At 36.0% G+C, this 57,671-nt stretch carries 47 protein-coding genes, 2 tRNA genes and 1 other RNA gene (1 of these 50 running past the window's edge); 19 read left to right on the top strand and 31 right to left on the bottom strand.

Features of this window, described 5'->3' with window-relative positions; all coding sequences use genetic code 11:
* The 13 genes from ACFIMS_RS04505 to ettA form a co-directional block, all read right to left on the bottom strand.
* Positions 1 to 134, bottom strand: the 5' portion of a protein-coding gene (locus tag ACFIMS_RS04505) for an FtsW/RodA/SpoVE family cell cycle protein (protein ID WP_375621370.1). 1,021 nt of this gene lie to the left of the window's left edge; 134 of the gene's 1,155 nt are visible here — the first part of the coding sequence; its start codon is at positions 132 to 134; its stop codon lies beyond the left edge, outside the window.
* Between the two features lie 143 nt (positions 135 to 277).
* Positions 278 to 1,672: a UDP-N-acetylmuramoyl-L-alanine--D-glutamate ligase gene (murD, locus tag ACFIMS_RS04500; RefSeq protein ID WP_375613367.1), complete on the bottom strand. Its 1,395-nt coding sequence runs from the start codon at positions 1,670 to 1,672 to the stop codon at positions 278 to 280.
* A gap of 4 nt (positions 1,673 to 1,676) precedes the next feature.
* Positions 1,677 to 2,747 (bottom strand): phospho-N-acetylmuramoyl-pentapeptide-transferase, encoded by a 1,071-nt coding sequence (mraY, locus tag ACFIMS_RS04495; RefSeq protein ID WP_375611992.1) that lies wholly within the window; start codon positions 2,745 to 2,747, stop codon positions 1,677 to 1,679.
* Between the two features lie 22 nt (positions 2,748 to 2,769).
* Positions 2,770 to 4,191, bottom strand: coding sequence for a UDP-N-acetylmuramoyl-tripeptide--D-alanyl-D-alanine ligase (gene murF / locus ACFIMS_RS04490; RefSeq protein ID WP_375668336.1), 1,422 nt, complete (start codon positions 4,189 to 4,191; stop codon positions 2,770 to 2,772).
* Entirely contained in the window at positions 4,188 to 5,639 is a 1,452-nt protein-coding gene (locus ACFIMS_RS04485) for a UDP-N-acetylmuramoyl-L-alanyl-D-glutamate--2,6-diaminopimelate ligase (RefSeq protein WP_375611990.1), read from the bottom strand. Before ACFIMS_RS04485 ends, murF begins: the two co-directional genes overlap by 4 nt.
* A gap of 23 nt (positions 5,640 to 5,662) precedes the next feature.
* Positions 5,663 to 7,405, bottom strand: coding sequence for a peptidoglycan D,D-transpeptidase FtsI family protein (locus ACFIMS_RS04480; RefSeq protein WP_375680998.1), 1,743 nt, complete (start codon positions 7,403 to 7,405; stop codon positions 5,663 to 5,665).
* Entirely contained in the window at positions 7,405 to 7,809 is a 405-nt protein-coding gene (locus tag ACFIMS_RS04475; RefSeq protein WP_375611988.1) for a hypothetical protein, read from the bottom strand. Before ACFIMS_RS04475 ends, ACFIMS_RS04480 begins: the two co-directional genes overlap by 1 nt.
* Positions 7,806 to 8,804: a 16S rRNA (cytosine(1402)-N(4))-methyltransferase RsmH gene (gene rsmH / locus ACFIMS_RS04470; protein ID WP_375613363.1), complete on the bottom strand. Its 999-nt coding sequence runs from the start codon at positions 8,802 to 8,804 to the stop codon at positions 7,806 to 7,808. Before rsmH ends, ACFIMS_RS04475 begins: the two co-directional genes overlap by 4 nt.
* A 264-nt stretch (positions 8,805 to 9,068) precedes the next feature.
* Positions 9,069 to 9,459, bottom strand: an RNA gene (gene rnpB, locus ACFIMS_RS04465) — RNase P RNA component class A.
* Between the two features lie 83 nt (positions 9,460 to 9,542).
* On the bottom strand, positions 9,543 to 10,052 hold the full coding sequence (locus ACFIMS_RS04460) for a lytic transglycosylase domain-containing protein (RefSeq protein WP_375613362.1): 510 nt from the start codon (positions 10,050 to 10,052) through the stop codon (positions 9,543 to 9,545).
* A 1,365-nt stretch (positions 10,053 to 11,417) separates the two neighbouring features.
* Complete coding sequence (locus ACFIMS_RS04455) at positions 11,418 to 11,795, bottom strand: hypothetical protein (RefSeq protein ID WP_375611985.1); 378 nt, start codon at positions 11,793 to 11,795, stop codon at positions 11,418 to 11,420.
* Positions 11,796 to 14,044: 2,249 nt separating this feature from the next.
* Positions 14,045 to 14,983, bottom strand: coding sequence for an ArsR/SmtB family transcription factor (locus ACFIMS_RS04450; RefSeq protein WP_375696417.1), 939 nt, complete (start codon positions 14,981 to 14,983; stop codon positions 14,045 to 14,047).
* 666 nt (positions 14,984 to 15,649) lie between these two features.
* Positions 15,650 to 17,299, bottom strand: a complete 1,650-nt coding sequence (gene ettA, locus ACFIMS_RS04445) for an energy-dependent translational throttle protein EttA (RefSeq protein ID WP_375638341.1) — start codon at positions 17,297 to 17,299, stop codon at positions 15,650 to 15,652.
* A 161-nt stretch (positions 17,300 to 17,460) separates the two neighbouring features.
* Here ettA and ACFIMS_RS04440 point away from each other — a divergent pair, with 161 nt between their 5' ends.
* Both ACFIMS_RS04440 and pncA read left to right on the top strand, forming a co-directional pair.
* Positions 17,461 to 17,997: a hypothetical protein gene (locus ACFIMS_RS04440; RefSeq protein WP_375613358.1), complete on the top strand. Its 537-nt coding sequence runs from the start codon at positions 17,461 to 17,463 to the stop codon at positions 17,995 to 17,997.
* A 46-nt stretch (positions 17,998 to 18,043) separates the two neighbouring features.
* The gene (gene pncA, locus ACFIMS_RS04435; protein ID WP_375638342.1) at positions 18,044 to 18,652 is read left to right on the top strand and encodes a bifunctional nicotinamidase/pyrazinamidase; all 609 of its coding nucleotides are present in this window, start codon (positions 18,044 to 18,046) and stop codon (positions 18,650 to 18,652) included.
* A gap of 471 nt (positions 18,653 to 19,123) precedes the next feature.
* On the opposite strand, the gene ACFIMS_RS04430 is transcribed toward pncA, so the two are convergent.
* A complete protein-coding gene (locus tag ACFIMS_RS04430) occupies positions 19,124 to 20,176 on the bottom strand; it encodes a DUF475 domain-containing protein (protein ID WP_375628804.1) in 1,053 nt (350 codons plus the stop codon).
* 358 nt (positions 20,177 to 20,534) lie between these two features.
* On the opposite strand from ACFIMS_RS04430, the gene ACFIMS_RS04425 reads away from it, so the two are divergent.
* Together ACFIMS_RS04425 and ACFIMS_RS04420 are read left to right on the top strand one after the other, a co-directional pair.
* Positions 20,535 to 21,074: a helix-turn-helix domain-containing protein gene (locus ACFIMS_RS04425; RefSeq protein WP_375628802.1), complete on the top strand. Its 540-nt coding sequence runs from the start codon at positions 20,535 to 20,537 to the stop codon at positions 21,072 to 21,074.
* A gap of 388 nt (positions 21,075 to 21,462) precedes the next feature.
* A complete protein-coding gene (locus ACFIMS_RS04420; RefSeq protein ID WP_142416545.1) occupies positions 21,463 to 21,642 on the top strand; it encodes a DUF1508 domain-containing protein in 180 nt (59 codons plus the stop codon).
* A 529-nt stretch (positions 21,643 to 22,171) separates the two neighbouring features.
* Here ACFIMS_RS04420 and ACFIMS_RS04415 read toward each other — a convergent pair.
* The 4 genes from ACFIMS_RS04415 to ACFIMS_RS04400 form a co-directional block, all read right to left on the bottom strand.
* Positions 22,172 to 22,342 carry a hypothetical protein gene (locus ACFIMS_RS04415; protein WP_375613355.1) on the bottom strand — a complete coding sequence of 57 codons (171 nt, stop codon included), beginning with the start codon at positions 22,340 to 22,342 and terminating at the stop codon, positions 22,172 to 22,174.
* A 52-nt stretch (positions 22,343 to 22,394) separates the two neighbouring features.
* The gene (locus ACFIMS_RS04410) at positions 22,395 to 22,706 is read right to left on the bottom strand and encodes a hypothetical protein (RefSeq protein ID WP_375613354.1); all 312 of its coding nucleotides are present in this window, start codon (positions 22,704 to 22,706) and stop codon (positions 22,395 to 22,397) included.
* A gap of 306 nt (positions 22,707 to 23,012) precedes the next feature.
* Positions 23,013 to 23,267, bottom strand: coding sequence for a hypothetical protein (locus ACFIMS_RS04405; protein ID WP_375671883.1), 255 nt, complete (start codon positions 23,265 to 23,267; stop codon positions 23,013 to 23,015).
* Between the two features lie 21 nt (positions 23,268 to 23,288).
* Positions 23,289 to 23,414, bottom strand: coding sequence for a hypothetical protein (locus ACFIMS_RS04400; protein WP_375613352.1), 126 nt, complete (start codon positions 23,412 to 23,414; stop codon positions 23,289 to 23,291).
* Between the two features lie 610 nt (positions 23,415 to 24,024).
* Here ACFIMS_RS04400 and ACFIMS_RS04395 point away from each other — a divergent pair.
* Positions 24,025 to 24,339 (top strand): helix-turn-helix domain-containing protein, encoded by a 315-nt coding sequence (locus ACFIMS_RS04395; RefSeq protein WP_007347852.1) that lies wholly within the window; start codon positions 24,025 to 24,027, stop codon positions 24,337 to 24,339.
* Here the strand turns inward: ACFIMS_RS04395 and ACFIMS_RS04390 are convergent.
* On the bottom strand, positions 24,263 to 24,445 hold the full coding sequence (locus ACFIMS_RS04390) for a hypothetical protein (RefSeq protein WP_375611974.1): 183 nt from the start codon (positions 24,443 to 24,445) through the stop codon (positions 24,263 to 24,265). The two genes, ACFIMS_RS04395 and ACFIMS_RS04390, sit on opposite strands and share 77 nt — an antisense overlap.
* 1,697 nt (positions 24,446 to 26,142) lie before the next feature.
* Positions 26,143 to 26,219 (bottom strand) — tRNA-Ile (locus ACFIMS_RS04385).
* A 171-nt stretch (positions 26,220 to 26,390) separates the two neighbouring features.
* Between ACFIMS_RS04385 and ACFIMS_RS04380 the strand changes: the two genes are divergently transcribed.
* Positions 26,391 to 27,134: an SIMPL domain-containing protein gene (locus tag ACFIMS_RS04380; protein WP_375613351.1), complete on the top strand. Its 744-nt coding sequence runs from the start codon at positions 26,391 to 26,393 to the stop codon at positions 27,132 to 27,134.
* 29 nt (positions 27,135 to 27,163) lie between these two features.
* Here ACFIMS_RS04380 and ACFIMS_RS04375 read toward each other — a convergent pair whose 3' ends face one another.
* The 3 genes from ACFIMS_RS04375 to dnaG form a co-directional block, all read right to left on the bottom strand.
* A complete protein-coding gene (locus ACFIMS_RS04375; protein WP_375628795.1) occupies positions 27,164 to 27,625 on the bottom strand; it encodes a YcgN family cysteine cluster protein in 462 nt (153 codons plus the stop codon).
* Between the two features lie 611 nt (positions 27,626 to 28,236).
* Positions 28,237 to 30,252, bottom strand: a complete 2,016-nt coding sequence (rpoD, locus tag ACFIMS_RS04370; protein WP_375613401.1) for an RNA polymerase sigma factor RpoD — start codon at positions 30,250 to 30,252, stop codon at positions 28,237 to 28,239.
* A 391-nt stretch (positions 30,253 to 30,643) separates the two neighbouring features.
* A complete protein-coding gene (gene dnaG / locus ACFIMS_RS04365; protein WP_375613349.1) occupies positions 30,644 to 32,581 on the bottom strand; it encodes a DNA primase in 1,938 nt (645 codons plus the stop codon).
* Positions 32,582 to 32,715: 134 nt separating this feature from the next.
* Here dnaG and ACFIMS_RS04360 point away from each other — a divergent pair, with 134 nt between their 5' ends.
* The 4 genes from ACFIMS_RS04360 to ubiC all read left to right on the top strand — a co-directional run bounded on the left by ACFIMS_RS04360 (position 32,716) and on the right by ubiC (position 38,457).
* Entirely contained in the window at positions 32,716 to 33,933 is a 1,218-nt protein-coding gene (locus ACFIMS_RS04360; RefSeq protein WP_375638344.1) for a mechanosensitive ion channel family protein, read from the top strand.
* 69 nt (positions 33,934 to 34,002) lie between these two features.
* Complete coding sequence (locus ACFIMS_RS04355; protein ID WP_375696416.1) at positions 34,003 to 35,694, top strand: Na/Pi cotransporter family protein; 1,692 nt, start codon at positions 34,003 to 34,005, stop codon at positions 35,692 to 35,694.
* A gap of 855 nt (positions 35,695 to 36,549) precedes the next feature.
* The gene (locus ACFIMS_RS04350; RefSeq protein WP_375611967.1) at positions 36,550 to 36,801 is read left to right on the top strand and encodes a GlsB/YeaQ/YmgE family stress response membrane protein; all 252 of its coding nucleotides are present in this window, start codon (positions 36,550 to 36,552) and stop codon (positions 36,799 to 36,801) included.
* Between the two features lie 1,149 nt (positions 36,802 to 37,950).
* Complete coding sequence (gene ubiC, locus ACFIMS_RS04345) at positions 37,951 to 38,457, top strand: chorismate lyase (protein WP_375611966.1); 507 nt, start codon at positions 37,951 to 37,953, stop codon at positions 38,455 to 38,457.
* A 678-nt stretch (positions 38,458 to 39,135) separates the two neighbouring features.
* On the opposite strand, the gene ACFIMS_RS04340 is transcribed toward ubiC, so the two are convergent.
* Positions 39,136 to 39,588: a GatB/YqeY domain-containing protein gene (locus tag ACFIMS_RS04340; protein WP_375646197.1), complete on the bottom strand. Its 453-nt coding sequence runs from the start codon at positions 39,586 to 39,588 to the stop codon at positions 39,136 to 39,138.
* Positions 39,589 to 39,846: 258 nt separating this feature from the next.
* On the opposite strand from ACFIMS_RS04340, the gene carA reads away from it, so the two are divergent.
* Positions 39,847 to 41,043 carry a glutamine-hydrolyzing carbamoyl-phosphate synthase small subunit gene (gene carA, locus ACFIMS_RS04335; RefSeq protein ID WP_375611964.1) on the top strand — a complete coding sequence of 399 codons (1,197 nt, stop codon included), beginning with the start codon at positions 39,847 to 39,849 and terminating at the stop codon, positions 41,041 to 41,043.
* Between the two features lie 873 nt (positions 41,044 to 41,916).
* Here carA and ACFIMS_RS04330 read toward each other — a convergent pair.
* Positions 41,917 to 43,137 carry an MFS transporter gene (locus tag ACFIMS_RS04330; RefSeq protein WP_375628786.1) on the bottom strand — a complete coding sequence of 407 codons (1,221 nt, stop codon included), beginning with the start codon at positions 43,135 to 43,137 and terminating at the stop codon, positions 41,917 to 41,919.
* A gap of 758 nt (positions 43,138 to 43,895) precedes the next feature.
* Between ACFIMS_RS04330 and ACFIMS_RS04325 the strand changes: the two genes are divergently transcribed.
* Positions 43,896 to 44,735 (top strand): DUF1460 domain-containing protein, encoded by an 840-nt coding sequence (locus ACFIMS_RS04325; RefSeq protein ID WP_375628784.1) that lies wholly within the window; start codon positions 43,896 to 43,898, stop codon positions 44,733 to 44,735.
* 1,296 nt (positions 44,736 to 46,031) lie between these two features.
* Here the strand turns inward: ACFIMS_RS04325 and ACFIMS_RS04320 are convergent.
* Complete coding sequence (locus ACFIMS_RS04320) at positions 46,032 to 46,940, bottom strand: cation diffusion facilitator family transporter (RefSeq protein WP_375668332.1); 909 nt, start codon at positions 46,938 to 46,940, stop codon at positions 46,032 to 46,034.
* Between the two features lie 765 nt (positions 46,941 to 47,705).
* On the opposite strand from ACFIMS_RS04320, the gene ACFIMS_RS04315 reads away from it, so the two are divergent.
* The gene (locus ACFIMS_RS04315; protein ID WP_375628781.1) at positions 47,706 to 48,515 is read left to right on the top strand and encodes a TrmH family RNA methyltransferase; all 810 of its coding nucleotides are present in this window, start codon (positions 47,706 to 47,708) and stop codon (positions 48,513 to 48,515) included.
* A 280-nt stretch (positions 48,516 to 48,795) separates the two neighbouring features.
* On the opposite strand, the gene mnmA is transcribed toward ACFIMS_RS04315, so the two are convergent.
* Positions 48,796 to 50,019 (bottom strand): tRNA 2-thiouridine(34) synthase MnmA, encoded by a 1,224-nt coding sequence (gene mnmA, locus ACFIMS_RS04310; RefSeq protein WP_375628779.1) that lies wholly within the window; start codon positions 50,017 to 50,019, stop codon positions 48,796 to 48,798.
* A 390-nt stretch (positions 50,020 to 50,409) separates the two neighbouring features.
* On the opposite strand from mnmA, the gene ACFIMS_RS04305 reads away from it, so the two are divergent.
* On the top strand, positions 50,410 to 50,685 hold the full coding sequence (locus tag ACFIMS_RS04305) for a DUF1153 domain-containing protein (protein WP_273790817.1): 276 nt from the start codon (positions 50,410 to 50,412) through the stop codon (positions 50,683 to 50,685).
* A 139-nt stretch (positions 50,686 to 50,824) separates the two neighbouring features.
* Here ACFIMS_RS04305 and ACFIMS_RS04300 read toward each other — a convergent pair whose 3' ends face one another.
* A complete protein-coding gene (locus ACFIMS_RS04300; protein WP_375606932.1) occupies positions 50,825 to 51,211 on the bottom strand; it encodes a flagellar export protein FliJ in 387 nt (128 codons plus the stop codon).
* A gap of 563 nt (positions 51,212 to 51,774) precedes the next feature.
* Here ACFIMS_RS04300 and ctrA point away from each other — a divergent pair.
* Positions 51,775 to 52,476, top strand: a complete 702-nt coding sequence (gene ctrA, locus ACFIMS_RS04295; RefSeq protein ID WP_273790819.1) for a response regulator transcription factor CtrA — start codon at positions 51,775 to 51,777, stop codon at positions 52,474 to 52,476.
* A 223-nt stretch (positions 52,477 to 52,699) separates the two neighbouring features.
* Here the strand turns inward: ctrA and chpT are convergent, their stop codons facing one another.
* Positions 52,700 to 53,338: a histidine phosphotransferase ChpT gene (gene chpT / locus ACFIMS_RS04290; RefSeq protein ID WP_375632317.1), complete on the bottom strand. Its 639-nt coding sequence runs from the start codon at positions 53,336 to 53,338 to the stop codon at positions 52,700 to 52,702.
* Between the two features lie 214 nt (positions 53,339 to 53,552).
* On the opposite strand from chpT, the gene ACFIMS_RS04285 reads away from it, so the two are divergent.
* The 3 genes from ACFIMS_RS04285 to ACFIMS_RS04275 are packed head-to-tail and all read left to right on the top strand — an operon-like array spanning position 53,553 to position 54,819.
* Entirely contained in the window at positions 53,553 to 54,149 is a 597-nt protein-coding gene (locus ACFIMS_RS04285; RefSeq protein ID WP_375613340.1) for a DUF1134 domain-containing protein, read from the top strand.
* Positions 54,150 to 54,176: 27 nt separating this feature from the next.
* Entirely contained in the window at positions 54,177 to 54,563 is a 387-nt protein-coding gene (locus ACFIMS_RS04280) for a hypothetical protein (RefSeq protein ID WP_375628774.1), read from the top strand.
* Positions 54,553 to 54,819 carry a hypothetical protein gene (locus ACFIMS_RS04275; RefSeq protein WP_375611955.1) on the top strand — a complete coding sequence of 89 codons (267 nt, stop codon included), beginning with the start codon at positions 54,553 to 54,555 and terminating at the stop codon, positions 54,817 to 54,819. The genes ACFIMS_RS04280 and ACFIMS_RS04275 overlap by 11 nt, the downstream gene beginning before the upstream one ends.
* Before the next feature lie 323 nt (positions 54,820 to 55,142).
* On the opposite strand, the gene ACFIMS_RS04270 is transcribed toward ACFIMS_RS04275, so the two are convergent.
* The gene (locus ACFIMS_RS04270; RefSeq protein ID WP_375696415.1) at positions 55,143 to 56,261 is read right to left on the bottom strand and encodes a DegT/DnrJ/EryC1/StrS family aminotransferase; all 1,119 of its coding nucleotides are present in this window, start codon (positions 56,259 to 56,261) and stop codon (positions 55,143 to 55,145) included.
* 49 nt (positions 56,262 to 56,310) lie between these two features.
* Positions 56,311 to 57,267: a Gfo/Idh/MocA family protein gene (locus tag ACFIMS_RS04265; protein WP_375675649.1), complete on the bottom strand. Its 957-nt coding sequence runs from the start codon at positions 57,265 to 57,267 to the stop codon at positions 56,311 to 56,313.
* 164 nt (positions 57,268 to 57,431) lie between these two features.
* Between ACFIMS_RS04265 and ACFIMS_RS04260 the strand changes: the two genes are divergently transcribed.
* Positions 57,432 to 57,508, top strand: a tRNA-Met gene (locus ACFIMS_RS04260).
* The last annotated feature ends 163 nt before the right edge of the window (positions 57,509 to 57,671 follow it).

Here is a 57,671-nt window from a genome sequence, read left to right as displayed (position 1 = left end):
TTTGCAATAATAGGGCTGGCAGCAAAAGACAGCATAATGCCAATTCCCATTAAAATTAAACAAGCTGCAAAGATAGAGCGATCAATCGTCCACCACCAATTAGCAATTGGATCTCTATCTGCACGCGTCACCATGGTATCCACCTTATCCATTTTATAAATTATCTCAAAGTAATATGGTTCCCCAGCCTGTTTAACAAACACTTTAAAAACTAAATTACACAAAAAAAGATTCTGGAGTCTTAACGCAAAAATATTTTTTTATAACTGATGCTTTTTTATTGTAACTGCATCACAAAAGAGACAAATGCTTCGCCTCGCATTTCATAATTTTTAAATTGGTCATAACTTGCACAAGCAGGTGACAAAAGAACCGTCACCTCTTTTTCCTTACAACCCATTGCGTCAACAGCTGCTTCACGCACCGCATTTTTCAAAGTTAAGCTCATAGAAAAGGGAAAAGCAGATCCAATAGTGCGAGCAAATTCTTCCGCCGCGCTCCCAATCAAATAAGCTTTACGAATTTTAGGAAAAAATTCTCTAAGAGACTCTATCCCTCCCTTTTTTGCCTGTCCTCCAACAATCCAAAAAATATCATTAAAGGTGGAAAGCGCAGGAGCTGTTGCATCTGCATTAGTAGCCTTGCTGTCATTGATAAACAAAACCGCCCCCATTTTACGCACCTGCTGCATACGATGATCCAACCCTTTATAACTTGCCAAATGCTTGTTCACAGAAGGATCGGTTATTTTTAAAGCCTGCAATGTTGCTAATGCCATAAGGGCATTTTGCGCATTATGACTCCCACGTAACCCCGCCATAGGAGCAAGATCTGCAAGCATATGACTCTGTCCTTGACGAACAGAAAAGAGCTTGGTCCCATCTGCATAAAAACCATTTTCAACAAAATGATCCTTGGAAATTGCCTCAATTTGCTTCCCATCATGAAGTAACTGTTGATATAAAACCCGACAAGCTGCATCATCAACTGAAATGAAAGCCTGAGAAGCCTGAGCAATCAGATGCCTTTTGGTTTGCACATAACAGGCAAAACTCCCATGTCGATCAATATGATCAGGTGTTAAATTCAATAAAAGTCCAATGGTCGGCTGAAGAGAGGGAGTAAGATCAATTTGAAATGATGAACATTCAATCACATAGATACGTTTTTTAACAAATGGCTTAAGCGTCAATATTGCTTTTCCGATATTTCCCCCCATCTGCACATCATAGCCCATTTTTTCCAACAAATGCGCAAGTAAAGCCGTTGTGGTTGACTTGCCATTCGTCCCCGTAATCGCAATGAAAGGAACATCTTGGTCACACAAACCATAATGTTGTAAAAAATGCTGGCGCGCACGAACAAATAATTCAATATCACCGATAATTTCTATATTTTTTTTTCGTGCTTTTTCAACAATCCAATGGGGCTGAGGATAACTTAAAGGAACTCCAGGAGCTACAATCAATGCAACAAATTCTGACCAATCTTCATAACGGAGATCTCGTGTTGGAATATTGTGCCGAAAAGCCATTTGCACGCTTGAAGAACTATCATCCCACGCCACCACTTCTGCGCCACCGCACATCAATGCTTGTGCCGTTGCTAGTCCAGACTGTCCCAATCCAAACAGAGCAACTTTTTGACCTTTATAACACGTAACAGAAATCACATTCTCACCGCAATTTAAGTGTTGAAAGACCTATGAGAGCGAGAACAATCGAAATAATCCAAAAGCGTATCACGACTTGGCTTTCAGTCCAGCCTTTTTTCTCAAAATGATGATGTATCGGTGCCATAAGAAACACGCGTTTTCTTGTTAATTTGAAATAACCAACCTGAATAACGACTGAAAAAGCTTCCACAACAAAAAGCCCACCAATAAGAACCAAAACAATTTCGTGTTTCGTAGCAACCGCAACAGTCCCTAAGAGTCCTCCAAGAGCCAATGAACCAGTATCTCCCATAAAAATAGCTGCAGGTGGTGCATTAAACCATAAAAAACCAAGCCCTGCCCCAACAACAGCTCCCAATAAAACAGCCAATTCACCTGTTCCCGATACATAATGGATTTGGAGATAATCAGCAAAATTCATATTACCAGAAAGATAAGCAATCAGAGCAAAAGATAAAGCTGCAACCATCACAGGAACAATAGCAAGCCCATCGAGTCCATCCGTTAAATTAACCGCATTACCCGTCGCAACAATGACGAAAGCAGAAAAAGGAATAAAAAACCAGCCCAAATTGATAAGATAATCTTTTAAAAAAGGCAAAGCTAATCCAGATGAGCCAATTTTCAAGATGGCAAAAGCCGCAATTGCCGCAACAAAAAACTCCAAGCTTAATCGTGCTTTCCCAGAAAATCCTTTGTCTGTTTGTTTTGTGACCTTAAGATAATCGTCATAAAATCCAATTCCCCCAAAAGAAAGCATAACCAATAGCGATACCCAAAAATAAATATTCGATAAATTACCCCATAAAAATGCCGATACCACAATGCCGATTAAAATCATCAATCCACCCATTGTAGGTGTTCCAGCCTTTTTAAAATGTGTTTGAGGACCATCAGCACGAATCGGTTGCCCCTTACCCTGCCGCAATTTAAGAGAAGCAATGATGCTAGGTCCAAACAAAAAGACGATAAGCCCCGAAGTAAGCATAGCCGCTATCGTGCGAAAAGTAATATAACGAAATACATTCACACCTGGAAGCCAATCACTAAACGAAGAAAAAAATAGCATCATGGAATAAAAAAACCTCTTAAAACTATGAAGAAACCGCTTTATAGCGATCAAGCAATGCAGTCACAATATTTGATGAACAAAGGCTATTGGATGATTTAACCATAAGCAGATCCCCAGAAGAAATTTCTGCTAAAAGAAGCGATAAAATTTTCTCAATATTTTCAGCATAATGAACCTTAACACCAGCAGACAAATCACTGACTAAAGATTTCATCGCCTCACCAAATAGAAAAACCGGATTAGCACCAGAAAGACGTATTGGTTTTATTAAATCACGATGAAGCTTTTCACTATACTCCCCTAACTCTAGCATATCTCCTAAAATAGCAATTCGCCGCCCCCCTTTCCCTACAGGCCCTGTAGCAAGAAGCTCAAGTGCAGCACGCATAGAAGCAGGATTTGCATTATAGCTTTCATCAATGAGATAAAATTCACCCCCATTTGATAAAGACAGTCGATAACGAACACCTCGCCCCTTTTGAGAAGAAAAATGGCGAAAAGAAAGAAAAACAGGCTCTAGCTCAACCCCCATAGCATCACAAGCAGCAATAACCCCTAAACTATTTTGCACAATATGGCGCCCAGGAGCACCAATTTGGACCTCCCTATCCCGCCCCCCCATACGCACAATCATAGAAGAACTATCGGTTAGAAGACGTATATCATGCGCTTGATAATCAGCATCTTTAGTCTCACCAAAGCTTAAGATCTTTTTTACACCGCATTTCTTTGCTTTTTGAACGAGATAAGAAAAAAAATCACTATCCGCATTTAAAATGGCAATGCCTTCCTCATCCAATCCTTCAAAAATTTCAGCTTTTGCCTTTGCTATTTCTTCAAGATCCTTGAAAAAACCCATATGTCCTGCACAAATATGCGTAATGAGAGCAACATGCGGACAAACCAGTTTGACCAGAGGGCGAATTTCATCTCTGTGATTCATGCCAATTTCAAAGATACCATAATCACTCTCCACAGGCATCCGCGCTAAAGTGAGTGGAACCCCCCAGCAATTGTTTAAAGAAGCGAGATTCGCATGAACATTCCCAGCCGTTGCAAGTGCTTGTTTCAAAGCTTCTTTTGTCGTTGTTTTTCCCACCGATCCTGTTATCGCGATAATCTTAGCTCTTGAACGTTTGCGTGCAGCTTGTGCAAGTTGTTCTAAGGCTTTCAAAACATCAGGAACGACAATGAGTGGAGCCGATATCTTTTTCATATCCCTCAAACGGTGTTCCGCAACGATAAGAACGCCTGCACCTCGTTCATAAGCTTGCGCAGCAAAATCATGACCATCAAGATGATGCCCTTTAATGCAGAAAAAAACATCCCCTTCCGCAAGAGTACGGCTATCAATGGAAACCCCAGAAAAAGTTTCTGGCAGGCTTCCCATTACAACACCATTAACTGCAGCAACAAGTGCTTGCTTATCCCATAAAGCTGTCATTTTTTTCGGTCCTCTAAAGCTTCTATCGCTTTCAGACGATCTGAAAAAGGATAAGTTGTCTGCCCTATAATTTGGCCATCCTCATGACCTTTTCCAGCAATGATTAATGTATCACCAACTTTCAAAAGCTCCACCGCGTAAGAAATAGCCTCTCCACGATCTGCTATCTCTATTGCTGTTGGCACCGCCTGTAAAATATCCTTGCGTATTTTTTCTGGCATTTCTGTGCGAGGATTATCATCCGTTACAATAACAATGTCCGCTTTATCCGCCGCAATTTTTCCCATCAAAGGTCTTTTCCCTTGATCACGATCTCCTCCACAACCAAAAACAACGATCAAGCGCCCTTGCGTAAAGGGACGAACAGAAAGCAAAACCTGCTCCAAAGCTTCTGGTTTATGGGCATAATCAATGTAAACAAGCGCATTATTTTCTGTCTTTCCCACAAACTCTAACCGCCCAGGTGCTCCCTGCAAAGTTTCAAGCGCAGAAAAAACCTTACGAGGTGAAACGCCCGTTGCAATTGCTAACCCCGCTGCCATAAGCGCATTGGCGACCTGAAAATCTCCAGCTAAAGGCAAATCAAATGTATAAATATTGTTTTCCACACGACACTCAATACACTGTTTTGAGCGTTGATGTTCGACACGATTAATCGTGATAAATTGCCCCTTACGACCAATTGTCAAGACACGGCGGCGCGCTTGTGTAACAACATCAATAACCTTTTGTGAATAAACATCATCAGCAAAAATCAAAGCAGGAGCAGATACAGGCAAAAGTGTATCAAACAACCTCATTTTAGCCCGCAAATAATCCTCTACCCCCGTGTGATAATCCATGTGATCTCGCCCTAAATTGGTAAAGGCACCAGCCGTTAAACGGACTCCATCAAGTCGTCCTTGGTCAAGCCCATGCGAAGAAGCTTCAAGAGCTGCATGAGTCACACCTTCATGAGAAATTTCATAAAGAAGACGGTGCAAGACGACCGGATCAGGTGTTGTGAGAGAACCATAAACATTCCGTTTAGGAGAAACAACACCAACCGTTCCTATACTCGCAGCACAAAATCCAGCATAAGTCCAAATTTGCCGAAGAAAAGAGACAACAGATGTTTTACCACTTGTACCAGTCACAGCAACGACCGTTTCAGGCTGAGAACCGTAAAAACGTGCAGCTGCCAACGCTAAACTATGACGAACATTAGAAACACGTAAAATGGGAACAGATAAATCCTCAAGAACAGCATGATAATCTGTAACGATTGCTCGTGCGCCACGCTTTATCGCATCATCTATATAGTGCCTTCCATCACTTTTTTTTCCTTGAACAGCGACAAAAACATAGCCTGGCAAAACTTGCCGAGAATCCACACTTATTCCTGTTATTTCTATTGAAGAAAGACTTTCATCTTCAACACATTCTGTAAAAACTGTTCCCAACAACATGATAACGCACCTTTATATTCATTTTACCGTTGTTTAACGAAACTTGAATTGCTCTTTTTACTTAAAAGAGGCTCATATTCTTTTTTAAAATCGGGTTTTACACCAAGAAAACTAGCTGTGCGACGAACAATATTAGCAAGCATTGGTCCAGCATTCATTCCCGCTGTTGCTGAACGCTGTCCCTCCTCTGGCTTTGGTTCATCGATAATTGTTAAAACAACATAAGCAGGATCTTCAATAGGAAAAGCAGCAAGAAAACTATTGAAATTTTTTGTTTTAGAATATTTTCCATTTTCAACTTTTTCAGCTGTTCCTGTCTTACCACCTACACGATAGCCTTCTACTTTTGCATTACGTCCAGAACCAATATCACTATTTAATTGATAAAGGTAACGCATATTTTGACTTGTTTTAGCCTGCAAAACCCGTTTTGCATGGTGCAGAGTTTGTTCTTTTGTCCGTTTTAAAAATGTCGGAGCAATTAACCAACCACCATTCATTAAAGCAGCAGCCCCAACAGCTGTTTGCAAGGGTGTTGTTGCCATACCATGCCCAAAAGAAATCGTCATAGAATGTATATCCTTCCAATGATGTGGCACAATAGGGTGGGCAACTTCAGGCAACTCTGTTGTGAGACGATCCAGTAATCCAAGTTTTTGTAAAAAACCACGATGTTTATCAATCCCTATCGCCAATGCCTCTTTAGCAGAACCAATATTAGAAGAATAAATAAAAACCTCCCATAACGTTAAGGGTCGATTTTTTCCATGAAAATCATGAATAGTATACCCACTACTTGCTTTTATTGGCTTTGAAGCATCAATAATACTGTTTAAATGAAAAATATTGGAATCAAGTGCCATGGCGGTCGTAAAACTTTTAATAATTGATCCCATTTCAAAAGCTCCTGCCGTCATCCGATTGAGACGATCACTTTTTAAAGCTTCGATAGGATTTCCAGGATCAAAATCTGGTAGTGATGCCAAAGCCAAAACTTCCCCCGTATGTATATTTAAAATAACAGCTCCTGCAGCAATTGCCTTATAACGCTTCATAGCCTGAATAAGTTCATCATGAACAATTGCCTGAACACGCACATCAATCGAAAGCTGAACTTGTTTTAACGATTCTTCCATGGCAAGACCAGCGGCACGCAAAGCACTCAACCCCGCATCATCAATATATTTTTCCATACCTGCAATGCCCTGATTATCAACATTCACCATACCGAGAATATGGGAAGTTACAGGTCCATCAGGATAAAAACGACGAATTTCAGTCCGAAAACCAATTCCTGGTATACCAAGAGCCATAATTTGCGTCTTCTGCATTGGTGTTAACCCCCGCTGTATCCAAGAAAAACTAGATTTTCTTTTTAAGCGCTTATAGGTTTCCTGCCAATTAAGATCAGGCAAAACTGTTGAGAGCAATTCAATTGTTTCATCCACATCAATAATACGTCGTGGCTCAGCAAAAAGTGAATAAGTTTTAATATCTGTTGCCAATAAACGACCATTACGATCAACGATATCAGGCCGTGCCATCAATTGAAGAACTCTAGGCCCTTTTGCTTCTTCAATCTGTCCACCTTCCAACCCATAAGAAATAAGGCAAGCCCCCATGATGCCATATAAAATTAAAAAGCAGAACAACGAAAAAAGCAAACGTGGACGACTAGAATAGGGACGACGAACAGAAACATTATGATTATTCAACGAATTCTTTAAGCGCTTTTTCTTCTGTGAGAATAAAAAAGTCGATTTCATTACTGCGCGCCTTTTTGGACAACACTATTGATCTGAGAAGCCCGATTATTTGTCAAAATATCTTGATTATCTTCCAAGATATTTTGTTTAATCACTTCTTCAATTTGATCATGTACCCGTACCGGAATGTCTTTAAACTCCACGATTTGACGCGGCTGTATAACCTCTAACCCAAGTTCTTTCTGATAACGTTTCGCAAGTTTTTGCATGCGTGAAGGCCTTATCATCACAGCCCACTCAGCATGAAGCAAACTTACCGTATTTTTTGCTGCAGCAATTTCATGCTCAAGATGAAGAACTTCGTTCATTCGCTTTTGAACATCATATTTTACCTTATAAGTAAGTCCTGCCATACAAATCATAATCAACACTAAAATCATATCAAATGTACGAAAAACTGTCATTTTTTGCTGCCTTCAAAACTGGCAATCTCTGCTAAACCAAATAATTTCATATCTGCTGCAAGAGCCTCTGCTTCAGTCCGTACACCAATACGCAACCTCGCAGAACGTGAACGAGGATTTTTCTGTAACTCCTCTTTAGTTGCCGTGATCCCACCTCGAAACAAAGGAAAAAATGTTGCTGGAGCAGCCTTTATTTCTGGCAGATAGCGTGATCTCATACATTCTCCAGAACGAGCCGAAAAAAATCTTTTGACCATACGATCTTCAAGAGAATGAAAACTGACAACCCCCAAACGGCCTCCAGCTTTTAAAACGCGTTCAGCAGCAAATAAACCACATGCCAATTCACCAATTTCATCATTAACATAGATACGAAGAGCCTGAAATACACGTGTTGCCGGATGAATACGATCTCCCGGCTTACGTCCTATCAACGTTTCGATAGCATACGCCAAATCACCTGTACGCAAAAAAGGCTGCACAACACGACGCTTTTCAATCATCCGTGCAATTCGCCCCGCATAACGCTCTTCCCCTAATATCTTAAAAATACGTGCCAAATCCCTTGCTTTTAAATGATTGACAACATCGCTGGCTGTAAAACCAGTCTGAGCCATTCGCATATCCAATGGACCATCTTTTTGAAAAGAAAAACCTCTTTCTGCTTCATCAAGCTGCATTGAAGAGACACCAATATCCAAAATAACTGCATCCACCTTCTCTTCAACGACACGATCGAGCTGTGAAAACGCCATATGGACCAAACGAAGGCGTGGAAAAAATTCATCAACAAGCGATTGTCCCGCGCTGATAGCATGAGGATCACGATCAAGAGCAATCACCTGTGCTCCTGCCTTTAATAAAGCGCGCGTATACCCACCAGCACCAAAGGTGCCATCAATCACTTTTGCTCCAACCAATGGCATAAGCCCAGCCAAAACTGGCTGTAACAACACTGGAATATGGCGTTCAGCTCTTTGATCCTGCTTTATCAAAATAATCCGTCTTGAAGTTATGCTGTCTTAAATCAACAGCTCTCTCATGGCAACTGATCTTAGAATAACCTGACCTTCAACTTTCACATTAATCACAATGAACGAAAAAACTAAAGTTATCCCAAAACAGATCCTAACGCATTATACTTAAAGAAATGTTATAATTTTTTTAAACACCCTTTGCTCAAGTGTCCATTTCAAACACATAGACTCCATAAAAGACCATATATAATTGATCTTATAAAATATCGCCTATCATCATGAAATATCAGTCGGCCTATAAGCCGGGTTCTGTAGAGTAAAGCTTACACTTTACATGGCAACCATTCATCTGGGACGGATGTTACCATCCGCCTCGTGCAACCTACCCGAATGACTCGCCCGGAAATCGGCTGCAAATTAAATTTTGCACGTCATTTCTATTTGGTCTTGCTCCCGGTGGGGTTTACCTTGCCACATTCATTACTGAATGCGCGGTGGGCTCTTACTCCACCCTTTCACCCTTACCTATAAAAATAGGCGGTTTACTTTCTGTGGCACTTTCCCTAGGGTCACCCCTGCCGGGTGTTACCCGGCACCGTCTTTCCATGGAGCCCGGACTTTCCTCACCTGCCGTATTTCAGTATCAGACAAGCGCGGCTGCCCAGCCGACTGACATACTGATTTATAAAACATTTTCTGCTCCGTGAAAATAGCATCTTAAAATATTTTATGACAAACCTCTCTCAACAGATGTTTTTATTTTAATGAAGCCAGATAAGTCTTTACTTTTGCGCAATATTTCGCTGAAATGGAATTCATTTTTTTTGCAGCATGACCTGCGTTATATTTAAGGATTGTACCACACGTACTTCCACCACTGAGTTTATAGGCCCTTGCCAAATAACGCATACCATATTCAAGATTGGTCGCAGGATCGTACAAATCCTGTACAGAACCACTAAAGCCCAACCCTCGTGCCGTAGAGGGTTTAATTTGCATCAAACCTATTTCGCCAGCAGCCCCCTTTATACCTGCCTTATAATTACTTTCAACTTTTACAACAGCATGTGCTAAATTAACGGGAACATTATATTTATTCGCAAGTTTCTGAATAAGAAACTCATAAGGACGAGCAGAAATCTTAGAAGCAACAATCACTGAGGTTTCTCCTGATTCCGCAACATTTAAGACACTATGAGTCCAACTTATATCAAATACAAAAAATACAGCACATGCTGTATTTAACAAGATTTTCAAAAATTGCATTTTCTTTCTCTTCACTCAAACATTCTCAAATTCTAGCCGCAAGTAATTTGCAAATGTATTATACAAAAAAGAAAGCAAAAGAACGTCTTTAAAAAGGAAATAGTAAGACAATTTCAAGCTAAAATTATGAAATAAAAGAATATATCTTTATGCACAAGTCTCAGATTTCTCTATATCATAAAATAAAAAAATAAAAAGACTATAATTAATCTTATAGCGTATCAAATAAAATGATATAATCTATAACTTGCGGCTATCTCTGTTGTATCAATCAATTTTTATATTAAAAAAATAGCATCTGAACTAGATGTAATATTTTTTACATAAGATTATTAATTTTTTTATTGAGATCAATCCCTCAAAGAAAGAGAGACAAGAGCATCTTTTTACCGAAGATGCTCGATATCAAAAAAGGTTCACAAAAAATATAAATCGTTATCAACGCTTCTCTCTGATTAATAAACACCCACTGCACTCTTTATGTCCGATAAAACCTCAAAAAATCACAAAACAAATCCCCCCATCATTGCGCATAAAAAAATTCATAAATATACTAAAACCATCATACTCTTTACCAATTCAAAATATTGGAACAGACTTTTAGCTCTCAAGATGTCTCAAAGAAGCTTTTTAATTCCTTTTTATAAAGAGTTTTTATCCACACAAGCCTCTACTTGTGGTATACAAGAAACTGATTTTAATTTTTTCACCATGGATAAATTTAAAATGAGAGGATTTTACAATTCTTAAGATTCTCATTCAATATAAAATGATAAATTATCATTATAAAACAATATACTAAAAAAGTTATATCCGTTTTTATCCCTACAACAAAGCTTAACAATTACTTGTGTCTATTTTTTTTGAAAAATGTTAGAAAACTCAATACCCCCAAAGCCTTTTTAAATAAAAATAGACCTCTCATCTTCATTCAAATATTTTTTCTTTGTCACAGACTATCATCTTATCAGTCTTGCACCTCATTTTCAGAAATCATACAAGTGGATAAATATCCTAAAATCCGTAGAACAAAAAAAGCTTAAATCCTTTAAAAAATTTTATTTTCTCATATCAAATAAAAAAATAACCGGCATATAAAATGCAGTTAACGTGTTTTATTATAGTCAATACTGCTTTTGTCATTGTAGCGATTGATAATGCAATTAACTTGGACCAATACCCTTGATAGACTTTCTATCACTCCTGTAATGATTGCAACATTACCCTTATACTCCAATTGCTTACCTTTTGAGAGATAAATTTTGTTAATACCTTACAAATTGATCATCTCCTCGCACTTTTCAAAATTTCAAGAGAAGCTCTTTCTCCTTAAAATAAAACCCAAAAGCGCGATTAAAAAAATAGCTAAAAATAAGCATTAGCAACGGAAGGACGAGAAATCGCTTTCGAGAGAGCCATAGCAACAGTTTCACCAGATTTTTGAGCCTGCTCACGACTCTGACCACTTTTAGAAGCAAGCGCAATTACATCACGACGCAGCTGCGCAATAAACAACTCTTGCTGTTGAGGGGTCATTTTAGAAAGATGCTTGATAATATCTGGAAAAGATACGGATAATCTCTCTAATAACTCCTCCTCTGTTACATCAAGCTGCTGAGAAGAAAAAGAAGAGCGACCGGGAAAAAACTGATAAACAACACCACTTCGAGAAGCAAAAAAGACAGCGCCAAAAATAAAAAATACGAATAAAATAAAAATAATACGATGCGAAAAAGATCCCATTATCTCTTACCTAAAGACCACAGAATACAAACATAGATTCCTCTTATGATTCTCCTTATAACATGCAACAATGCCTCAATAAAGAAAAATCAAATTATTAAAAATGAATACGCTAACACTATCCGCCCAATAAGACTCGCCCTTCTATGTATTTAGGTACTATAGGCGAAACAATAACAGATCTTACACTCCCCCCTAATAACACCTTACATTNCCCAATAAGACTCGCCCTTCTATGTATTTAGGTACTATAGGCGAAACAATAACAGATCTTACACTCCCCCCTAATAACACCTTACATTTCCTAAAATAATTACAAAAAGCCTGACTGAGGAAATCCTCAGTCAGGCCAGACAATCTAGGGGATCCACGCGGGGGGGGGGGAGGAGGTTCCCCGATTGTCCTCTTACATCAACCACTAAGATAGCCGATGCAATATTCTTGCTATGGAATAAAATTCTTTAAACAACAAGAAATTCTTATCATCTTCTACGCAAAAAAACATAAAAGAATTATAAATTATTTAAAAATGTTTAAATTTAGGCAAAAAAAGTTCAAAATGACCCAATTTGAAGCAATTTTATTTCAAGAAGCATCAATTAGAATCTACGATCATTATAACTTTTAAATAGTTTCTTTCATAACTCTGATGATCATATTAAAAAACAGTAATTTCTACGTATCCACCCTATAAAAATCAAACTACGTAAAAATAGAATCACTTTTCCAACAGCAATCACCACAAAAAGAAAAACGTAGATTTTTAAAATCTTACACAAATAACCGTAAAAAATGGAAAATATCTTCTTGCAAGAAAGCTATGAATTATTTAAATTAAAACAATAAATTAGAGAAAATAAAATCTTATCTACCTTTATAAAAAATTTCTGTAAATGATCATTAAAATATTGTTACATCCCTCATGTAACAATCAATGAGAAACTTAAACAGCTTAATCTTATGAGAAAATGAGAACTCTGAAGATATTTGTTTCGAATCACGCCCCATCGTCATTCCAAATAACGATAGACCATTTTACAATAACCAACAGTCTCTAACGCATTTTAACATAACAAACCGAAATCAATGCAGACATTTTCTCTTAATCTCTATCATTTAAATGATCCCGTAAAATAATACACACAGTAGTTTCTATGCTCAAAAATTTTTATAATCTGTTCTTCTAACGTAAACAATTCATTGATTTACAATCATAACTCATCATTTTACAATTTACATGAGAGATCTCAAGAACGTAAGATTCCCTTATTTTCAATCTTCGTCTATTGAATTAATGAATAGCCATACTATCGCACATCACAAACAAGAAGAAGCATATGGATAAAAAACATAAAACGATGATGCCGGCTTACAACTTTTACTTAAACTAAAGACGATGGTGCCCTATCAATTTTACGCTATACCCACGGACTGCGTCATAAGATGAGCGGCAAACATAAAAAGAAAGAAAATACTTTTGGCAAAAACAATGAACTTATTTAATAACCTTCATAACTTCTCATGATAAAGAGATACGAAACTTTAGTGTAATATCACACTTTTCTTTCCTACTTTCAGCCACAGACTATCCCTAGATCATCGCCGATCTTATTTTTATGAATATAATGCATTGTCTTACCCTTTTACTTTTTCGTCTTTTTAGAGCATCTTTTTGCACCCCTCACTAAAAGTTCCAACGTACTCCTTATCTAAAAACCTGTTTTAAAGAGATATTTTAAGATCTATTGGGCACCACCATCTTTGACATTTATGAAGGTATGAGCCTTCACTATGATTATATTGTGCGGCATTATATCATATTGCAGCCGCCCTCACATTTAGAAGATGTATTTTCTTTTACAAACGGTATCATTAAGATAAATACCTTCTTTTGTAGCAGACAAACAGACTCTTTCGGATTCTGAAACAGGAAATTTGAAATGAAACAACATTCCTGTATTTAAACCTCTTATTGAGTCTAAAAAAATCAATGATCTTTTAAAATCAATATATTGGCTAATAACATAAATATGATATCAAGAACACCTTAAATAATGATCCTCATAGGCTTAACTCTATAGAAGGTGCTTCATTATACAGCCTACACACCGCTATAAAACACCAATACTCCCATATAAAAACATAATACAAATGTAAAAAACAATAGCTTATCAATGATTGAATAAAGTTTTATCTCTACGCTATTCCTTGAGAAAAATCAGAGTATAAAGCACGTTAACAAACGCGATTTATGCAAAATCTACTTGTTTATCTTTGATATCGTCAACCAATAAACGCGGATCACGAGCAAGCCAAAGCGTAGCAATCCCCTCCTCACTGTTTTCATTTTGTATAGGAGTAAGACAAACCGTTTGTTCTAGAACAAGTCCCGCATTTTTAAGCCATTGTTCTATTTGTAAAGCCGAAAATCCAAAACGCATATGCACTTGATCAGAATATGAAGACTCAATTTCATGATAACCAAAATCCACAATCAATAAACGGCCATGAGGACGCAAAACACTTGATATCTCATGAAGGAATATTTCAGGATTTTCAAGAAAATGTAAAACCCAATGAAGAATAACTAAATCAAAAGTTGTATCTCCAACAGACAAGTGAAAAACATTGCTATCAAGCACAACTTGAACCGCATGCGTATAAAGATTAGAAAACAATTTTAAGATAGAGTCTCCACCTCTTCCAATATTCAACATCGTCTGAAATGGTTTATCGCCAATGATTTCAAGTAACGAGTTTTCTACACCATGATCTGCCATATAGGATGACCGTAATACATCCCGTTGCAACGCATTTTGTAAGAAATGCTTCTTCCTCGTTTTTTGACGCTGCTTTTTAACATCCTTCAAACGTTCTAAATCATGCGCTAACAACACATCATTCTTTGGTAAAGACGAAAGAATACCCATCACAATGTCTTTACCCCAAAAATCATGACAAAGCTTAAAATAAAGGCTATCCCCCTTCTGATAACGCTCAATCAATCGTGCTTCGTACAATAAACGTAAATATCGTGATATACACGCTTGCGACTGATCAAGAATAAAAATAAAATCAGGAATTGTTAAATCTTCATGATGTAAGAGCCTAAGAACACGTAAATGGCTTACTTCTGCGACCGCTTTCAGCAGCACAATCATTGCATCTAAACTTGCACTTTTTTTCATAATTATCCCCTAAACATTCCTATAAACATTTGTTTGTAGGAAAAAAAGTCAAGCATACAACGCATATTCTCATCTATTTTGCTCTCTCTATTTTATCATACTATGAAAAAAATAGGCTAATGTAAAAAACGAACAGATCTTATCTCCCTGCTTCTCGTTATAATGAGAATACATTGATTTATAATAATAATTCATTTTTAACTTGAATAAAAAACCGGAATACCGTAGATTTTTCTCATTTCAAATCTATTCATGATAAATCAATCCAAATCATTCTCTTACAGCTCATAAACGGAGGGGACAGATGGATAAAAATACCTTTTATGCCCACCTCAAAACAAAAACTGCATACTATTGAGAAAAAATAACATGATAATGCCAGCTTGCATTTTTATTAAGTAAAGATGATAATGCTCAATGACCAAGGCATTTGTAGAAGTAATACTATACGCTCCATTCCCTCCTTTTCATTGCAGTTTTACAAAAAATAACCGGTTATATATCATGAGTAAAATAACCCTATTTAGGTCATAATTTCATAAAGTGTCTCTTACTCTTTTCAATGAATAAAAACTCCCACAGAGTACACACACACTTTATTTATGAAATAACAAACGCAATAAAATACACTATTATTCTAACAAAGTTGCGATAAGATAAAAAATTCTAGCGTGTAAGAGGTTTATAATTTGCATGCTTAGGATTAAGAGATTCCGCCCCAAGACGACGAACTTTATCAGCCTCATATTCAGCAAAATTACCTTCAAACCATTCTACATGACCATCACCTTCAAAGGCTAAAATATGTGTTGCCAATCGATCAAGAAACATACGATCATGCGATATGATAACTGCACAACCAGCGAAATTTTCCAATGCATCTTCCAATGCACCCAATGTTTCAGTATCAAGATCATTTGTCGGTTCATCAAGAAGAAGCACATTCCCCCCCTCTTTTAGAAGTTTCGCCAAATGTACGCGATTGCGCTGCCCTCCTGATAAATTTGCCACCTTCTGCTGCTGATCTGCCCCCTTGAAATTAAAAGCCCCGCAATAAGCGCGGCTATTCATCTCATATTTGCCTAATTTAATAATGTCATTTCCACCAGAAATTTCCTCCCAAACAGTTTTATCCCCCACCAAGGAATCGCGACTCTGATCCACATAACTCATGTGAACTGTTTCACCGATACGTATCTGACCTGAATCGGGCTTTTCCTGTCCCGTCAACATTTTAAACAAGGTCGACTTTCCCATACCATTGGCCCCAATAACGCCGACAATGCCACCAGCAGGAAGTTTAAAAGAAAGAGAATCAATCAATACACGTTCACCATAAGCTTTAGAGAGATTATCAACCTCAATAACAACTTGTCCTAACCTTTCTCCAATAGGAATAATGATTTGCGCCTCTCCAGGACGGCGCTCACGTGCTGCTTGAACCAACTCATCATAAGCCTTAATCCGAGCTTTTGACTTTGCTTGTCGCCCTTTTGGACTAGAAGCGATCCATTCTTGCTCACGTGATAAAGCACGTTGACGCGCTGCCTCTTCACGACCTTCCTGAGCCAAACGCTTGGCTTTAGCCCCCAAATAAGCAGAATAGTTCCCCTCATAAGGAATACCTCTACCGCGATCTAATTCTAAAATCCAACCCGTTACATTGTCGAGAAAATAACGATCATGGGTTATCAAAAGCACAGCCCCAGGATATTCACGTAGATGCCTCTCAAGCCAAGCCGTCGTTTCAGCATCTAAATGGTTTGTCGGTTCATCCAAAAGTAATAAATCAGGTTTTGACAAAAGCAATTTACAAAGTGCAACACGCCGCTTCTCACCACCCGAAAGTTTTGTTACATCCCCATCGGCTGGCGGACAGCCAAGAGCAGCCATAGCCATTTCCACTTGACTTTCTAAATCCCAAAGATTCTGACTGTCAATAATGTCCTGAAGCTGTGCGCTTTCATCAGCCGTTTCCTCGCTATAATTCATCATCAATTCGTTATAACGCTCAAGAACTTCCTGTTTATCTGCAACACCTTCCATCACATTACCACGTACATCTTTGCTCGCATCAAGCAAAGGTTCTTGTGGTAGATAACCACAGCGTGCTCCTTCAGAAATCCATGCTTCTCCGGTATATTCCTTATCTAGCCCAGCCATAATACGTAAAATAGTTGACTTCCCTGCACCATTTGGCCCTAAAATACCGATCTTTGCATCTGGATAAAAAGACAAATGAATATTTTCTAGAACTTTTTTATTGCCGTAAGACTTGTTAAGCCCAGCCATATGATAGATAAATTGACGTGCCATAAATTTCTCTTTATACTGTGCGATATTAAAGATTAGGATTTTGAAAAAACTGCTTTTGCTTTTTGAAACTGTACAGTAAATAGTACTTACATCGTATCAAAAGCTTTTCGCTTTATATTGGTACATTTTTTCTAATCCCACAAGCCCCAGTATGGTCCTGAATGCAAAAAAACATCCCCCTAAAAAGCAAAAAGCAAATCTTTTTAGCTGTACCTGAAACCTGTTATCAAACATTACCTCTCTTTTCCATACCAGATATAACATTGTATTTTTATCGTATTAAACCAACTTATCAATGTAATATGGTACCACAAAGAAAAGCAATTCTCTATGCGCCTTCTTTTCTCGCTTTATGGGCTTTATATTACGCAGTAAAAAATCCTTCTCTTTTTTCATCGATTTTTTGCTACGGAAAGCAATGGACTTCACCCCTTGCCTTGATATGGCTTAAATTACGTTTACAAAACGACCGCCGCCTTATGGGATCTGACGTCCCAAGCCCAATGATCATGAAAGCTTTGCATCAACACGTAGCAACAAATGAATACAGTGCCCTTCCCATTGGTACGTGGTTACAATTCGTAAAAAACTATAAAGCCAATTGTAAAAACTTATCCATCCCCCTCTTTTGGCTTGATAATTATAAAAATAATATCAATATCCAGCACATCATTTCAAAACTTCAAGACGACATATAGCTTTTTAAAAATACGATAAAAGCTCATCTCGTATAGGAATATATTTATGGAAAAAAAAGCCTTAATCGTCATTGATGTTCAAAATGACTTCTTACTAGGTGGAGCACTTGCCGTACCTCAAGGTGATGCTATTTTACCCGCCGTCAATAATCTCATAAATCATTTTCACCACGTTATCTTAACCCAAGACTGGCATCCCAAAAACCATTGCAGCTTTGCTTCCTGCTATCCTGAAAAAAAGCCCTATGATACAGTCATTCTTGACTATGGTCCTCAAATACTTTGGCCTGATCATTGCATACGAGGAACACAAGGAGCAGAATTCCATCCATCTCTTAGAGTAGAAAAGGCACAACTTATCCTTAGAAAAGGCTATAATCAAAAAATGGATAGCTATTCTGCTTTTCTTGAAAATGATCAAAAAACACCAACAGGTTTACATGTTTATCTCAAAGAACATGGTTTTACCAAGCTCATTATGTGTGGCTTAGCAACTGATTTTTGTGTCGGATTCTCTGCTCTTCACGCCATACAATACGGTTTTAAAGTCAGTGTTTCATTAAATGCTTGTGCTGGTATTGATGTAAACGGATCACTAAACACTATGCTTAAAACTATGAACGAAGCAGGGATAGAACTGTTAATGCTCTCCTAAAATATTCTTTTCTCATCTACCATTATAACATTCTGATTTATAATGAATAAATTTTTTTACCTATTTAAGTAAGGAACGAAAATATCGTAAAATTCTCTCATTTCAACCCTATTTCAACACCATTCTCTTAAAACATCACAAATAGGATTGATGTATGAATAAAAATCTTGCAAAAAAAACAGCCAAAAGGCTTCTTATGAATCATTAAATGCAAGAGCAGTTATGATACTGAAAGCTGGTAAAAAGTATAGCGTAAACTTGCACCTTATATTGAAGTCAAAAAGCCTCTATACGTCAAAAGTTATCCAAAAGATTATACATTATTTCCCTCATGGAGGAGAAATCGTGCAATGATCTCCTCTTTAAAACAAAAACATCAATAAGCAATAACATGGCATTTTTTGCACAAAAGACCTCTTTCTATTCAAAGATATGCGATAAACAAAAGTGTGAAAAAGGAAGAAATCTCCATTACTTAGATACAACATGTTTATCTAATTGACGATGCTTAAAACGAATCGAAGAATATAATGCCATTCCAATAATACAGACTCCCACAAGTCCTGTTAAAACTTCAGGAACCGATATAATCGTTTGCAGATACATAATCACTGCAAGAACTAGAATTGCATAAAAAGCACCATGCTCTAAATAACGATAATGCAATAATGTTCCTGATTCAACCAACATAATTGTCATAGAACGAACGTAAAATGCTCCGATACCAAGACCTATCGCAATAATAAAAAGGTTGTGTGAAAAGGCAAAAGCACCAACCACGCCATCGAAAGAAAAACTAGCATCAAGAACTTCTAAATAAAGAAACGCCCCTACTCCCCCGTGAGCTACTGTTGTTAAAGTCTTTTGAGGAGTATCCAAGAGATGACCGACAACTTCAACACCGATAAAGGTCAAAAGTCCATAAAGTGCTGCTAATAAAAAAGTTATTTTATTTTCTGCGTCAATCTGAGCTGAAACAAATAAGATCAAAATCAAAACAATTGCAATATCAATTCCAACAAGCGCCCCAAACTTTTGAGCAGATCTCTCTATAACATTAAGCCAATGCACTTCTTTTTCAGAATCAAAAAAATATTTTAAGCCAACCATCATAAGGAAAGTTCCTCCAAAAGCAGCAATCCCCATATGCGCATCGGTTAAAACTTCAGCATATCGATGTGGTTCCCATATCGCTAATTTGACTGCCGCAATTGGATTAATCCCAACAGCAACGACAACCACCAATAATGGAAAAACAATTCTCATCCCAAATACAGCTATCAAAATACCCCATATAAGAAAACGACGACGCCACAATGGACTCATTCTACTAAGAACACGCGCATTGATAATAGAATTATCAAAAGATAAAGAAATTTCCAAAATTCCTAAAACAAAGCAAATAAAAAAATATTTAAGAAAACCAGTAATACTTTCCGTTTCAAACCAACCAATAACCCCTCCTAAAAAGACACCAATAATCGTGAAAAAAAAAGCAAACCCAAAATAGCGTAATAGGGACATGATCATTCCTCAAAGTTTATTTTCTACTTCATCTAAGCACACCCAGTACCAATCCAAAGTTTGCATCTCTTTAAAGTTGCATCTATTAATGCAGAGGTGTATAGAATATATATGGTAAAGTTACATGAAAATTCTCTCAAAAAAAGCAAGAGACAAATGTAGCAACAAGGAATTTTGTTTTGAAGTGAATATCAATTGTCAATACAATAAGTGCAAGATTGCTTTCTATCTACACAAATAAAAAAATAACAAGAAATTAAAGCTATAATATTGACATTATATCATAGAATATTAATACATAGTGTGCTTTTATTATTTAATGATTTATACCATGATGATTTACCGAGGGAGATAATTCGTGGCACGTCCTGAAACTGAATCAAAAACCATATTTGGAAAACGTTTACGTTATGTACGTCTTGCTTTAGGCGATCCATCGCGTGAAACCTTAGCTAAAAGTTTTAGCATGACAAAAAATTCCATTGCTTTTTATGAGCGTGGAGAGAGAGAACCCAATCTTAGTGTCTTACAAACATACCGCACGTTATATGGTGTCAATATTAATTGGCTTTTAACTGGACAAGGAAAAATGTTTGACACCGAATATACAAAAGGTGATTTTGACTGGAATTATTTTATTAAAAAAATCGAGGGACTGGAAGAAACACTTGCCGATAGTGATCGTAACGAAAAACTAAATCAAGAAAAAATCGACAGTTCTTATGAAAAATTGCAGCAATATTTGTCAAGACAAGGTTTATCAAATGGTTTTAACTCTAAAACTACAACCTCTCTTATCGATATGAAAGCTAAAATGGCCAATTCTTATACCCTTAGCTTATTCATTGATTTACTCATTCGAAGCGTATCCCAAAAAGAGGTTATAGCTAATCAATAAACGTCTATTTCAAAAGAAAAAGCAAGAAATGATTAAACACCAGTATGGAAAGAAGTATTTTTTTACTTTATCCGTGCTGGTGAAGTTTTATATAATTTATAAACTTTATTTCTGTAACGACAGAAAAATATTTGCGTTGTAAATGAAAGTATAGTGTCTTTAAATTAAAAAAAATAATTTTATAGTATAAAATTCTCATTCATATCTTATTGACAATAAATTTTTTCTTGTTAAAAGAATAATAGCTCTCATAGAAATTATTTTTTAAGGTCAGAAAATTTAAGGGGAATATATTGACGACTTCCTAGAGAGACATACATTAATGTTTACAAGCGGATTAGTTAAATATTTATCCTGAAATTATCAGCTATTTTATGAGGTGGGAAGCATGTATTTTGAGGTGTTTCAAGGAGTTCACAATCAATGGTACTGGCGTTTAATCTCAGGAGATGCACAAAAAATTGCTTTTTCTAGTAAAGGTTATCCAACAAAACAAGATATCCTAATCAATATTGAGCAAATAAAAGAAATTACACATAAGGCTCTTATTAGAGAACTACAGTCCTAACGTTCTTTACCATTAAAACAAGCGTTTATTTTGTATAATGGTATGGTAGTTACTTTTGTGATAAATGAAAAGTGATTGATTTGCCCTCAATGAGAGGAAGTTTTGTATTATTTCTGACACTCACAAAGAACATTCATATTCTTACAGATTATATGTTTATTTTCAATCATACTCAAATCTCTATAGCCTTTATCAAAAAGAAAATCTCTTAAGTTTTGTATTTTTCATAAAAAATAAACGCACATGAAGAGAAGATAAATCATCAATGAGAAATATATTTACTCTAAAAGATATTAATATCTTTTACGTTCATATTCCTCTTCTGTATCTGATAAGCATAACTGACTTACCCATTTCATCTTCATAAAAAGCAAATATCTCTTTCTTTCTATTATCATGCAATTTTTTATACCTATTAGCTGAAACTATCGTAGCATTTATACCTTACATCTAAAAAGAACGTGCAAAACTGTTTCCAGCAATAATATAAAATTGCTGGATTGTATAGACGCGCTTTTTAATAACTAGCCTACCTATAAACTGGTTTATCATCATAAACTCTTATTTTATGATCAACGACGCTCTGTCTTATAACCTTAAATGTTGTCATAAAATCAGAGTAAACTTGAATATTCTCTTCCAATACAATCTCTCCATCAGCACCATAATTGGCTTCATTAAAGTTTATCTCTCTCGTCATTCCAATCTTCCTAACACATTTCTAAACCCTTTAATGCAAAATATGAATACAATCACTCTTTATCATCTTCAGATTTAAGCATTTTTTTATATTTCTTTTCATTTTTTTCATATTGCTTAATTTGTTTTTTCAGTTTTTCAATTGCTTGGTCGCGTCTTTTAATCACCATACTTTGCTCTCTAATAGCCCTATCTCGTTCTTCAGTCATCTTCATAGAATCTCTTAAAAACTCATGCTTTATTCTTCTAGATTCCTCTTTTAAAATTTTCACTTGACTGCGATAATATAAAGAAAATCGAAATATAACCCCGCTGCACAACAAAACAACAATCATTGCTCCCAATAAAATTTCGTTTACACTCATTTGGATCTCCCTTAATTGTCGCTCAAGTGATGATCTTGACCAATTTGTTTCATCCTCAATCAAAAAAAGAATGCAATAAATTGCATGTTCCAAGTGTGAACAATCACTCTCGGCGTTCTTATTTTCTCCATTAAAGCATTGATAAATGACGCAAACAAATCTCTGAAAGCGGCTAAATCTACACTCACACCAATTATTTGCGACACATTTATTGACACAAAATACAAAAAATAAGGAACGTCAAATAAAACTAACGACGCAATCCAATCATACAAGCCTTGCCCAAATCGTTCCTATCTTCCTTTTTTACGCCATGTGGAATGCGGCTATATATGAAAGTTTTTCATTATTACAAAAATCTTCAGTGTCACAAAGCACAGCATTTCTGTAAAATTTTGCCTTCCCACAAATCTTTACATCACCACAAACTAAAGCATCATTATAAACTCGAGCCTTTCTAAAATCACGAGTATCACCACAAAATTCAATACATTGAGCATTCAAAACTTGATCAAAAAAGACCGCATTAGCATTAGCATAAACATATGCATCTCCACTCATATTCAAATAACGGTAAAGTTCTTATTTTTCATAAACATGCGAACTCTTACGAACAACTAAACAACCATATGTTAATGCATTGTTATCAATAACAATATCATTATAAACACAGACTTCATTATAAACCGCAGCATCATAAAAACACATTCATCCCCATAAGGGCATTGATCGAATGTACAATTCTACCAAACAACCACCTTTGTGGATCAGATTACCTTCCTGTTTAATAAAATATCCAAGATCACTTTTTTGATATTTCCCATTTTTTTACGCATATATACGATATACCATCTGATAGTGATCTAATTTATTACAATAAAGAAGAAATCAGTATTCTTTATCTATGCAATTTACATTTTTTCTACAGCCATTATCCTATCTCTTAAGGCTCTAAAGCTTCGTTATATTCACACACTACCTCAACGCAGAATTTTTTTTTACAAATTCTGATGTTGGGGTATATCTTGATTTATAATGCTGCTACGTATACTATCATAGTGAAATCTCATAAACATACGAGTGTGTATCGCCCTTTCTGGTATACACATTTACTTTTTCACAACCGTGGAACTAAGCAACCATTTTTATTGATTCGAATCTGAAAGTGTATGGGGACATTTTGTTATTAGTTAAAAACAACTCTATATGCTTCCTTAGCGAAGAGCTACACATGGATATTTTCACGCTCCTTGTATCATATATTCTGGATTCGCAACGCAATATTAACGCTATAGCGTAAATATGTAAAGGTCTAAAAATGACAAAGACTGAAAAAGATTGGTTCCAACGCTTAGTTGAATTGATAAAAAGTGACGGACGAACAATGATTGAAATAAGCAGAGCTGCAGGCTGTGGACAAAATTACGTCCAACAAATGATAAATGGAGGCAAGAGACCTTCTGTAGATAAACTCATGGCTATTTTGAATACACTGGGAAATGCTAGTGCCATATATGTAATAACTGGTTTCAACATCTCCGATGAAGACTTAAAACTCATAACTTTGATTTCGTCTGGAGATAAAAAGAAGATTGAAGCCTTAAATGTTCTGTTGAATGAGCAGAATCTGTAGCATTTTCTACTTTATCCAATATCGCTTGCTTTTGAGACGTCGATAAAGACTCCCATTTCACAATAATATCAGATAAAGTTGTTTCAAATTTTTTATCATTCTTCATAGTCATACTCCATGTAGTCACACTATATAACGCTAAAGCGTTTAAAATATATCTCATACCTTAGAAAAAAATATTTGCAATAGGCAGTATGGAAGCAATTGTGTACAAACTTATTTTACAAAATCAGATGAAGTTCTATTAGTCATGTACCATGGTGAAACAGAAAGCATCACACGATCCAGACCTTCTTATGAAAATTGGTATAATCTATCAAAAACGCGAATAATGTTACGCAGATCTTGCGATTCGGACCAATAAAAACTAATGTGAAAATATCCCTGAAGACACTCCTGAACTCTATATAAGAGAACACGAAAAAGCTTTTTTGAAAAAAATACATCACAATTTATTCTACATAGCACCATCTATGTTTTTTTTACAATATTGCAAAGCGAGAATATAACAATGTTATAGGAATAAATTCTTATAAACAGAGCCACACTACCTAAAACTCTGTAACACATTTACAGGTAACCTCCCCTCTAAACGCACCTTGTAAATACTAATATAAGTCTCTATCATAAGCAAAAATGATACTATCAAAAAAATAAAACGAATCACCACGCACAATCTTTGTACGTAAATTTTATACAGGTTCACAACAAGAGAGAAATTCCCTTATGCAAATGAAGAATTATATTTTAAAAGTATGGCTTTGAAGAAGAAGTATACTTTTCCAAAAAAACACCCTCCCTGCCAATAATTTTTCATAAGAGAAAAAACTCATAATAAAGATAAAACTCTCTATACGATCAATACGAGAAAAATGTTATCAATACAAAAAAGTGCTAGGGTTACCGCAATATTGCCAATTCCTTATCAGAGTAAAATCAAAAAAGACATCTGCTCTTCAATAATAATTCGGATCACATGAAAACTCTATAATTTAAACATTAAGCAAAAAATACACAAAAACAGAAAATGACATTTTAACAAATTTTCCAATATCATAGAAAACATTTCTTACAGAATAATAAAATGCTTATTACAATAGAATCTGGATGATGCAAAGCGATAGAAACAATCACTCAATTGACTTTTCAAAGAACAATTAATAAAATTCTTTTCAAAAAACACGCCACCGTCACTATGAACAATATTTCTCAAGATATTAAATAGAATTCCTTTCTTGGGAAAAAGAAAATATCAACAAATGTTATCATCGTTGCCCCATGATACATATGAATGCCCATAGATTACATTCTCTTATACACTAACCTTTCATCACAATGATGCTATTCGAACGTCTAAAAGACATTAACATCACTTAGAAAAAAGCAAATTTACACTAAATGTTTTTTGAGCCATTTGTTCTGAACAGGTACAATCTTTAAAATTGGTTTTATTGAGGTCTGTTTATTTGCAGAACAAGTATAAATAAACTTATCCAATGAAGCTTTTAGCCTTCTATTTTATGAAGAACACCATATAGAAAAAGTACAAAACAGTATATGAATTAAGAAAGTAAATAGCGACCCATATCAGTTAATCCAAATGCTAAAAGGTTGCAAATGAGAGAACTTCTTTGATGAGACTAAGAAAACATACCATCATATTAAAGCGACTGAGAGAAAAAACTGCAACAAACAACGACCAAAAGCTTCTAAAACAAACAGGAAAATAAATAAAAAACGAAAAAGGTAGAATCTCAAAACTTTTATATAAGCGATCCATTTTTCTATTGTACATTTCCCTATTGGTGGGCCCGGAGGGACTCGAACCCCCAACCAAGCGGTTATGAGCCGCTGGCTCTAACCAATTGAGCTACAGGCCCTAAATAGGTTGTTTCTCTCTAAACTAAAATGCCCTATGATACAAGAGCTGACAAAGATTATAACCTATCTTTTTCTCTTTTCTATTGGTTTTTTTTTTCAGTGCTCTAATTTCTTTACAAAAACTCTTAAAAATGAGAGAATAATTAACTGACAAATATAAAGGTATAGATATGATAGAAAAGAAAATTCAACCACTGAAGAGTTCTCTGGTTAAAACAGTTATATTAGCATTTACACTCTTAGCCACATCGTTGACTGTACGTGCTTATGCTGAAGAAAATAAAATGAAAAATGCAACGATTACAGTGACAGCAATCGGAGAAAGTCAAGCAGCACCGGATATGGCCATTATTAATCTAGCCGTTGTTACCTATGACAAAACTGCCCAAAAGGCATTAGCTTCCAATAATCAATCCATCAATGATATTATAAACGCTTTTAAAAACAATGGCATCCAAGCAAATGATTTGCAAACATCAGGCTTATCCATTTATCAGTCAACCTCTGATAAACACCACGAAAAAAAGAATAATGAAAAACTCTATCATGTTTCAAATTCTTTAACCGTGCGCATTCGTGATCTTACCAATGCTGGTAAAATCTTTGATCAAGCGATGACACTAGGTGTTAATTCAGTTAACGGCATTACTTTTACCAACGCAGATACAAAACCATTTTATCAAGAAGCACGTAAAAAAGCCATTACTGAAGCCATTGAAAAAGCGCAAACGATAGCGCAAGCAGCCGATTTAAAATTAGGAAAAATTATTGAAATCAATGAAAAGGATGATTACTATCACCCAACACCACGTCTCATGAGTAGAGCAGCAGATGTAAGCTATGCAAATACAAATTTTGCAGGTGGTGAATTAAATTATAACGTGAGCGTCACTGTAGTCTTTGCGATCGATTAAGTCACAAACAAGTTGTATAAAAAATCATATTACTGGCCTTCACGTAGAAGACCAGTAATGTGATAAAGATAATCTTCCTCAGATAATAATTCGTCTTCGTAAATCTCTATTTGTCCGCGTGCAGAAATATGCGCTGTATGTACCGTCTGACAATCCCCTGATACCAATGGATGCCACCAATGAAGATCTTTTCCCTCATAAATTAATCTATAAGCACAACTTTCTGGGAGCCAACGCGCTGTTTTAACTGTCGTAATGTCTAGCGATATACAATCTGGTACAATTGATTTACGATGAGCATAATCTCGACACCTGCAGGTTTCCCCATCTAAAAGACGACAAGCAATACTGGTTGCATAAAGGTCACCCGTATCATCGTCCTCAACTTTATGGAGACAACAACAGCCACAGCCATCACAAAGGCTCTCCCACTCAGAAATGGAAATCTCTTCTAATTTTTTTACTTTCCAAAAGGGAAGTTCTCCACTCATAAACTCAGACACACCTTTTTTAATTAAGACGATCTATAAAAAATGAAACGTTTAATTTCTATAATTTTATCTATTTCTGTCTCTTAAAAAGATTCAACTCAATGTATACTTTAAACCATGTTCTTAAAAGCTATCTGAATAAAAAGAGAATATTCAAAAATAGCGCATATAAATGAACATAACCTATTGAAACATCTCTTTGTAAACTTAACGAAGAATAAAATGCGTCACCTAAAATGATAGAAAAATTCCGCAAAGAACATACATTTTTCATCAAAAATGTCCGTATGTTGCAATATAAGTTTACTCCTAACAGATCTCATTTCTTAAAAACGAGCCGCGCTATACGCAAGGTAATGTTTTTATCGTTCATTTCTTGAAAGCCCCCTACTCTCTACTCCATAACCACCCTTTGCCCTATATCTATTCTTTTGAGACAGAGAAGTATAAAGCCCCAAAGCTAAGAAAAACATTAAACATCGAAAACTTTCTAGATTGTTCAAATTCTTCCTATGTTTTTCTCAAAAAAGTATCCAAGTACAACATGAAGCACCTCCCCCCTTCATTAGGAAGAAAGAGGGAGTTATTAAAATGCACACGAATTCTTTTATTTAAGAATCGAGAAAACTGCGCAATTTTCGTGAACGGCTAGGATGTTTTAATTTACGAAGTGCCTTTGCTTCAATCTGACGAATACGCTCTCTTGTAACTGAGAACTGCTGTCCCACTTCTTCCAATGTGTGATCGGTATTCATCCCTATTCCAAAACGCATCCGCAAAACACGTTCTTCTCGTGGTGTTAATGAAGCAAGAACGCGTGTTGTCGTATCTCGCAGATTAGCTTGGATAGCTGCATCAATTGGTAATAACGCATTCCTATCCTCAATAAAATCACCCAAATGGGAATCATCTTCATCACCAACAGGCGTTTCGAGAGAAATAGGTTCTTTTGCAATTTTAAGAACTTTTCGTACTTTTTCTAACGGCATAGAAAGCTTGCTAGATAATTCTTCTGGTGTTGGTTCTCGTCCAATTTCATGGAGAATCTGACGCGAGGTACGAACGATTTTATTAATTGTTTCAATCATATGAACAGGAATACGAATTGTACGTGCCTGATCAGCAATTGAACGTGTAATAGCTTGACGAATCCACCATGTTGCATAAGTTGAAAATTTGTAGCCGCGCCGATATTCAAACTTATCCACAGCCTTCATCAAACCGATATTGCCCTCTTGAATAAGATCAAGAAACTGCAAACCACGATTGGTGTATTTTTTTGCAATTGAAATGACAAGACGCAAATTAGATTCTACCATCTCTTTTTTCGCAATTGTTGATTCGCGTTCACCTTTCTGCACCTGCATAACAATCCGACGAAATTCACCAATCGAAATAGCCGTTTCTTGCGCAAGATTTTGTATTTCACTTCGCAGTTTTTGGATTTCTTTTGCTTCACGCACCGAAAACTCTTTCCAACCAGGTGTAGGCAAAGCAGAAATATAATTCATCCAATCCGCGTCCAATTCACGCCCTTGGTATTCTTTTAAAAAGTCCTCATGGCCAATGCCATAGCTATTGGCAATCCGTTTCAGCTTACCTTCATTATGAATCAATCTCTTATTAATGTCATAAAGCTGTTCAACCAAAGCTTCGATACGATTTTGGTTTAAAGAAAGGGATTTTACTGCTTGAATCAACTCACCCTTTAATTGAATATATTTCTTCTTCTGAGAAGATGTAAGAGCCCCCTCTTTACGCTCTGCCAAACTGCTTTCAACATGCTGATCTTGTAATTTTCGTAATTTCACATAGGTTTGAGCAATAAAATCCAATGTTTCCATAACTTGAGGACAAAGTTCATTTTCCATTGCAGCAAGCGATAAGTTAACATCGTCCTCGTCCTCTTCATCATCGTCTTCAATGTTTCTCTCTCCTGCGCTCTCCCCCATATTACGTATACCAGAAGACATTTTTTCTTCTACTGTCTTATCAACTTCACTTCGCTCAATAACAGGAGCCTGCTTTGCTTCTGGACCAGCATAAGTCGTTTCAAGATCAATAATTTCACGAAGAAGAATACGCTGCTCTTTTAACTCGTCACGCCAGATAATAAGAGCCTGAAAAGTCAAAGGACTCTCACAAAGTCCTGCAATCATTGTCTCACGCCCTGCTTCAATACGCTTAGCAATGGCAATTTCGCCTTCCCGCGAAAGAAGCTCAACAGCTCCCATCTCACGCAAATACATACGCACCGGATCATCCGTACGATCTGTTACTTCGCGTTTATTCGTTGTCGTTGCAATTGCGTGGCTAGAGGCTTCTACTAAATCACCCCCCTCTACCGTAACTTCTTCTTCATAATTTTCAGACTCGACTTCATCCTCATCATCCACAACATTAACCCCCATCTCAGAGAACATCGCCAAGATATCTTCAATTTGTTCGGATGTAACCTCGTCAGAAGGAAGAACAGCATTGAGTTCATCCATTGTTACGTAACCATTTTTTTTGGCAAGTTTAATCATTTTCTTGATGGCATCATCAGAAAAATCAAGAAGAGGACTATCCAAACTCGCTTGGTTTGTTACTTCTGCATTATCTTTCTGTTTAACCTTTGTTGCCATACCATAACTCCACTCGATCACTTCATAGTTTCCATGTAACCATAGTTTCCATGTGACCAGTTTTTTTTGTTCTCACTAAAATCTACCAATAGTTACTCATATATACTTCCTGTTAAGAGATTACCATTGGAAAGAATACATTTTGTATACGCCCTGACATCCAGACAAGCTTGACATCCAGACAAAAACGCGGGAAAACTCCAGAAGTTTCCCCGACACCTCTCAGCCCTTCTGAGATAATCTCTGCACCCTATCGTAAGAACCAATTTCCCGCTTTTCCTAAAATTTACCCGCTTTTCCTAAAATTTAATTGTCATCTTTATAAAAATGTCACTCCACATAAACTTCCTCATCTAAAATTTAAGTGACTGATTCGCATTAAAAAAGCGAATCATTTTATCGTATCTTGTGTATTCCCGTCTATTTTTTCATCCAACCAACTTCCAAATCCTTCAATTAACGCTTCTGTTGCCTGCATCTGCTCCAGCTCATTTTTTACCTCACGAAGCAGATCAAAAACCTCACTCTTAGGATTTTCTACAAGTTGCTCTTCAATATCCTGTAACCTCTTATGTAGGTGGTGTTCTTGAAGATGCAAGTAGACAGCTTGTTTTAATATAGCACGCGCATCTTCTATAGGGGCTCCACCAGGAATAATACGCATACCAATATTTTGCACAAGATGTTTCATACGCTCTAACAGAGCCTTTTGCCCTCTTTTTTCTAAGAACGCAACCATCGTCTCTTTATCATGAAGCTGTTGGTCCCCAAGAATTTCCAACATAGCTTGATGAAAAATTATCAATTGAGTATTTTTTAATTCTAACTCAGAAAGAATTTCAAAATTTTCATACCACAACTCAGGATAGTAAGCTAAAGTAAGTAAAATCACTGCTTCACGCAAAGGGATAGATTGCGAAGAATTTCGTACTATTTCAGAATTTGCTAACAGAGAAAAGGTTTGATCTTTAAAGGTCCTATTTGGTGAAGATTGACCATATCGCCCTTCCCCCCTTTTTTTCGAAAAAGAGGGACGAAAAAAATCAAAAAGGCGTTTTTTTACATCTTGCAAATAATAACGACGGACATCTTCATCCTTAATCGTAAAAATTTGTTGTTTTAGTTGTTTTTCTAGCGCTGCTCGTGCCTCTGGAATTTCAAAATGCTTTCCATAGGTAGCACGCCACCATAAAAGCTCACTCAAAGGAATAGCTTTTTGCAAAAAAGAAGAAAAAAGCTGTGCTCCACCAGCACAAACAATTTCATCAGGATCTTTCCCTTGTGGCAACAAAACAAAGCGTACACAAACCCCAGCCTTTAAAAGAGGCAACACACGATCAGCAACACGAAAAGCAGCTTTTAAACCAGCATCATCACCATCAAAACACAAAATAGGCTCCTTCCCCATCTGCCATAAAAGCTCAATTTGCGCTTCCGTTAATGCTGTCCCTAAGGGCGCTACAACTCCTTCAAAACCAGCTTTAGTCAATGCAATGACATCCATATACCCCTCAACAACAAGGAGTGAATGAATTTTTTCATCGCCAACAAAGCGACTATTTTTGCGAGCTGCTGCCGCGTTATAAAGTATATTTCCTTTATGAAACAGCACTGTTTCAGGGCTATTGAGATATTTTGCTCGTGTCTCTTTCTCTAATGCACGCCCTCCGAAAGCCACCACACGTCCGCGCAAATCTTCGATAGGAAACATAATGCGATTTCTAAATCGGTCATAAGAATCTGCGCTCTCCTCATGCACTGAGAGAAGCCCACATTCTTCCATTTGCTTTATTGAAATGCCCCGTGCACTCAAAGCTTCTTTCAAAGCTGTACGCCTTACCGGTGCAAAACCAATGCGGAAACGCTCTACAAGCTCTGGTGTAACACCACGTGCATCCAGATAACGACGTGCTTGCGTACCTTCTTTATCGCGTAAATTATATTGAAAAAAATCTGTAGCAATTTTCATCACATCATAAAGGTCAGCTTTTTCCAGTTGACGTTTATGACTTTGTGAATCCAAAATAGGGAGTTTTATTCCCGCAAAATCAGCCAAACGCTCTACACTTTCTGAAAAGTGCAATCCATCAAGCTCACACAAAAAGGTAAAAATATCTCCACTTACACCACAACCAAAACAATAATAGCGCCCTTTATGATCATCACAATGAAAACTTGGCGTTTTTTCACCATGAAATGGACAACAACACCAAAAGTCTCCCCGTGAAGGCTTACTTTTTCGAGGATCAAAATCCACCCGTTGCCCAATCACTGTTGAAATTGGGAGTCTCGTACGCAATTCATTAAGGAAATCGGGCGGAAAACGCATTATCTCTCACAGAGTTTGAAAATTCTTTTTTGCATATTTAACGACTTTAGAGCATAATTCCAATACTTCCTCTTAAGCAGTTGTAAAATTTTAAACCCTCAACTGCATATATTTTTAGAAATGGAGAATAAAAAGTGATCGAATTTATTGCTCAATATCCGTGGTTAGAGGCTATTTCTTGGCTTGTTATTCTTACTATAGCTGCCCTTTTAGTGAACTTTCTAGGACGAAAATTACTTATTCACGGAGCAAAAAAACTCTCTTCTTTTCTCCCCAAAAATACAACGATCGATATTAATAATGCTATTCAATACATAGCGGATATCATTTCAGCTTTTATTCTTTCAATTGGTGTTAATTTTATCTCAACATTGCCCGATGCATTTAGCACTGTCATCAGTAATGTTGCCAACGCCTTCATTATCTTCTTTGTCGTCCTGACAATTTCTTCCTGTCTCAATGTCATTAACATCCTTTACGAACAACGACCAACAGCACGACTAAAACCAATAAAAGGTTATATTCAAATTGCTAAAATTGCACTTTTTGCTGTTGCAACAATTTTAATGGTCGCTACATTGATTGACCGTTCCCCTCTTATTCTCTTCTCCGGTCTTGGTGCAATGGCCGCGGTTCTCATGTTAATTTTTCAAGATACGCTTCTTTCTCTCGTTGCCGGTATTCAAATTTCATCCACTGATATGGTTCGTGTTGGGGATTGGATTGAAATCCCCAATCTCGGTGCCGATGGTGATGTTATTGAAATTGCCTTGCATACTGTTAAAGTTCAAAATTTCGACAACACCATCACCTCAGTTCCTATCCGTAAACTTGTGACCGACCCTTTTAAAAATTGGCGTGGAATGCAAGAATCGGGTGGCAGACGCATCAAACGCTCCCTTTTTATTGATCAATCAAGTATCCATTTTCTCACAAAAGAAGAACAAAAATATCTTTCCCGATTTAATTTATTAGAAAGTTATTTCACGCAAAAAGTAGAAGAAATCGAACAATGGAACGCTCAATTAGATAAAAATCATGATGTCTTAGCCAATACGCGCCGTTTAACCAACATTGGAACTTTTCGTGCTTATGTTTTTGCTTATCTACAACAGCATCTAAACATCAACCCTAATATGACCCTCATGGCACGGCAATTACCTCCTACAGAAAATGGTTTACCCTTAGAAATCTATTGCTTTACGAACACCACCGTTTGGATCGACTATGAACAAATTCAAGGCGATATCTTTGATCACCTTTATTCCATTCTGCCCTGTTTCGGTCTAAAGGTTTTTCAAAATCCAAGCGGTTATGATTTTAATCAAGTATTAAAAGCAAAAGTGAAATAAAAACAATAAACTTCAATTTATTAATTTGAGGCAACCACATTCACAACAACAAAGAAAGAATAAAGTATCATGAATGGTTCATTGGTACTCCTTCATCTTGCCGGCGCTATTTCTTTACTTCTCTGGGCCACACGCATGGTGCGCACAGGAGTTGAACGCGCCTATGGTGACAGACTTAAATATAAAATGTGCCACGTCGTTTCAAAACCATTGTTTGCCGTAAGTTTTGGGCTTTTTACAGCAATGATTTTACAAAGCTCTACAGCAATAACACTCCTCGTTGGCTCTTTCGTTGAATCTGGTTTTGTCTCTGGAGTAGCAGGACTTATGGCTGTACGTGGAGGAGAATTAGGATCAGCAATCGTTGTAAAAATTCTCACCTATGACCTCACTCTTGTTGTACCCTTGTGTCTTTTAATTGGCACTTGTATCTTCATGACAACAGAAAAACGTGAATGGCGTCAAATAGGACGTATTGTCATCGGTATTGGTCTTTTGATTTTATCTTTAGAGATGATAAGTACCGCGACAGAACCTTTACGTGAAAGCGAAATTTTGCCTAGCATCATTCGTTATCTTTCAACCGATCCTATTTCCACTTTTTTGTTGGCTGCTGGCTTAACCTACCTCTTACATTCATCCATTGCAGGAATCATTTTGCTGGTCAATTTTGCCAACTACGATCTTATCCATACGCAACTCTGTGTTGTCATGGTTCTTGGTGTCAACTTTGGCTCTTCTCTTATAGCACCACTTTTAACGCGCAACGCCTCTCCTAATACCCGCCTCGTTCCCTTAGGAAATTTACTCATGCGTGGGGCAGGGTCAATCCTTATACTTATCTTATTTCTCTCCTTTCACCCTCCCATCACATGGCTTGGCAATAACGCCCCTACTCAAGTAATCAACGCCCATATCATTTTTAATGTTTTCATTCTCCTTGCTGGAATACCGCTTTCAAAATGGGTTTTAAAATTAACCACTCAGATCGTGAATATGAGTGCAAAAAAAATGCAAGCCGACAAAACGCTCAATTTATCCGATCAAACAGCTCTTGATGACAGTGTTCTTGATCGCCCAACTCTCGCCCTCTCGAATGTCATGCGTGAAGTCATTCATATTTGTGATCTTGTAGACATCATGCTAGAAAAAATTATGGGACTTTATGAAAAGCCTGATCCCAATATTATTCGTGAACTCAACCAACTCAACACCATATTGGACAAAAAACATATCGCCATCAAACTTTATCTTGCACGATTAGCGGGACAAAAATTATCTGACGAAGAAGCTCTTCAAACGCAAGAACTTCTAGGTGCCTGTATAAAATTAGACCAAGCAGGCGATATCATTATTCATAATATGTTGATGCTGGTTAAAAAGAAACAACAAAAAGGTTTACAGTTCAGCAGCGAGGGCTGGAGTGACCTCCTTCGTTTCCACGCCATTGTACTAGCCAACGCGCATATAGCATTTAACGTTCTCGTCTCACGTGATACACACACTGCACACCTATTGGTACAAAAAAAAGATCAACTACGAAACTTAGAAAAAGAGATGAGTTTAAAACATTTTAAACGTCTGCGTGAAGGGGATCTCAAAAATGTAGAATCATCCAGTCTTCATCTCGACACTGTGCGCGACCTCAAACAAATCAACTCTCTTTTGACCTCAATGATCTACCCCATTTTAGAAGAACAGGGACTTCTTCAAAGTTCTCGTCTACGCAACCCTGCTGAAGAACAAACAGAAAAAACTTAAACCTTTCAAATAACTTGAATAAAACACACATCACATCGATTATTCAATTTTGAATATGGTCAAGATATTGATTTAATCAAAATATCTTATTATTCGACAATTTAAATGAGCTTTCTGCATCGTAAGTTTCTTTCATTTAAAATCTATACATGATGAATTGCTCAAAGTCATCTGCTTGCACATTACAAACAAAGCAGCATGTAGAATAGAACTCTTGAAGAAAGACGTAAAAATGCCTAACCATCTCAAAGCCAAGACTGTTAAACACATAAAGAGTAGGTCAAGAGTATGATAGTTCCAACCTAAACCCGCCTTGTAAAAAGGGAACCGCTTCACAGTAGCAGCGAAACAGAAATACTCTATAAGAAATACAAAACCCCACAAAAATGCAACATTTATATCAAGATTGGTAGAGGTTCAACCTATACAGCCATGCTATAACGTATCAACGAAACAGTTTTCATTTCAAACATCATTGATATCAATTGGCAAGCTCCAAACTTTTAAATATCCATTTTACTTATTGCTTTAATCACAATTGTTTTTTAATGTAAGAGAGAGATTTAAAAAGCTTATAAATACACTTTATGAGTTCTTAGAACATTTCTACTAATATTTTCTTCTTTTATTCATATTTATCAATTAATTAATTTATTTATAAATTAAAATATGTTGTATATTTATACTTATTAAGTATTATTATGATATAAATGTGAATATTATTTTTATATAAAGGAAAGTAATAAGTAAAATATCTAAAAGAAATATCCTTTCCACTGGTTAAAAAAGGAATAAACCTTGATTTTTACAAAGTTTACTCTAGTTACAATTTAAATTCAGGCAAAGGAGGGTATCATGGAAAATGCAAACATCGGTTGGATTGCTGCTATTATTATCGGCGGGATTGCAGGTTGGGCAGCACAGTATATTATGAAAAGCCAAACAGGAATATTGTTAAATATTATCTTAGGAATTATTGGCGCTGCGCTAGCAAGCTTTCTTTTTAGTCTTTTAGGTGTAAGTTTTGCTGGTTGGCTTGGCTATCTTATTTCAGGTTTTATAGGAGCCTGTATTCTTATATGGATAGGACAAAAAATTCGATCATAGAGTATTTATTTTTTACACCTTTTGGAATTCAATACAAAACTAGGAAACAACGAGCAGAGTTTGAAATATTTTCTTGTAACTTGGTGTTACCAATTTTGATATGATGGTGAGATGCTTAAGCTGCGATTTTAGGCATACACCATCACCGTATTATAAAACGAAATGCAGTAAAGAACTTTATAACGCACCATTTCATACCTATATAAACTTACGCATATCAGGAGAGATATGTTGCGTTATTTTAACGAAATACGAACTGATTTATGTACCACGTGCGCAAATCCAGCATATCTCACTGTAATAACAATTCATAAGGTTACAAAAATCACTAACGATGATTAAAAATTCTACCGTATAATGCTTAACACCTATACACTCTATCAACAATACCCTTTTTACCGAAAAACTCGAAGCGCTTTTTTACATTCTTAAGAAATAAAGAGAGACGGCAAGAATAAAATGATAAATATTTTTTCTAATCTATGAAATAAAATAGTATCTAAAATAAATATGAAAATTAAATTATAATGTGTTTTTTTAAATTTATTTTTAATAATAAAAATATATAAGTAAAAATTAATAATATTAATGCAAATTTATTATAAAATTAATACACATTATGTGATGTAATATTTCAAAATTTTAATAATATAATATATTTTGCAAAAATATATGCATTACTATAAACTTCTTGATTATAAAGAATACGATCTCCTTTACATCTCAATTCAAAAGATTTGAATATCTCTTCTCTTTCTAAAGTATAAAATAAAGTTTTGTTCCTCTTAAAATTTCCTCTTTATATCATCTTGCATAGATGAATTTTTAGCTCTTCTTTATATGCGTTACAAACGAATTTTAAAGCACGAAACATTTTTCCCATTGCTCTCATGCGATAAAGAAATTTCCGTAATGCATTGTGAAAGCGCCTTGAACAAAACATAATACTTTATTTTGCTTTTTTAAATGAAAATAATCCTATAATATATACTTCCTGCATATCTTCTTTTAAAGACCTTTGCTTTCGATTTTCCCTTTGATATCTTCCTGTTAAAATCTTGCTGCTTTTATACTCCTTGTATTACAATAGAGCTATCTATTTAACCCAACATAACATATGGAATAAGACTTTAGCTGTGGAGTAAAACGATGTCTGATCTTGAAGATTCCATCTTACCACCTCTAAAGTGGTTCTCTGATCAAAATCCTCCAATACCAGAAAATGTTCGCGATTGGCTCATGGAATCGGGCTCAATGACGCTTCGATTAAAGAAATATTGTACCTGCCTCCAAGTTCAACCACAACGCGAATGTTTTATTACGCGAGATAAATTAACAGAAGAAGCAGAGCATCTCCCCGAAAATGCGCGTTATTGGCTACGCGAAGTCATATTAATGGGAGATAATAAACCTTGGCTCCTTGGACGCACTGTAATTCCACAAGAAACCCTCCTACACAATCAAGCCTTGATGCATTTGGGAACTGTACCTCTAGGACATTATTTATTTAACAATGACAAATTAACCCGCGATTACATTCATATTGGTCAACAAGGTGCGCTATGGGCACGCCGTTCCCGTTTGCGGTTAACGGGTAAGCCATTGTTGCTAACTGAACTATTTTTAACAGATTCACCACTGTATCCCCACAAATAGAGGTTACTCATTTTATTCTGCATAACTTATAGATTTCATATAGCTTATAAGGGATTTAATCAGAGAAAAGAATTTCAAAATTATCTCAAGAACACATTAAAAACAAAGATTTCTTTTCAAAATATCCTTTTATTTCATCAACTCAGCTTAAAAAATCTCTTCCCTAGAAAAAACGTTCTAAAATTCTGATTTTCTTATCATTAAAACCAGCACTTGAATTAAAAAGATACACACCATATTGATAAAACCATCTATATTTAAATTTCTTGCTGAATAATCACTACTCTAAAATACGGTAACTCTTTATCAAACAAATGCTTTGAAACAGCAAAAAAGACAATAATACACTCCCCAAAATTGGAAATCTGTATCAATTAACTTAATCATCCTGTTTAAAAATTTTTAACAGTGCGAATAATAGATTTTTTTTAAAAAGTAAAAACTCTATAACCTTTTTGTTTTTTAATGGTCTAACAGCTTTGAAGAACAGAAAAATATAATACTTAAAAGAATGTTTATTGCTCTATAAGAGCCAAAAAAATTTCGTTGATATCAAAAAAATATTTTTTTGATAATAGTATGTATATAAAAAATAAATGATATTTATCAACATCCTACTGACTTACAAAGGCGACGCACAATAAAAAATATTTTCCAATCCCCTTGAATTAACAAGATCTATTGCAATTTTTGACGAAGACTATTGCACACTTTAGAAAAATTCATTTGCCCCGCATACCGTTCCTTAAGCCATGCCATCACCTTACCGATATCGCGTAATTTTTCTGCCTTTGTTTGTGCCAAAGCTTCACAAAGAACCTGTTCTACTTCCATCTCCTTAAGTTGATAGGGAAGAAATTCACGAATAACTTCTATTTCTGCTTGTCCTCTCTCTGCCAATTCCAAGCAACCAGACTCTTTATAGGCTCGCATCAATTCTTCACGCTGTTGAAGCATTTTAGTGAAAACAGACTGTATCTGCTGATCATCCACTTCTAGCTTCCCTTCATCATAATAAAGAATATCACGATCCCTAACTGCAGCATTCATTAAACGAAGTGTAGCAAGACGCGCACTATCTTGCGCTTTCAAAGCAGCCCTAAGAGCCCCATCAATCTGGTTACGCAACATAAATTTATCCAATTTTTGTTCAAGAAGAAGATGCCTTTTAACCAATCTTTATCCATCTTGCAATGGAGAATAAAAAATAATTAAGGACTCGATCTTCGAAAAGCTAAAACAAGACTTTACCTCTTCATGGAATGTACTTATACTGCCTACTTCAAGCGAAACGTTACCAGAATAATATACACAGCATCTGCTAAAGGTATGATTTTTGTGTAAAGTTGATCATTATACCTTTCAGAGAATAAATTGTGGATACATACTATGATACAAGCGACTTCACCCAGCCACCCTTGGAGTATCAAAAAACCGACAGCCCTCTTAGTCTTAGCAGATGGAACCGTTATTGAAGGCAAAGGAGCAGGTGCTACAGGTATAGCTGAAGCTGAAGTGTGTTTTAACACCGCCATCACAGGCTATGAAGAAATCCTCACAGACCCGTCATACACACAACAAATCGTTAATTTTACTTTTCCTCATATAGGAAATGTAGGGGCAAATAGCGAAGATATTGAAGATCTCTCTCCTCTCAATTGTCATGGTGCTGTTGGCGCTATTTTCAAAGCAGACATTACACATCCCTCAAATTATCGATCCAATGAAAATCTTCATCAATGGCTTAAAACGCGTAAAATTATTGCACTTTGTGGTATTGATACACGTGCACTCACAATTCTTATTCGTGAAAAAGGTGCACAAAATGCTGTCATTGCACACGATGCTAATGGAAACTTTGATATTCCTTCTTTAAAGAAACGTGCGCAAAAATGGCAAGGTCTCGTCAATCTTGACCTTACGAAAGACGTGACATCTCAATCATCAATGCAATGGAATGAAAAACCATGGAGTTGGAATAAAGGATACGGTACAAACAATGTGCACAATCTTCATATCATTGCAATTGACTACGGTATTAAACGTAATATTCTTCGCCTTATGGCAACACAAAAAGCACGCATTACTGTTGTGCCTGCCCACACAACTGCAAAAGAAATTCTGGCAATGAACCCTGATGGCGTTTTTCTTTCTAATGGACCAGGAGACCCCGCAGCTACGGCTCAATATGCCATTCCAACAATCAAAACATTAATTGATCATAATTTACCAATTTTTGGAATATGTCTTGGTCATCAACTTCTCGCTCTTACGGTTGGTGCAAAGACCGTGAAAATGCACCAAGGACATCATGGTGCCAACCACCCAGTTAAAGACCTTAACACTGGAAAAGTTGAGATTGTATCGATGAATCACGGTTTTGCCGTAGATTCTTCCTCTTTACCACAACATGTTCAAGAAACACATATTTCTCTCTTTGATGGTTCAAACTGTGGTATTCGAATCATTGGAAAACCTGTTTTTTCTGTTCAATATCACCCCGAAGCTTCTCCTGGACCACAAGATAGCCACTACCTCTTTCAGCATTTTAGTGATCTCATTATGAATTATAAAAAAATATCTTAAAATAAAAAGCCTCACCTTTTAACTTCTCTCCTTTAAATTATATCATCTTCCTACGCACAATTATATTATTTTTATACCTACAACTTATTGAATAAATATTCTTATTGATCATTCTAAAACTAAAAAGAGCGCACTGAATAACTTAAATTTTTCTCCCTCCTCTTCTCTTAAGGTCGTATCCATCAAAATCATTGGCTTCTCCCCCCAAGCAAGGTAAGTGTATCGATAAAAACTATTTTTAAAAAGAGTAAAGTGTCTAAACTTCAAATAAGCATTTGATTCACAATACAATTTTAAGCATTCTATTGTGCATGAGAAGCATAACTCCTCCTAAAGAATAAAAAAAAAAATTAAAGTGTGAGACAATGCAACAAATCTCTACTTTTTAAAAGATATTGCCGTAGATGGTTTTGAAAACTGTAAAGCCGAATAAAAAAGTAATAGCAAAACAGAAAACATCTTTTCAATTTTACAACTTTATATTCTTCCAAAATGAGGTTTTCTTTCGATTCCAGAAGTGATGCCAACAAATATAAGCAATATTTTACTTCCAATTTGCCATATAAAATTTGGAATTGTTCATACAATACTGATACATCTAACTCAGATACGTTTTAATCTTTGTTTTCAATATGCTGCTGCATTAGCACTGGATATTAATTTGCAAGCAATAGAAAAAATACGGACTCCCCCTCTACAAACAATATCACAAAATAAAAAAATTATTTTTACTAAATGAGAAGGATATATCGATATTTTATACAACACTTTGTGAAACAAATATCACAAAAACTTTCTGCCTATAAAATGATACATTTTGTTTATCTTGTGCATTCTTTAGCAAAATAGTACGTACCAGCCCCTCTCAACAAATTAACGTACCCGCAAGACAAAAATAACTGTCGCAACAACAAGAAGAAAAAAGCCTCCAACAAAAGGAGCACCAGAAAAATAAAACAGTGCATTTTTATCTGTAAAACATTCAAAAAGAAACACATAAAAAACAGAACCAAATGTTAAACTCAACGAAATAACAGATGTCATCGCTCCTTGCAGTTCTCCTTGTACATTTGTCGGTACCTGCGCTGAAGCAATAGCACGTATAGGTGCATGAACAAGATACTCAAGCATAGTACACACACAAACCATATAAACCATCCACCCCTGCGTCGCAAATGTATAACCCAGCATAGCAACAGAGGCAAACAAAAGCCCTACTATAACAATATGCCAATCACTCCATCGTTTAGAAAAATAAGGCAAAATGAGAGCGACTACAATAAATTGGCCTATCCCAAAAACACTATAGGAGAGTCCAATAGAAAAAGAACTCCAATCATAGCGTTCTTTTGCAATGAAAGCCCAAATGCTTAACCATACAGATTCCGCAAACCAATAAAGAAAAAAGACTAATAACACCCAAAGAACCATCGGGTATTGTTTCAGATGCCAAAAAGCACCTAAGGGATTTGCCCGCTTAATATCAAAAAAGCGCCTATTCCATAAAGAAAGGGTTTCTGGAAGCATAACCCAAGAAAAAATAAAATTAATGAGTGAAAAACCAACAGCAAAATAAAACGGAATACGCGGACCAAACTGACCTAAAAAACCACCAATAAACGATCCTAAAATAAACCCCAATGCGGATGCAATGCCTAACAAACCAAAATTGCGTGTACGGGTTTTATCATCAGATATATCCGCAAGATAAGCTGTACAAGTTGCAAAACTAGCGCCACTTATCCCTGACAAAAGACGCCCGATAAATAACATAGAATAGCTCCATGCTATAGCACATATGAGATTATCAAGAGCAAAGCAAATAATAGAGAGAAGCAAAATAGGACGACGACCATAACGATCAGAGAGATTGCCAATAACAGGAGCAAACAAAAACTGCATCACTGAATAAGCTGCAAGTAATTTTCCTCTTTCTACAAAAGATGTACTGACCTCTTTTCCAGTTAATTGAGAAAAATATTCAGGCAAAACAGGACAAATGATCGCAATACAAAGAATATCTAACAATAAAGTGATGAACACTAAAACGAGCCCACGCTGAACAAATTTCGGATTGAGCATTTGGTCTGGCATAACATACACACTATTTTACGCATACAATGACTCCCCCGCTCTCTTTTAACTCCCGTTTCCTTTTAAAAGTATTCTATACCGTATACTTTTCACATACAAAATAATAACAAAGTAAAAATTTAAGTAAGAGTCAAGATAAAACTATAAAATTACGTTTTAATTGGTATATATTTAATTGCTATCTCATTGTCAAAGAATAAAAATTTTTTTGCATTATACGAACAAAATATTTGTGCGACAAACTCATGAACAAAATTTCATGAAACACAAAGTATTTCCAATAGTTTTAGAGACATTATGATGAATTTTATCAGACATCGTTTCCCCCTCTCATCCCACCGTTTTCAGGAATCTCAATTCCATCAGATACGTTAGATATACTATAGTAATTGAAACCTTTTAAAAGATAAGCTCTTAAAAAATTTTCTTACCCTCAGAATATGCTATAAGGTTAAAGCAGCATTACCAGAATAGCTTAACAACGTAAAAAGCTCATCATATTTTTAAAAGTATTTATTTGACAATAATTTTGATTAAAAAATAAGTATATTATAGAGAAAGTTCTTTAATTCTATAATCTTAGAAAATATTCATATCGCTTGCAATTTGTGGAACCTTATTTTATCTTTATATTCATTGATACTCTTAATGATTGTATGCTACCATTAAATCTAACGATGATCATGATAAGCATTTAAAAAAATAGCACTTTTAGAAATAGTTCGTCATGAATTTTTAATTCAAAAATGGTGTATAAAATGCGAAAAATATCCCTATTAATTCTCATATTAATGTTGGTAACAGGATGTGATGTTCAGGATTCTGATTCACAAGAGAGTATTTTAGAAAATAAAATAAAAACACAACAAACAACCAACGTAAACCTAGATCCCTATACTCTAAATAAATTAAATACTCTTCTCAAAAAACGTTCAGAAACAAATTATCAGGAAAAAGGGGCACTAATTGACTTTCTTTCTGAAGCTTTTTTAGGGACACCTTACCAAGCAAATATGTTACATGGCTCAGAAAATACACCAGAAAAACTGATTATTGACTTTAGAGGCTTAGATTGCTTCACTTATCTGGATTATGTTGAAGCATTGCGCAAATCAACATCCCAAACAGAATTCATAAATAACGTCATAAAAACACGTTATATTAACGGTAATGTTCATTTTTTAAATCGGAAACATTTTTTTACAGATTGGGCTTATAGAGAATATAAACTCGCCACTGATATTACCGCTGAAATAAGTCCCCATGCGGTAAAAATAGAAAAATATCTCAACAAAAAAGCTGATGGTGAAAGCTATCTACCAGGGTTGCCAGTTGTGAAACGCACGATAACGTATATTCCAAGTAACTTTATTAATGAGGAGGTTATAGGTCATTTACAGTCTGGTGATTTCATTGGTATTTATACGAAACTTGCTGGATTGGATGTAACACATGTGGGCTTCTTTATCATGACAGATAAAGGGCCAATGTTAAGAAATGCTTCTTCACGAAAAGAAAACGAAAAAGTCGTTGATTCTCCTTTTATGAATTATGTTGAAAAAACACCAGGAATCATTGTTTTAAGAGCTCTTGAATAACATCATAGCGATATGAAATATCTTCTCTATTCTTAAAATATATACTGTCGTTATTCAGGTAAACATCTAACTTCGTTCAAGCTATACGGATATAATATATTTGTTTACAGTTTTAAGAGAAAAAAGTCGTTTTGATCTAACTTTGTTTATAGGTATGACAAAATCATTTTTGGAGAAATCACGGATTTGTAATCACTTTTACTGGTTGAAAGATTAAAGACAGAAAAGACTCTATTATAGTATCACGCTTTCCTTTCATATTCTCAACCAAGAGTTATCTTTAGATTACCGCTAATCTGATCTTTACGAATATAACGCAAAAAACACAAACGAACGTTTGTAAAAATAAGTAAAAGTAAAGCCAGATATGTTTGGTGTTGTTTCATAAAGTATTTTATAAAAATTCAATCTACCTCTCTAATTTATTGCATATAAATTTTTGACTTTATAGCTTTGTTTTCCTTATAAAGTCTTTGCTTTTTGTTATTATCTATAAATTAAAATAGCCCTGATATAGCAGCATATTATGATTAGGATGCACCAGTAACTGTACGAGTCCTTGTAAAATTTTGATGCCAGATTGGAATGAAAATATGAAGGCATCAATTAAAAACCAGTTTCTATCTTTAGCATCATTCTTTAGTTCAGCTTTACAATTTTCTACAGTAACGACAATAATATCCTTCAAAGAGTAGAGACATGAGCATTATTTTTTTTCATCTTTTAATGAGTCCCCCATCCTTCATGCAATAAAGAACACTCTAAACAGAACACATTGTATCGATAAAACAACACATTTATTAGCAACAATAATGATGATTAATCTATGATCACAAACTTTAAAACCCTATTCATAACTTTTATATAAAATTTATAATTAAATCTCATTAAAACTTATTACGAAGGCTTCACTCCTCTTCGCCCTAAGAAACAAAACATCTACTCCCGACAGTCTGTAAACGATCCGTTTTCTTAAATGGATTTAAGCTGCTAACCATTTCATGAGATTCACTTACAAAAGAATACACCGGCAAGTCCTATTTTGAATATTTACTCCATACTCTAAAAACACTTAATAGATCAAATTTTATATGCCTTATCTCACCACACCTTAAATGACAGTGTTTTAACGAAATAGAATAAATCTTGCCTTAAATACTCTGTTTAACCTTGTATACTTGATTGATGCAAAAATTAAATCAACAAAAGAGCATCATTGTATTTTCGAGAGGTATGAATCACCCCATCATAAAAAAACAGCCCTTATAACATAACAGACAATTTGAAAAAATCTTTTTATATAAAAGGGATCACCGTTGTACCGGGAGGCAATTTTGCCTCATCTTCAGGCTCGACATGAATAGAAATACGCACATTATCAAATTCTTTTTGAAGAACAGCTTCGATTTTATCACAAATTTTATGTGCTTCTCCTACCTGCATTACAGCAGGCACAACCAAATGAAACTCTATAAAAGTAACCCTCCCAGCAACACGCGTCCGTAAATCATGGACCTCAAGCGCACCCGATGCATTTGCAGAAATCAGCTCCCGAATCCGCATGCTTTCATTCAATTCAACGCCAACATCCATTAATCCCTGAACAGCACTTCTAATCACCTTCCAGCCCTGTAAGAGAATATTAACGGCAACGATTATCGCTAAAATTGGATCTAAAGCTCCCCATCCTCCGACAAAACCAGCAATCAAACCAATTAAAATTGCAAGCGACGTAAAAACATCAGTTATAAAATGTACTCCATCAGCTTTAAGAGCCGGTGAGCGATGGAGTTTTCCCTGTCCAATAAGAACCATTCCCCACATACAGTTTATGACAGTTGCAATAAGATGAATAGCAAGCCATATTCCAGGCTTCTGCAACAATTTAACGGTAGAAAGAGCTATCCATGCTTCTCTTAAAATAACAATTGCCGCAATAATAATGAGTACCCCTTCAAGAATTGCGGAAAAATATTCCGCTTTATGATGCCCAAAGGGATGATCATGATCTGCTGGCTTCATACTCACTTTAACAGCCCACCATGCTGCTAATGACGCAAGAATATTAACGATTGATTCCAATGCATCAGAATAAAGTGCAACCGAACCTGTGATGTGATATGCCCAATATTTCAAAGCAAAAACAATACACGCAATAAAAATAGAGTATAAAGTTAAGCTTTGTATATTGATTTTTACATCCATGAACCTCATCCTTTTCTTCACGAAATAGGGAATTAATATTTTCAACCATATCATTATACTTTTGGCATAACGACGATCTTTCCTCAATATTACAGAAGCTTCATCATACAATAAACGCCTCAGCTCACCATTATTATCGTAAAAACTGCTCAGTTACACGAACAGCACCAATAAATAAAGAAGAGAGAAAATAATAGAAAGAAGAGTTTTCCCAAGAGCAATCAAACACATAACCTTCATTATTAATCGTTTTCTGAATAACTTAAAGCCATCTCACTTCTCATAAACGAAAAACTTGTTTTTGCTCAAATCTATCATGATCATGCATTATTTTTCAGTCTTATGATGTGCATTATAACCCATCTATAAGCCATCTTTGCACCTTAGAAAAAATATCTTAGCACTCTACGGTAACTTTACAGGTCAACTGGATTTTAAAATATGATTTACTAAAAAATTTAGATATAAAAAGAATAACAATGATTACCCTCAAAAAAAAGAATCTGGGCATTGGGGACCCAGATTCTTTTCCCTTAGAAATTAAGGGCATACAGAACTTGGGAAATAGCGGGGACCCAAGACACTGCACCCGATACAAGAAAAATATATGATTCCGTATCAGTATTTTTACATTATACCTATGGTTGTATATTGTCAACATAAATTCTACCATAAGTTTTAAAAAATATTTTTTTATCTCTTCTTTTTAAATAAAACAAATTCTAACATCTGGAAATCATAAGAAAAAAGCACTAAAAATCTCGCATGCATTTGAATATCATAACAATCAATGAAACAGATGATCCACGCCTAAAAGCCTATCATAATATCCGTGAAAAAGATCTTGTTGGACGGCAACATCAATTTATTGCTGAAGGCAAAGTAACATTGTCCGCATTACTACATTCGAAAGAGTTTTCTGCCATCTCACTGCTCATCGTAGCAAACCGTCTCTCTGGACTTCTACCGCTTTTAGAAAAAACACAGCCTCTATGTCCCATTTATTGCGTTCCACAAAAAGTTATGGATAATATCACCGGCTTCCATGTTCATCGTGGTGTTCTGGGTATTGGTAAACGCAAAATACTGCCACCCTTACAAAGTTTTTTACAACATCTTCCAGAAAAAGCTTTGATTCTTGTTTTATGTGGTATCTCGAATCACGATAATATGGGATCAATTTTTCGTAATGCAGCAGCCTTTGCCAGTAATGGCATTATTGTCGACAAAACCTCATGCGATCCACTTTATCGCAAATCAATAAGAGTGTCTGCCGGCGCTGCTTTAAAAGTACCCTATACGCAAAACGCTGATATAGATGACATTATAGCTGCTCTAAACGATGAAAACTTTCATCTTTATGCACTCTCCCCTTCTGCCTCACACACTCTCAAGCAAGCCAACAAAACCAAAAGAATGGCACTTATTTTTGGAACAGAAGGCGATGGCTTACCACCCCATATACTACAACAATCAAACACCTTACGTATTCCCATGACTGACGGTTTTGACAGCCTTAATGTTGCCACAGCCTCAGGTATTGCACTTGCTCATTTTACCAACTTTGACCACTAAAGATGATAACACTTCAAGTTATAAAACATACCCAATGTTGTATGTTATCTATCAGTCTCCAATAATATTGCCGTTCCCTAGCCTTTGAAAGCATTGATAAAAAACATTTTTACATTTTCTTTATCATCACTTTCCACACCCTAACCCCGCTTATGACGTGTAAAAGATATAATTTTGATGGATTCAATCATAAAACAAACTTTCAATGAGAAAATCTTCCGGAAGTCTCTCATTCAAGTTTAAGATTAAAAAATATCATTATAAATCAATTTACTATGCTTTATAAAGCTGTTGTTTTTAGTTCTGAGGAAACAGAATCTTTTGTTTCGAGATTACATAAAACGCGCTTCAACATCATTTCAGTATCGGCTGCACGTTCTGAATGTGTTACAAATCCTCCCCCAAGAATACGCGCCTCATGACCATTTCCATCATAAAGAACGCAAGCTTGCCCTGGTGCCACACCATTTTCACATTCCAATAAATCAACGGAAAAAATACCTTCTTTATAATGTAAGCGCGCAAGGTGAGGAGGACGCGTTGAACGCACCTTTACAGCCACCTCAATACCTTGAGAAGGGAAATTATCTAACGACTCATCACCAAGCCAATTCACATCACGTAAAAAAAGCTTATGCGTTTCTAACATTTCACGCGGTCCAACAATAACACGTGCATTTTCCACATCGAGATAAACCACATAAAGCGCTTCACCCGTTGATACCCCAATACCACGACGTTGACCAACCGTATAATTAACAATTCCCGAATGTTTACCTAAAATCTTTCCATCAATATGGACAATAACGCCAGGATTAGCTGCTTCTGGACGCAGTTTTGCGATAACATCTGAATATTTTCCTTGTGGAACAAAACAAATATCCTGACTATCATGCTTATTGGCAACCACAAAGCCCATTTCTGCTGCCATTTCACGAACGCGGGCTTTTGGAAGGTCACCAAGTGGAAAACGCAAATAATCAATCTGTTCTTGTGTCGTTGCAAAGAGAAAATAACTCTGATCACGATCATTATCGAGAGGACGAAAGAGTGCTCGATGCGCTCCGTGGGAACGCGAACGAATATAATGTCCCGTAGCCAAAGCATCTGCTCCCAATTCGCGTGCCGTTGTTAATAAATCAGCAAACTTAACCGTTTGATTACATGCAATACATGGTACTGGGGTCTCTCCATGAGCATAACTTTCTGCAAAAGGATCAATAACAGCTTCGCGAAAGCGCTTTTCATAATCAAGAACATAATGCGGTATTCCTAGTGTTTCTGCAACGCGGCGTGCATCCTCAATATCTTGTCCTGCGCAACACGCCCCCACCCGATGCGTTGCTTCCCCATGATCATAAAGCTGCAACGTAATGCCAATAACATTATACCCTTCCTTTTTCAAAAGACCTGCAACAACCGATGAATCAACCCCCCCCGACATTGCAACAACAATGCGAGAATCCTCAGGTTGTCCTGGTAAATCAAGACTGTTTAAAAACATGTATTCATTCTCTATTTAATGCTCTGTTTAATGGCTAGCCATATGTTGACATTCTGATGCACGCTCTTTAGCACTTTTACACGATTGATTGTCTTTATATTATTTTTTTATCCTTTCCACAACCATAGGCATTACTTTCTTAAAAGCTGCTGCAAACAAAAAAAGAATGATGGAAATAAGGCATAATGGTAATCGTTTAGGAGAAAACCTTTTTTCTCTTTTGAAAAATCCGGTAAAATATTGCAAGAATCTCTTCTACACACTTCAACTTGAGCTTCTTTTTACATACCCAATCACTTTATTAATTTTTTCTTTCAGCGCTTTTAGCTCTTTTTTAAATTTCATGCTCTATAAACGAATCAAGTCCTTGACTAAAGGTAGAGGATACGAATGAGCAACTTGATAAAAACACAAATGAAATATGTTATTGGGCCAGATGGAAGTCCGCTTACAATTGCCGACCTACCGCCGCAAACAACACGGCGCTGGGTGATTCGTCGCAAAGCTGAAGTTGTTGCGGCTGTCAGAGGTGGATTGTTAAGTCTTGACGAAGCGTGCCACCGTTATACTTTGACTGTAGAAGAATTTCTTTCATGGCAAAGTTTAATCGATGAACACGGTTTAGCGGGATTACGAACGACCAAGATTCAACACTACAGGCATTAAGTTGCCATTGATTAATAACATAAAGCAATCTATAAAACAGCCAAACTTGATAAAAGTTTGGCTGTTTTATACTATATCCAAAAGATAAACCTGAAAGAATGGATTTTTCAATAATTGCTTTTATCATCCAGCCATTAAATTAGCCAACCATTGAATTAGATTGAATCAAAATATCCTTATCATCCGCAGCAATCTTCTTTTCTCGTGCTTCCAAAAGCTGTGCACGTTGCAGCTCTGTATTAGCTTCATGGAGAGCAATTTCAGCATTTGTTTTTTGAAGTTCTAAATCACGAATTGAATTGATCAGATTATCACGTCTTTGCCGCGCTGCACGCGCAAAAGCAGAATAAGCAAAATGGTGAACATCATTGTTTCCAGATTTACGTTCTTCATGAGTAATCTGTGCTTCCAACTCTAACACCATTCGTTCAAATTCTGCGATCATCATCTCAAGCTGTGCAATTTCACGGCGCTTTCCACGCACTTGAAACATCCTCAATCGCACCATATTTTCTCGTGGCTTCATACTCACTACTCCTTGATTGCGCCAACTCAAAACTCGCATTCACACCCAATAAATATCTTTTAGTTATATATCTATCCGACAAAAACAGTCTATTAACTTGAAATTATAATAATTTTTGCCTTGCATTAAAGCATCTGAAAATACAATCTGCTTTAAAGAGCAATAACTATTTCTTTAACTTTTCCCCCATTATAAACTGAAGAGGTTTAAAGCTCAGTAAATAAACACTGAAATTGTAAAAAAGTAATTTATAAAGCTCTTTTACAAATTTTTTTAAGTTAAAGTTTATAGAAAAAGCCCTCCTTTTTTATTATGTTAAAAAATATAGGATTTTTCTAAAATAATTTTGTAGCCTCTTTCAAAAATAAAAATATTTTGTTAACCACTATCATGGATAGTGGGGAATTTAGTAGTGATTGTTACGCGTACTACTGAAATGTTCATAAACGCTTTGTTATAAGTGTTTGATTTAATGAATTGTTTTTATAACAGTGGTTTTGCTAACTGATATAAAATAGAAATGCTCCTTATGATTCGTGAAGGAGCAAAGTGAGGGATCTAAAATGCGCGTATTATTAATTGAAGATGATAGAGCAGTTACTCAAAGCATTGAGTTGATGTTAAAGTCGGCTAACTTTAATGTTTATATCACTGATCTGGGTGAAGAAGGTATCGATTTAGGAAAACTCTATGATTATGATATCATTTTGCTTGATCTGAATTTGCCTGACATGTCAGGGTATGATGTCTTGCGGACTCTAAGGTTGGCAAAAATAAAAACTCCTGTCCTAATCCTCTCTGGTATGAATGCCATTGAAGATAAGGTTCGTGGTTTTGGCTTTGGAGCAGACGACTATATGACGAAGCCTTTTCATAAGGATGAGCTCATTGCACGTATCCATGCAGTTGTTCGTCGTTCAAAAGGACATGCACAATCGGTTATTGTTACCGGAGATCTCACCGTTAACCTTGACACAAAAACTGTCGAAGTTGCAGGGCGCCCTGTTCACTTAACCGGTAAAGAATACCAAATGTTAGAGCTTCTCTCTTTACGCAAAGGTACCACCCTTACCAAGGAAATGTTTCTCAATCATCTCTATGGTGGAATGGATGAACCAGAACTAAAGATTATCGATGTTTTTATTTGTAAATTGCGGAAAAAATTGGAAGCAGTCTCTTCCAGTGTAAATTACATTGATACAGTTTGGGGACGTGGTTATGTATTACGTGATCCAGTTGAAGAGAACGTACGAAAAACCGCTTAAGCAGTGAACATGCACATTGTAAAATCTCGGAGTGTAGCGGGCCGAGATTTTTTCCCGAGATCTTTTCTCTATTAAAAGTAGAGAACTCGCGCACTAAAAATCTCATATAGAAAGCGCTTAAAGCTTAAGAAGTAACCACACCCAATTTACACATATAACCTTATCGCTCATAAGTTCAATCGAAACCACTTTTCCCAACACAGCTTAAGCGCTTCTCTCTTATTCAAAGCTTTTTTACACTTTCTAAAACAATACAACCATCACTTTCATCAATATTTATTTTCATCTCTGTCATCTGAGCAAGTAACATTGTGTAATAAAATTGGATGACATGTGCATCAATAAGCTCTTCTTGAACTTCTCCACGAAATAACGCAAGAAAATGAGGGGGTATACGGAGAGTTCTACCGAAAACCTCAAATCGAAAAGAACGTTTATTTTCTTCTTGCAAAATCATAACAACAATTTCACCACCACGAGAAACTGTTGCGTTTGCAATCAATAATAAATTAAGCAAAAGTTTAACTTCATCTTTTTCTAACAATAAAGAAGAAGCTTGCCATTTTAAAGTTGCTTTTTCTTCTTTCATATATTGTTGAGCAACCTGCTCTGCAGTCCGTGTATCTATTTGTCCTCCACTTGCACCAGCAAAACCAAAAGCCAATCGCGCAAATTGTAGACGTGCAGCAGCACTCGCAACGGATAAACGCACCAATTGTAAAGCATCTTCTTCAGCTCCTCCTTCATCATAAAGCTCCATTGCATTTTGAATAGCCCCCACAGGTGAAATCAAATCATGGCAAATACGACTACAAAGCAAAGCAGCAAGATCCATAGGCTTCAAAGAAATATCTAACGTCATAATGATTGAAAACTCCTAGATTCAAAAAAACAAACTTTATTTTAAAGAAAAACTCTTAACATCTGATGCATAATAGGAAACATTAACAATCATGCTAAAAAATTCAGAAATAAATTCAAGAATTTAAATAACCTTATATCTTATTTTTTATTTGAATAGAATGAAAATTCTAATATTATCTTTTTGTTTATCACTAATAAAAGGAGAAAACTCCATGGCTCTCTCTCTGCTCAAATACTGGTACAAAAATATTATATCTTTAATCTTCCTTTTATTCATCACCATAAACACTACACAAGCTCGACTAAAACCAATAGAGCAAAACGAACCTCATTATTCACTCCAAGAAATTATTGATTCTGGTCATATTTTTTTTGGAAAAACAGCCAGTGGTCTGGCTGTTGCAATTCAAAATATTTTTTCAAAATACGGTTATCCCAATGCCTATATTTTAGGAGAAGAAGCTTCTGGTGCCTTTTTTGCTGGATTAACCTATGGCGAAGGAATGGTTTTTACCAAAAGCTATGGTCAACATAAAGTTTTTTGGCAAGGTCCCTCAGTAGGATGGGATTTTGGCGGCCAAGGCTCCCGTTTAATGATCTTAGTTTACAATCTTAATGGCATAAATAATTTATGGAGACGCTATGGTGGTATTTCAGGTTCGGCCTATTTAATTGCAGGTGTTGGTTTTCATGTCCTAAAATACCACAATACCTTGTTAATCCCAATACGTACAGGAGTCGGCGCACGCCTTGGTATCAATATAGGATATTTAAAATTAACACATAGACCGACATGGAATCCGTTTTAAACGGTTTCTTATTTGAAAAGGGGTATTATGCTTATTCAATCATTTCTTTTTTTTATACTTGGAGTTGCTTTCACTTCCTGGTTACTGGTGCTTTTATCTCCTTTTATTTGGCGTAAAGCCGTTCATTTTGCGTATAAAGATGTTTGTGCGAAAATGCCATTATCACTCGCGGAAATAGAAGCAAATCACGATTTTCTTCGTGCACAACATGCTGTAGAATTAGCAAACAACCAACAAAAGTACGAATTTTTGCAAAAAAAATATGTCCAACAAAAAATACAACTGAGCCAAGTAACAGAACAATTTTATCGGCTATGCCTCCCCACAAAAGATACTCTCACCAAAGAAGCGATAGCAATCAAACAAAATATCGCCACACTATACACTTCCAAAGGAAAGACAAATGATGCGTGAAAAAGTCGCACACTATCAGCAACGCTTACAAAAAATCCAAACTCATGAGCTGGACACGACCGCTAACCACCAATTGCTAGAAGAACTCCGAGAAGAAACAAAAGAACTTGCAGCAACATTGGCAGCTCAAATAGCGCTACAAGAGGGGAATACATCACCCATCAACACATTGATTCAAAAATCCAAAAGCAAAAATGACCTAGCATCACGTATTCGCCAAAAAATAACTTTTCTCTCCAAAAGCCCTGTTAAATAAGTTATCTTTTAAAACACCTTAAATGAAGAGTAAAATCAACAAAGGTTCATTGTAACTTTCATAACCCAAATCCTTTTACTAAACGTGACTTTTTTGCTAAGCTAAAGGACAAAGTTTCTTAGCCCATACCGTTCTGTTAAAAAATATCTTCTTGTCTAGAAGCTTCACTTTCTAATCATATCACCGCTCTAAAGGACAACATTTCACAGGTCCTAGAAAGGAAATAATACCCAAACATTGGCCACACACTCTAACAAAAAATACCTTCTAAGATGGATCACCAATAAAGCTTTGACCATAATTTTAAGGATAAAAACACGCTCTCAAGAGTGATAAAAATCTCTTATTTTTTTGATAATCATATCCTGATCCGTTTGTGTCAAGTAAGGATGCATTGGTAAACTTAAAACACACTCTCCTAAAGACTCTGAAACAGAAAGGGAATCTTTTACATAAGGGAAGTGTTTATAAGCTGGCTGTTGATGTAAAGGAGTTTTATAATAAATCATTGTAGGGATAGAATTTTTTTGTAAAAAATCTTTTAATTTATCCCGTTCTTTTACCTTAATCGTATATTGTGCATAAGCAGAACGAATATTTTCTCCTATTTCTGGAACTGTAACAATATCTCTTAAGCCATTGGAATAGCGTTGAGCAATTTCCACACGCTTTTCCATTTCATCTTCAAAAATCGCAAACTTTTCTAGTAAAATTGCAGCCTGAATGCTATCTAGGCGCGAATTCATACCAATACGTACATTGTCATATTGCGTTTCACCTTTACCATGAAACAAAATAGAGCGTAAAAGTTCTGCAAAATGATCATCATTGGTCATCATAGCGCCTCCATCACCATAACATCCTAATGGTTTTGCAGGATAAAAACTTGTGGCCGCTACATCCCCAAAAGCACCACACATAGTATTACCGCTTCTTCCGCCCATAGATTGTGCAGCATCTTCAATCACAAAAAGATTTTCCTTTGCTGCTACTTGAGCAATTTGCACATAGTCAGCAGGCAGCCCAAACAAATCAACAGCAATAAGAGCTTTTGGCTTTAGACGTCCTTCTTTTTTTACCATTTCAATTGCATGAGAAAGTTTTTCAACATCAATATTGAATGTATCAGGTAAAACATCAACAAAAACAGGTTTAGCCCCCACCAAAGCAACCACTTCAGCCGTTGCAGAAAACGTAAAACTAGGACAAAAAACAGCATCCCCTGGACCAATATTTTTAGCCATAAGAGGCATCTTCAAAGCATCTGTTCCATTAGCACATGCAATCACATGTTTAACGCCAAGATATTCTGCCAACTTCTCTTCAAATTCCGTTACTTTTGGCCCCAAAATATACTTACCACTAGCGACTACATGCGCAATTGCAGAATTAATTTTATCTTCAATACGCGCACGCTGCGCCCCAAGGTCGATGAATTGCATATTAACTCCATTGATCATCACAAGAATGCAAAAGCGCTACCTATCTCTTTTATCTATCATAATTGATATCAGCAGCTGTTAAAATCCGTAAAACCGCAATAGCATCATCACCATTTGTACGAGGTGATTGACGCGTTTCAATACAATGAAGGAAATGCCGTAATTCGCAAGTAAGCGGCAAATCTTCACAAACATCAATGTAATTCAGCTCATCCATGCTAAAAGCCCACTCTTGATTTTCTTTCCAAACGGCAAAATGGTGCATTGCCAATTTACGACTCCACGGTTCCATATCATCAAAAACGAGTATAGCCTTTGTTCCAACAACAATTAAACGCCTCTCACGATAAGAACTCAAGCGTGAAGTAAAAAGATGACTACGCACACCATTTGGAAAAGTCATATGAATATGAGAAAAATCAGAAATCTGATCAACGACAGCAGCGCCCTCACCACGAATTTCGGAAGGTTCACATCCTGTCAACGCCAAAATCATTGAAAGATCATGAGGGGCAAGATCCCATAAAGCATCACTGTGTGTGTGAAATTTTCCAAAGCCTAATCTATGAGAATAAATATATCGCACATCTCCCACATCTCCGTTTTTCACCAATTCACACATTTTTTCAAAAGCTGGATGAAAACGCAAAATATGGCCCACCATAAAAACTCGCTCATAGGCCTCAGCCTCCTGAACTTGGCGTTTAGCATCAGAAACATTCAAGGCTATTGGTTTTTCCACCAAAACATCTTTACCATTTTTAACAGCACGGAGCACATTTTGCGTATGCAATTGTGGCGGCAACGCTAATACCAGCGCATCAATATCTCGATGAGTAAAAAGATCATCTGGTGTAACAACCTCTACACCATACAGTGTTGCAAAACTAGCAGCACGATCATTATCAATATCAGAAACTGCTGCTAAAGCCCCGAGAGAGTGGAGTGTCCGTATATGATTTTCACCCCAATGACCGCATCCTAAAACCGCTACACGTGGCACCATTTTCATGCCTTACCTTACTTTATCATATGAAAATTACACTTTTACATATCGAGGATAAAATAGAATGACAAGAGAAAAGCTTAAAAACGACGCTTGACATCTTACTATTCTACCCCTTATATCCGCAAAAGATGTAATTATTGACAATTATGATTGCTTATTTTGGCGGAGTAGCTCAGTAGGTTAGAGCAGAGGAATCATAATCCTTGTGTCGGGGGTTCAAATCCCTCCTCCGCTACCATTGCTTTTTTATTGTGTGTAGCTTGTCTGTAGCTTGCCAGCGGGTTTTGTATATTTTGACACTAGGTTTTGTACCAATTTATTTTTTTTCAAAGAGTTTTTAAGGGGTTCTCAAAGGGTCTTCAAAGGCCTTTCAAAGATCATTTAAAGCCTCTTTTCCCTTG

The sequence above is a fragment of the Bartonella sp. AP331QHHD genome (assembly GCF_042195905.1).
Classification (GTDB): domain Bacteria; phylum Pseudomonadota; class Alphaproteobacteria; order Rhizobiales; family Rhizobiaceae; genus Bartonella.
This window is presented reverse-complemented; position numbering and strand designations above follow the sequence as displayed.

Bases quoted from the DNA above. Each gene is read 5' to 3' on its own strand.
- mraY (WP_375611992.1), bottom strand. From the start codon at position 2,747: ATGATGCTATTTTTTTCTTCGTTTAGTGATTGGCTTCCAGGTGTGAAT.
- murF (WP_375668336.1), bottom strand. From the start codon at position 4,191: ATGACAGCTTTATGGGATAAGCAAGCACTTGTTGCTGCAGTTAATGGT.
- ACFIMS_RS04485 (WP_375611990.1), bottom strand. From the start codon at position 5,639: ATGTTGTTGGGAACAGTTTTTACAGAATGTGTTGAAGATGAAAGTCTT.
- ACFIMS_RS04480 (WP_375680998.1), bottom strand. From the start codon at position 7,405: ATGAAATCGACTTTTTTATTCTCACAGAAGAAAAAGCGCTTAAAGAAT.
- ACFIMS_RS04475 (WP_375611988.1), bottom strand. From the start codon at position 7,809: ATGACAGTTTTTCGTACATTTGATATGATTTTAGTGTTGATTATGATT.
- ACFIMS_RS04460 (WP_375613362.1), bottom strand. From the start codon at position 10,052: ATGCAATTTTTGAAAATCTTGTTAAATACAGCATGTGCTGTATTTTTT.
- ACFIMS_RS04455 (WP_375611985.1), bottom strand. From the start codon at position 11,795: ATGGGATCTTTTTCGCATCGTATTATTTTTATTTTATTCGTATTTTTT.
- ACFIMS_RS04450 (WP_375696417.1), bottom strand. From the start codon at position 14,983: ATGAAAAAAAGTGCAAGTTTAGATGCAATGATTGTGCTGCTGAAAGCG.
- ettA (WP_375638341.1), bottom strand. From the start codon at position 17,299: ATGGCACGTCAATTTATCTATCATATGGCTGGGCTTAACAAGTCTTAC.
- ACFIMS_RS04440 (WP_375613358.1), top strand. From the start codon at position 17,461: ATGCAAAAAAACATCCCCCTAAAAAGCAAAAAGCAAATCTTTTTAGCT.
- pncA (WP_375638342.1), top strand. From the start codon at position 18,044: ATGGAAAAAAAAGCCTTAATCGTCATTGATGTTCAAAATGACTTCTTA.
- ACFIMS_RS04430 (WP_375628804.1), bottom strand. From the start codon at position 20,176: ATGTCCCTATTACGCTATTTTGGGTTTGCTTTTTTTTTCACGATTATT.
- ACFIMS_RS04420 (WP_142416545.1), top strand. From the start codon at position 21,463: ATGTATTTTGAGGTGTTTCAAGGAGTTCACAATCAATGGTACTGGCGT.
- ACFIMS_RS04415 (WP_375613355.1), bottom strand. From the start codon at position 22,342: ATGACGAGAGAGATAAACTTTAATGAAGCCAATTATGGTGCTGATGGA.
- ACFIMS_RS04410 (WP_375613354.1), bottom strand. From the start codon at position 22,706: ATGAGTGTAAACGAAATTTTATTGGGAGCAATGATTGTTGTTTTGTTG.
- ACFIMS_RS04405 (WP_375671883.1), bottom strand. From the start codon at position 23,267: ATGAGTGGAGATGCATATGTTTATGCTAATGCTAATGCGGTCTTTTTT.
- ACFIMS_RS04400 (WP_375613352.1), bottom strand. From the start codon at position 23,414: ATGTGTTTTTATGATGCTGCGGTTTATAATGAAGTCTGTGTTTATAAT.
- ACFIMS_RS04395 (WP_007347852.1), top strand. From the start codon at position 24,025: ATGACAAAGACTGAAAAAGATTGGTTCCAACGCTTAGTTGAATTGATA.
- ACFIMS_RS04390 (WP_375611974.1), bottom strand. From the start codon at position 24,445: ATGAAGAATGATAAAAAATTTGAAACAACTTTATCTGATATTATTGTG.
- ACFIMS_RS04380 (WP_375613351.1), top strand. From the start codon at position 26,391: ATGATAGAAAAGAAAATTCAACCACTGAAGAGTTCTCTGGTTAAAACA.
- ACFIMS_RS04375 (WP_375628795.1), bottom strand. From the start codon at position 27,625: ATGAGTGGAGAACTTCCCTTTTGGAAAGTAAAAAAATTAGAAGAGATT.
- rpoD (WP_375613401.1), bottom strand. From the start codon at position 30,252: ATGGCAACAAAGGTTAAACAGAAAGATAATGCAGAAGTAACAAACCAA.
- dnaG (WP_375613349.1), bottom strand. From the start codon at position 32,581: ATGCGTTTTCCGCCCGATTTCCTTAATGAATTGCGTACGAGACTCCCA.
- ACFIMS_RS04355 (WP_375696416.1), top strand. From the start codon at position 34,003: ATGAATGGTTCATTGGTACTCCTTCATCTTGCCGGCGCTATTTCTTTA.
- ACFIMS_RS04350 (WP_375611967.1), top strand. From the start codon at position 36,550: ATGGAAAATGCAAACATCGGTTGGATTGCTGCTATTATTATCGGCGGG.
- ubiC (WP_375611966.1), top strand. From the start codon at position 37,951: ATGTCTGATCTTGAAGATTCCATCTTACCACCTCTAAAGTGGTTCTCT.
- ACFIMS_RS04340 (WP_375646197.1), bottom strand. From the start codon at position 39,588: ATGTTGCGTAACCAGATTGATGGGGCTCTTAGGGCTGCTTTGAAAGCG.
- carA (WP_375611964.1), top strand. From the start codon at position 39,847: ATGATACAAGCGACTTCACCCAGCCACCCTTGGAGTATCAAAAAACCG.
- ACFIMS_RS04330 (WP_375628786.1), bottom strand. From the start codon at position 43,137: ATGCCAGACCAAATGCTCAATCCGAAATTTGTTCAGCGTGGGCTCGTT.
- ACFIMS_RS04325 (WP_375628784.1), top strand. From the start codon at position 43,896: ATGCGAAAAATATCCCTATTAATTCTCATATTAATGTTGGTAACAGGA.
- ACFIMS_RS04320 (WP_375668332.1), bottom strand. From the start codon at position 46,940: ATGGATGTAAAAATCAATATACAAAGCTTAACTTTATACTCTATTTTT.
- ACFIMS_RS04315 (WP_375628781.1), top strand. From the start codon at position 47,706: ATGCATTTGAATATCATAACAATCAATGAAACAGATGATCCACGCCTA.
- mnmA (WP_375628779.1), bottom strand. From the start codon at position 50,019: ATGTTTTTAAACAGTCTTGATTTACCAGGACAACCTGAGGATTCTCGC.
- ACFIMS_RS04305 (WP_273790817.1), top strand. From the start codon at position 50,410: ATGAGCAACTTGATAAAAACACAAATGAAATATGTTATTGGGCCAGAT.
- ACFIMS_RS04300 (WP_375606932.1), bottom strand. From the start codon at position 51,211: ATGAAGCCACGAGAAAATATGGTGCGATTGAGGATGTTTCAAGTGCGT.
- ctrA (WP_273790819.1), top strand. From the start codon at position 51,775: ATGCGCGTATTATTAATTGAAGATGATAGAGCAGTTACTCAAAGCATT.
- chpT (WP_375632317.1), bottom strand. From the start codon at position 53,338: ATGACGTTAGATATTTCTTTGAAGCCTATGGATCTTGCTGCTTTGCTT.
- ACFIMS_RS04285 (WP_375613340.1), top strand. From the start codon at position 53,553: ATGGCTCTCTCTCTGCTCAAATACTGGTACAAAAATATTATATCTTTA.
- ACFIMS_RS04280 (WP_375628774.1), top strand. From the start codon at position 54,177: ATGCTTATTCAATCATTTCTTTTTTTTATACTTGGAGTTGCTTTCACT.
- ACFIMS_RS04275 (WP_375611955.1), top strand. From the start codon at position 54,553: ATGATGCGTGAAAAAGTCGCACACTATCAGCAACGCTTACAAAAAATC.
- ACFIMS_RS04270 (WP_375696415.1), bottom strand. From the start codon at position 56,261: ATGCAATTCATCGACCTTGGGGCGCAGCGTGCGCGTATTGAAGATAAA.
- ACFIMS_RS04265 (WP_375675649.1), bottom strand. From the start codon at position 57,267: ATGGTGCCACGTGTAGCGGTTTTAGGATGCGGTCATTGGGGTGAAAAT.